This is a genomic window from Labedella endophytica (assembly GCF_003990045.1).
Lineage (GTDB): Bacteria > Actinomycetota > Actinomycetes > Actinomycetales > Microbacteriaceae > Labedella > Labedella endophytica.
Genome location: NZ_RZGZ01000003.1, coordinates 56,601 through 113,437, shown reverse-complemented (window position 1 = coordinate 113,437; position 56,837 = coordinate 56,601). Strand labels below are relative to the sequence as shown.

General features: G+C 68.6%; 53 protein-coding genes (2 of these 53 cut by a window edge). 16 read left to right on the top strand and 37 right to left on the bottom strand.

What is annotated here, in order from left to right; genetic code table 11:
- Window positions 1-245, top strand: partial view of an Hsp20/alpha crystallin family protein gene (locus ELQ94_RS11555; RefSeq protein ID WP_127050491.1) — the 3' portion only. The gene continues 202 nt to the left of window position 1, outside the view; the window shows 245 of its 447 coding nt (coding positions 203-447); the start codon falls outside the window, past its left edge; its stop codon occupies window positions 243-245.
- A 79-nt stretch (window positions 246-324) separates the two neighbouring features.
- Here the strand turns inward: ELQ94_RS11555 and ELQ94_RS11550 are convergent, their stop codons facing one another.
- Window positions 325-1,545: an NADP-dependent isocitrate dehydrogenase gene (locus ELQ94_RS11550; protein WP_127050489.1), complete on the bottom strand. Its 1,221-nt coding sequence runs from the start codon at window positions 1,543-1,545 to the stop codon at window positions 325-327.
- Between the two features lie 151 nt (window positions 1,546-1,696).
- Between ELQ94_RS11550 and ELQ94_RS11545 the strand changes: the two genes are divergently transcribed.
- The 3 genes from ELQ94_RS11545 to ELQ94_RS11535 all read left to right on the top strand — a co-directional run bounded on the left by ELQ94_RS11545 (window position 1,697) and on the right by ELQ94_RS11535 (window position 3,045).
- The gene (locus ELQ94_RS11545; protein WP_127050487.1) at window positions 1,697-2,149 is read left to right on the top strand and encodes a GNAT family N-acetyltransferase; all 453 of its coding nucleotides are present in this window, start codon (window positions 1,697-1,699) and stop codon (window positions 2,147-2,149) included.
- Window positions 2,146-2,481, top strand: coding sequence for an MGMT family protein (locus ELQ94_RS11540; RefSeq protein ID WP_341807735.1), 336 nt, complete (start codon window positions 2,146-2,148; stop codon window positions 2,479-2,481). The genes ELQ94_RS11545 and ELQ94_RS11540 overlap by 4 nt, the downstream gene beginning before the upstream one ends.
- A 105-nt stretch (window positions 2,482-2,586) precedes the next feature.
- Window positions 2,587-3,045: a hypothetical protein gene (locus ELQ94_RS11535; RefSeq protein WP_127050483.1), complete on the top strand. Its 459-nt coding sequence runs from the start codon at window positions 2,587-2,589 to the stop codon at window positions 3,043-3,045.
- 93 nt (window positions 3,046-3,138) lie between these two features.
- Here ELQ94_RS11535 and ELQ94_RS11530 read toward each other — a convergent pair whose 3' ends face one another.
- The 8 genes from ELQ94_RS11530 to sucC all read right to left on the bottom strand — a co-directional run bounded on the left by ELQ94_RS11530 (window position 3,139) and on the right by sucC (window position 14,193).
- Window positions 3,139-4,956: an ABC transporter ATP-binding protein gene (locus ELQ94_RS11530; protein WP_127050481.1), complete on the bottom strand. Its 1,818-nt coding sequence runs from the start codon at window positions 4,954-4,956 to the stop codon at window positions 3,139-3,141.
- Window positions 4,953-6,806, bottom strand: a complete 1,854-nt coding sequence (locus ELQ94_RS11525; RefSeq protein ID WP_127050479.1) for an ABC transporter ATP-binding protein — start codon at window positions 6,804-6,806, stop codon at window positions 4,953-4,955. The genes ELQ94_RS11530 and ELQ94_RS11525 overlap by 4 nt, the downstream gene beginning before the upstream one ends.
- 374 nt (window positions 6,807-7,180) lie before the next feature.
- On the bottom strand, window positions 7,181-8,389 hold the full coding sequence (gene ddaH / locus ELQ94_RS17695) for a dimethylargininase (RefSeq protein WP_127050478.1): 1,209 nt from the start codon (window positions 8,387-8,389) through the stop codon (window positions 7,181-7,183).
- Window positions 8,390-8,482: 93 nt separating this feature from the next.
- The gene (purH, locus tag ELQ94_RS11515) at window positions 8,483-10,084 is read right to left on the bottom strand and encodes a bifunctional phosphoribosylaminoimidazolecarboxamide formyltransferase/IMP cyclohydrolase (RefSeq protein WP_127050476.1); all 1,602 of its coding nucleotides are present in this window, start codon (window positions 10,082-10,084) and stop codon (window positions 8,483-8,485) included.
- Between the two features lie 16 nt (window positions 10,085-10,100).
- Window positions 10,101-10,682: a phosphoribosylglycinamide formyltransferase gene (gene purN, locus ELQ94_RS11510; RefSeq protein ID WP_127050474.1), complete on the bottom strand. Its 582-nt coding sequence runs from the start codon at window positions 10,680-10,682 to the stop codon at window positions 10,101-10,103.
- A 41-nt stretch (window positions 10,683-10,723) separates the two neighbouring features.
- On the bottom strand, window positions 10,724-11,950 hold the full coding sequence (locus ELQ94_RS11505; protein WP_127050472.1) for a cell division protein PerM: 1,227 nt from the start codon (window positions 11,948-11,950) through the stop codon (window positions 10,724-10,726).
- A gap of 158 nt (window positions 11,951-12,108) precedes the next feature.
- A complete protein-coding gene (gene sucD, locus ELQ94_RS11500; protein WP_127050470.1) occupies window positions 12,109-12,996 on the bottom strand; it encodes a succinate--CoA ligase subunit alpha in 888 nt (295 codons plus the stop codon).
- Between the two features lie 33 nt (window positions 12,997-13,029).
- Window positions 13,030-14,193, bottom strand: coding sequence for an ADP-forming succinate--CoA ligase subunit beta (gene sucC, locus ELQ94_RS11495; protein ID WP_127050468.1), 1,164 nt, complete (start codon window positions 14,191-14,193; stop codon window positions 13,030-13,032).
- 181 nt (window positions 14,194-14,374) lie between these two features.
- Between sucC and ELQ94_RS11490 the strand changes: the two genes are divergently transcribed.
- On the top strand, window positions 14,375-15,172 hold the full coding sequence (locus ELQ94_RS11490) for an oxygenase MpaB family protein (RefSeq protein ID WP_243696988.1): 798 nt from the start codon (window positions 14,375-14,377) through the stop codon (window positions 15,170-15,172).
- A gap of 90 nt (window positions 15,173-15,262) precedes the next feature.
- On the opposite strand, the gene ELQ94_RS11485 is transcribed toward ELQ94_RS11490, so the two are convergent.
- Both ELQ94_RS11485 and ELQ94_RS11480 read right to left on the bottom strand, forming a co-directional pair.
- Window positions 15,263-17,719: an ATP-dependent helicase gene (locus tag ELQ94_RS11485; RefSeq protein WP_127050466.1), complete on the bottom strand. Its 2,457-nt coding sequence runs from the start codon at window positions 17,717-17,719 to the stop codon at window positions 15,263-15,265.
- A gap of 12 nt (window positions 17,720-17,731) precedes the next feature.
- Window positions 17,732-18,805, bottom strand: a complete 1,074-nt coding sequence (locus ELQ94_RS11480; protein ID WP_127050464.1) for a glycerophosphodiester phosphodiesterase family protein — start codon at window positions 18,803-18,805, stop codon at window positions 17,732-17,734.
- A gap of 180 nt (window positions 18,806-18,985) precedes the next feature.
- Between ELQ94_RS11480 and ELQ94_RS11475 the strand changes: the two genes are divergently transcribed.
- The gene (locus tag ELQ94_RS11475) at window positions 18,986-19,789 is read left to right on the top strand and encodes a Bax inhibitor-1/YccA family protein (RefSeq protein ID WP_127050462.1); all 804 of its coding nucleotides are present in this window, start codon (window positions 18,986-18,988) and stop codon (window positions 19,787-19,789) included.
- 85 nt (window positions 19,790-19,874) lie between these two features.
- Here ELQ94_RS11475 and guaA read toward each other — a convergent pair whose 3' ends face one another.
- The 5 genes from guaA to ELQ94_RS11450 are packed head-to-tail and all read right to left on the bottom strand — an operon-like array spanning window position 19,875 to window position 24,670.
- Window positions 19,875-21,461: a glutamine-hydrolyzing GMP synthase gene (gene guaA / locus ELQ94_RS11470; RefSeq protein WP_127050460.1), complete on the bottom strand. Its 1,587-nt coding sequence runs from the start codon at window positions 21,459-21,461 to the stop codon at window positions 19,875-19,877.
- Window positions 21,458-21,901 (bottom strand): DUF3817 domain-containing protein, encoded by a 444-nt coding sequence (locus tag ELQ94_RS11465; protein WP_127050459.1) that lies wholly within the window; start codon window positions 21,899-21,901, stop codon window positions 21,458-21,460. The genes guaA and ELQ94_RS11465 overlap by 4 nt, the downstream gene beginning before the upstream one ends.
- A gap of 35 nt (window positions 21,902-21,936) precedes the next feature.
- Window positions 21,937-22,797, bottom strand: coding sequence for an SURF1 family cytochrome oxidase biogenesis protein (locus ELQ94_RS11460; RefSeq protein WP_127050457.1), 861 nt, complete (start codon window positions 22,795-22,797; stop codon window positions 21,937-21,939).
- Window positions 22,790-24,139: a cation:proton antiporter gene (locus ELQ94_RS11455; RefSeq protein ID WP_127050455.1), complete on the bottom strand. Its 1,350-nt coding sequence runs from the start codon at window positions 24,137-24,139 to the stop codon at window positions 22,790-22,792. Before ELQ94_RS11455 ends, ELQ94_RS11460 begins: the two co-directional genes overlap by 8 nt.
- A 3-nt stretch (window positions 24,140-24,142) precedes the next feature.
- Window positions 24,143-24,670, bottom strand: a complete 528-nt coding sequence (locus ELQ94_RS11450; protein ID WP_127050453.1) for a cation:proton antiporter regulatory subunit — start codon at window positions 24,668-24,670, stop codon at window positions 24,143-24,145.
- A gap of 638 nt (window positions 24,671-25,308) precedes the next feature.
- On the opposite strand from ELQ94_RS11450, the gene ELQ94_RS11445 reads away from it, so the two are divergent.
- Complete coding sequence (locus tag ELQ94_RS11445) at window positions 25,309-25,890, top strand: PDDEXK family nuclease (protein WP_127050451.1); 582 nt, start codon at window positions 25,309-25,311, stop codon at window positions 25,888-25,890.
- Window positions 25,891-25,923: 33 nt separating this feature from the next.
- Here ELQ94_RS11445 and ELQ94_RS11440 read toward each other — a convergent pair whose 3' ends face one another.
- The 3 genes from ELQ94_RS11440 to guaB all read right to left on the bottom strand — a co-directional run bounded on the left by ELQ94_RS11440 (window position 25,924) and on the right by guaB (window position 30,524).
- A complete protein-coding gene (locus tag ELQ94_RS11440; protein ID WP_243696987.1) occupies window positions 25,924-27,675 on the bottom strand; it encodes a glycerol-3-phosphate dehydrogenase/oxidase in 1,752 nt (583 codons plus the stop codon).
- A gap of 30 nt (window positions 27,676-27,705) precedes the next feature.
- Window positions 27,706-28,824: a GuaB3 family IMP dehydrogenase-related protein gene (locus ELQ94_RS11435; protein WP_127050834.1), complete on the bottom strand. Its 1,119-nt coding sequence runs from the start codon at window positions 28,822-28,824 to the stop codon at window positions 27,706-27,708.
- 200 nt (window positions 28,825-29,024) lie between these two features.
- On the bottom strand, window positions 29,025-30,524 hold the full coding sequence (gene guaB / locus ELQ94_RS11430; protein ID WP_127050449.1) for an IMP dehydrogenase: 1,500 nt from the start codon (window positions 30,522-30,524) through the stop codon (window positions 29,025-29,027).
- A 253-nt stretch (window positions 30,525-30,777) separates the two neighbouring features.
- Between guaB and ELQ94_RS11425 the strand changes: the two genes are divergently transcribed.
- The 4 genes from ELQ94_RS11425 to ELQ94_RS11410 are packed head-to-tail and all read left to right on the top strand — an operon-like array spanning window position 30,778 to window position 34,816.
- Window positions 30,778-32,097 (top strand): branched-chain amino acid ABC transporter permease, encoded by a 1,320-nt coding sequence (locus tag ELQ94_RS11425; protein WP_243696986.1) that lies wholly within the window; start codon window positions 30,778-30,780, stop codon window positions 32,095-32,097.
- 10 nt (window positions 32,098-32,107) lie between these two features.
- The gene (locus ELQ94_RS11420) at window positions 32,108-33,088 is read left to right on the top strand and encodes a branched-chain amino acid ABC transporter permease (protein WP_127050445.1); all 981 of its coding nucleotides are present in this window, start codon (window positions 32,108-32,110) and stop codon (window positions 33,086-33,088) included.
- Between the two features lie 34 nt (window positions 33,089-33,122).
- On the top strand, window positions 33,123-34,040 hold the full coding sequence (locus ELQ94_RS11415; protein WP_127050833.1) for an ABC transporter ATP-binding protein: 918 nt from the start codon (window positions 33,123-33,125) through the stop codon (window positions 34,038-34,040).
- Window positions 34,037-34,816 carry an ABC transporter ATP-binding protein gene (locus ELQ94_RS11410; RefSeq protein ID WP_127050443.1) on the top strand — a complete coding sequence of 260 codons (780 nt, stop codon included), beginning with the start codon at window positions 34,037-34,039 and terminating at the stop codon, window positions 34,814-34,816. Before ELQ94_RS11415 ends, ELQ94_RS11410 begins: the two co-directional genes overlap by 4 nt.
- A 387-nt stretch (window positions 34,817-35,203) precedes the next feature.
- Here ELQ94_RS11410 and ELQ94_RS11405 read toward each other — a convergent pair whose 3' ends face one another.
- From ELQ94_RS11405 to groES, 3 genes are all read right to left on the bottom strand, one after another.
- The gene (locus ELQ94_RS11405) at window positions 35,204-36,556 is read right to left on the bottom strand and encodes an ABC transporter substrate-binding protein (RefSeq protein ID WP_127050441.1); all 1,353 of its coding nucleotides are present in this window, start codon (window positions 36,554-36,556) and stop codon (window positions 35,204-35,206) included.
- 176 nt (window positions 36,557-36,732) lie between these two features.
- Window positions 36,733-37,695 carry an EamA family transporter RarD gene (gene rarD, locus ELQ94_RS11400; protein WP_243696985.1) on the bottom strand — a complete coding sequence of 321 codons (963 nt, stop codon included), beginning with the start codon at window positions 37,693-37,695 and terminating at the stop codon, window positions 36,733-36,735.
- 151 nt (window positions 37,696-37,846) lie between these two features.
- The gene (groES, locus tag ELQ94_RS11395; RefSeq protein ID WP_127050439.1) at window positions 37,847-38,143 is read right to left on the bottom strand and encodes a co-chaperone GroES; all 297 of its coding nucleotides are present in this window, start codon (window positions 38,141-38,143) and stop codon (window positions 37,847-37,849) included.
- 134 nt (window positions 38,144-38,277) lie between these two features.
- Here groES and ELQ94_RS11390 point away from each other — a divergent pair, with 134 nt between their 5' ends.
- Entirely contained in the window at window positions 38,278-39,471 is a 1,194-nt protein-coding gene (locus ELQ94_RS11390) for a THUMP-like domain-containing protein (protein WP_127050437.1), read from the top strand.
- Between the two features lie 27 nt (window positions 39,472-39,498).
- On the opposite strand, the gene ELQ94_RS11385 is transcribed toward ELQ94_RS11390, so the two are convergent.
- The 9 genes from ELQ94_RS11385 to glmS form a co-directional block, all read right to left on the bottom strand.
- Window positions 39,499-39,948 (bottom strand): DUF4190 domain-containing protein, encoded by a 450-nt coding sequence (locus ELQ94_RS11385; protein WP_127050435.1) that lies wholly within the window; start codon window positions 39,946-39,948, stop codon window positions 39,499-39,501.
- Between the two features lie 70 nt (window positions 39,949-40,018).
- Window positions 40,019-40,450: a hypothetical protein gene (locus tag ELQ94_RS11380; protein ID WP_127050433.1), complete on the bottom strand. Its 432-nt coding sequence runs from the start codon at window positions 40,448-40,450 to the stop codon at window positions 40,019-40,021.
- A gap of 58 nt (window positions 40,451-40,508) precedes the next feature.
- Window positions 40,509-41,567 carry a tRNA (adenosine(37)-N6)-threonylcarbamoyltransferase complex transferase subunit TsaD gene (tsaD, locus tag ELQ94_RS11375; RefSeq protein ID WP_208007667.1) on the bottom strand — a complete coding sequence of 353 codons (1,059 nt, stop codon included), beginning with the start codon at window positions 41,565-41,567 and terminating at the stop codon, window positions 40,509-40,511.
- On the bottom strand, window positions 41,564-42,061 hold the full coding sequence (gene rimI / locus ELQ94_RS11370) for a ribosomal protein S18-alanine N-acetyltransferase (protein ID WP_127050432.1): 498 nt from the start codon (window positions 42,059-42,061) through the stop codon (window positions 41,564-41,566). Before rimI ends, tsaD begins: the two co-directional genes overlap by 4 nt.
- Window positions 42,058-42,675 (bottom strand): tRNA (adenosine(37)-N6)-threonylcarbamoyltransferase complex dimerization subunit type 1 TsaB, encoded by a 618-nt coding sequence (tsaB, locus tag ELQ94_RS11365; protein ID WP_127050430.1) that lies wholly within the window; start codon window positions 42,673-42,675, stop codon window positions 42,058-42,060. Before tsaB ends, rimI begins: the two co-directional genes overlap by 4 nt.
- A gap of 27 nt (window positions 42,676-42,702) precedes the next feature.
- The gene (tsaE, locus tag ELQ94_RS11360; RefSeq protein ID WP_127050428.1) at window positions 42,703-43,191 is read right to left on the bottom strand and encodes a tRNA (adenosine(37)-N6)-threonylcarbamoyltransferase complex ATPase subunit type 1 TsaE; all 489 of its coding nucleotides are present in this window, start codon (window positions 43,189-43,191) and stop codon (window positions 42,703-42,705) included.
- Window positions 43,191-44,309 (bottom strand): alanine racemase, encoded by a 1,119-nt coding sequence (gene alr / locus ELQ94_RS11355; RefSeq protein WP_127050426.1) that lies wholly within the window; start codon window positions 44,307-44,309, stop codon window positions 43,191-43,193. The genes tsaE and alr overlap by 1 nt, the downstream gene beginning before the upstream one ends.
- Window positions 44,306-44,668, bottom strand: coding sequence for a holo-ACP synthase (locus tag ELQ94_RS11350; protein ID WP_127050424.1), 363 nt, complete (start codon window positions 44,666-44,668; stop codon window positions 44,306-44,308). The genes alr and ELQ94_RS11350 overlap by 4 nt, the downstream gene beginning before the upstream one ends.
- Window positions 44,669-44,693: 25 nt before the next feature.
- Window positions 44,694-46,544: a glutamine--fructose-6-phosphate transaminase (isomerizing) gene (glmS, locus tag ELQ94_RS11345; protein WP_127050422.1), complete on the bottom strand. Its 1,851-nt coding sequence runs from the start codon at window positions 46,542-46,544 to the stop codon at window positions 44,694-44,696.
- 37 nt (window positions 46,545-46,581) lie between these two features.
- On the opposite strand from glmS, the gene coaA reads away from it, so the two are divergent.
- On the top strand, window positions 46,582-47,529 hold the full coding sequence (gene coaA, locus ELQ94_RS11340; RefSeq protein WP_127050420.1) for a type I pantothenate kinase: 948 nt from the start codon (window positions 46,582-46,584) through the stop codon (window positions 47,527-47,529).
- A gap of 12 nt (window positions 47,530-47,541) precedes the next feature.
- On the opposite strand, the gene ELQ94_RS11335 is transcribed toward coaA, so the two are convergent.
- The 4 genes from ELQ94_RS11335 to rplM form a co-directional block, all read right to left on the bottom strand.
- A complete protein-coding gene (locus ELQ94_RS11335; RefSeq protein WP_127050418.1) occupies window positions 47,542-49,113 on the bottom strand; it encodes a serine hydrolase in 1,572 nt (523 codons plus the stop codon).
- Window positions 49,114-49,226: 113 nt separating this feature from the next.
- Window positions 49,227-50,591: a phosphoglucosamine mutase gene (gene glmM, locus ELQ94_RS11330; protein ID WP_127050415.1), complete on the bottom strand. Its 1,365-nt coding sequence runs from the start codon at window positions 50,589-50,591 to the stop codon at window positions 49,227-49,229.
- A gap of 22 nt (window positions 50,592-50,613) precedes the next feature.
- On the bottom strand, window positions 50,614-51,096 hold the full coding sequence (rpsI, locus tag ELQ94_RS11325; protein WP_127050413.1) for a 30S ribosomal protein S9: 483 nt from the start codon (window positions 51,094-51,096) through the stop codon (window positions 50,614-50,616).
- A gap of 32 nt (window positions 51,097-51,128) precedes the next feature.
- Entirely contained in the window at window positions 51,129-51,575 is a 447-nt protein-coding gene (rplM, locus tag ELQ94_RS11320; protein ID WP_127050411.1) for a 50S ribosomal protein L13, read from the bottom strand.
- 329 nt (window positions 51,576-51,904) lie between these two features.
- Here rplM and ELQ94_RS11315 point away from each other — a divergent pair, with 329 nt between their 5' ends.
- A complete protein-coding gene (locus ELQ94_RS11315; protein ID WP_127050409.1) occupies window positions 51,905-52,270 on the top strand; it encodes a hypothetical protein in 366 nt (121 codons plus the stop codon).
- A gap of 117 nt (window positions 52,271-52,387) precedes the next feature.
- On the opposite strand, the gene ELQ94_RS11310 is transcribed toward ELQ94_RS11315, so the two are convergent.
- Entirely contained in the window at window positions 52,388-53,287 is a 900-nt protein-coding gene (locus ELQ94_RS11310; RefSeq protein WP_127050408.1) for a tRNA pseudouridine synthase A, read from the bottom strand.
- A gap of 11 nt (window positions 53,288-53,298) precedes the next feature.
- Window positions 53,299-54,339 carry a GNAT family N-acetyltransferase gene (locus tag ELQ94_RS11305; RefSeq protein ID WP_127050406.1) on the bottom strand — a complete coding sequence of 347 codons (1,041 nt, stop codon included), beginning with the start codon at window positions 54,337-54,339 and terminating at the stop codon, window positions 53,299-53,301.
- 215 nt (window positions 54,340-54,554) lie between these two features.
- On the opposite strand from ELQ94_RS11305, the gene ELQ94_RS11300 reads away from it, so the two are divergent.
- Together ELQ94_RS11300 and mdoH are read left to right on the top strand one after the other, a co-directional pair.
- Window positions 54,555-55,040 (top strand): hypothetical protein, encoded by a 486-nt coding sequence (locus ELQ94_RS11300; protein ID WP_127050404.1) that lies wholly within the window; start codon window positions 54,555-54,557, stop codon window positions 55,038-55,040.
- Window positions 55,037-56,837, top strand: the 5' portion of a protein-coding gene (gene mdoH / locus ELQ94_RS11295; RefSeq protein WP_127050403.1) for a glucans biosynthesis glucosyltransferase MdoH. Its footprint extends 245 nt past the window's final position; 1,801 of the gene's 2,046 nt are visible here — the first part of the coding sequence; it begins with the start codon at window positions 55,037-55,039; the stop codon falls past the right edge of the window. Before ELQ94_RS11300 ends, mdoH begins: the two co-directional genes overlap by 4 nt.

Below are 56,837 nucleotides of genomic sequence, written 5' to 3'. Positions count from 1 at the left end.
GCACGCTCACGACTGGCGAGGGCGTCTCATGGCTCGCCAAGGAGCGCGAGTCCGGCTCCTTCCTCCGCCAGCTCAACCTCGGGCAGGGCATCGACACCGAGAACATCACGGCGCACTACGACAACGGCGTACTGTCGGTGACGATCCCCGTGAGCGAGAAGGCCAAGCCGCGGAAGATCGCGGTCGCGTCCGCCTCCGACGGGCACGACGCGGCATCGACCCTCCGGGTGAACGAAGCCTCCTGATCCCCGAGCGTCCCGGCATCAACGACGAAGCCCCTCCCCGGATCCCGGGGAGGGGCTTCGTCGTTCATGCCGGAGGGCGTCAGGCGGTCGCCATGCGCTCCTGCAGGTTCTGATCGAGGGTCGCGAGGAACTCCTCGGTCGTCTGGTACGGCTGGTCCGGGCCCACGAGGAGCGCGAGGTCCTTCGTCATCTTGCCGGACTCGACCGTCTTGATGACGACGTCCTCGAGCGCCGACGCGAAGTCGATGAGCTCCTGGTTGCCGTCGAGCTTGCCGCGGTGCTGCAGGCCCCGCGTCCACGCGAAGATCGAGGCGATCGGGTTCGTCGAGGTGGGCTTGCCCTGTTGGTGCTGACGGTAGTGGCGCGTCACCGTGCCGTGAGCGGCCTCCGCCTCGACGACCTGGCCGTCGGGCGTCGCGAGAACGCTCGTCATGAGCCCGAGCGAACCGAAGCCCTGCGCGACGGTGTCCGACTGGACGTCGCCGTCGTAGTTCTTGCAGGCCCAGACGTAGCCGCCCTCCCACTTCATGGCCGAAGCGACCATGTCGTCGATGAGGCGGTGCTCGTAGGTGAGGCCGGCGGCGTCGAAACGCTCCTTGAACTCGGCCTGGAAGATCTCCTCGAAGATGTCCTTGAACCGGCCGTCGTAAGCCTTCAGGATCGTGTTCTTCGTGGAGAGGTAGACCGGGTAGTTGCGGGTGAGGCCGTAGTTGAGGCTCGCGCGCGCGAAGTCGCGGATCGAGGCGTCGAGGTTGTACTGAACCTGGGCGATGCCGTCGCCGGGCGACTGGAAGACCTCGAACTTCTGCGGCTCCGAACCGTCGTTCGGGGTGAACTCGACCGTGAGTGTCCCCTCCCCGGCGAAGCGGAAGTCGGTGGCGCGGTACTGGTCGCCGAAGGCATGGCGGCCGATGATGATCGGCTTGTTCCAGCCGGGCACGAGGCGCGGGATGTTCGAGATGATGATCGGCTCGCGGAAGATGACGCCACCGAGGATGTTGCGGATGGTGCCGTTCGGCGAACGCCACATCTTCTTGAGGCCGAACTCCTCGACGCGCGCCTCGTCGGGCGTGATCGTCGCGCACTTCACACCGACGCCGTGCTTCTTGATGGCCTCGGCCGCGTCGATCGTGATCTGGTCGTCGGTCTCGTCGCGCTTCTCGATCCCGAGGTCGTAGTACTCGAGGTTCACGTCGAGGTACGGGTGGATGAGAGTGTCCTTGATGGCCTGCCAGATGATGCGGGTCATCTCGTCGCCGTCGAGTTCGACGACGGTGCCTTCAACCTTGATTTTCGACAAAGCAACTCCTGAGGGATTACGGGCGGATCTCGCGCGACCAGCCTACCGCGCGGCCGAGATATCTCGATGTCGAGAGACCCGGGCCGCGACCGGGACCCCACAACGGGTCACGATCTTTCACGGCGACGGCCCCGCGCGCTAGCCTGGGGTCATGGCTGAGCTGAGACTCGAGGAACTGTCGGCGACCACGATCGTGGCGGTCAATGCGCTCTCGCTCAAACCCGGCCAGGAGCAGTTCGTCGCTCCGGTCTCCTACGCCGTCGCCGCGGCCGTCGTGGATCCCACGACCAGCTGGCAGCGTGTCATCCTCGACGGCGACGAGGTCGTGGGCTTCATCCAGGGCAACTTCGACCAGAACGCACCACAGGACGAGTTCCGCAGCATCCTCTGGCGCATCAACGTGGACGCCGACGATCAGGGCCGCGGGATCGGCACGTACGCCGTCGACGCGCTGCGCTCCGAGGCGACGGCACGCGGGTTCAACCACCTCGACGTCATCTACGAACCGGGCGAGAGCGGCCCGGAGGCGTTCTTCCTGCGGGTGGGCTTCGTCCCGGTCGGCGAGACGTCGTACGGCGAGACGATCGCGGAACTCGCGCTCTGAGCAGGATCCTCCGTCCCGAGCCCGAGGGCGACGGTCCGCCGACGGGTGACGACTTCGTCGAGGAGGTCCTCGCCGTCGTCGCCGCGATCCCGGCCGGACACGTCATGAGCTACGGCTCCGTCGCGGCGGCGCTCGGCTCGCGATCGGCGCGCGGGGTGGGGCGCGTCATGGCGCACGCCGGCTCCGGTTCTCCCTGGTGGCGCGTCGTCCGTTCCGGTGGTCTGCCACCGCGCGGCCTGGAGCACGACGCTCTCCCCCACTACCACGCGGAGGACACGCCTCTCGTCGTGACGCCGTCGGGCTACCGCGTTGCGCGATCCGCCTGGATCTGACGACGATCCCTCGAGGCCCGACCGACCGGAATCGGCCGGAAGGATGACTCGCCTTCAACCGGCCGGAGGATGACCTCGGCGGGCTGCCGGGCGAGGCTTGAGAGCATGGCACCACGACACCTCCGGAGCATCGCGGCCACAGCGCTCGTGCTCGCCGCCGCCCCGCTCCTCTGCTCCTGCTCGAGCCTCCAGCTCGCCTTCGGTTCCACGGTGGGCGGCGCCTATGCGGCGATCGACGGCTTCCGAAGCGATGATGTGCTGCCCGCGCCCACGTGGGTCCCCGACGACGCCACCGCCATCCGCTACACCACCGATCTCGCCGACGACGCGTCCATCCTGATGTACCATTCGGCGTCGCATTTCACCCCGGGTACCTGCGAACTCATGTCCCCGACGGCCGCGAGCTCGACGGACGGAGCCCCGCTCGACGACTCCTGGTGGCCGGAGAGCATCCCGTCGGCGCTCTTCGTCTGCGACTCCGAGTGGACGGCGTTCGCCGACGGCGACACGATCTACGCGTTCACGGCGGGCACGGCGGCGCCCGACGCCTCCCCCGCGACCTGACGCCGGCCGTCATCCGCTCGCCCCCACACGCGCCGGATGACGGCCCCGGTGCGCGTCGTCGCGCCCGGGGCATCGCCCGTGGACGTCGTCGGCTCAGACGAGAGAGTCCCGCCAGGCCGCATGCATGCGTGCGAACCGGCCCGTGCCCGCGATGAGCTGGGCCGGCGTGCCGTCCTCCACGATCTGGCCATGCTCCATGACGAGCACCCGGTCCGCGATCGCCACGGTCGACAGACGGTGGGCGATGATGACCGCCGTCCGATCCGAGAGCAGCGTCTGCAGCGCTTCCTGCACGAGTCGCTCGCTCGGGATGTCGAGCGAGGCCGTGGCCTCGTCGAGGATGAGCACCGAGGGGTCGGCGAGGAACGCCCTGGCGAAGGAGATGAGCTGACGCTGTCCGGCGGACACACGACCGCCGCGCTTGTTCACGTCCGTCTCGTAGCCGTTCGGCAGGGCCTCGATGAACTCGTGCGCACCCACGGCCTGTGCCGCGCGACGGATCTCGTCCGCGGACGCCCCCGGCTTCCCGAGGGCGATGTTGTCCGCGACGGTGCCCGAGAACAGGTACGCCTCCTGCGTCACCATGACGATCGCCCGGCGCAGGTCCTTCGGGTGGAGCAGGCGGAGATCGACACCGTCGAGCAGCACCCGCCCCTCCGTCGGGTCGTAGAAGCGCGAGATGAGCTTCGCGAGCGTCGATTTGCCGGCCCCGGTCGTCCCGACGAGGGCGATCGTCTGGCCGGCCGGGATGTCGAGCGTGAACTGCGGGAGCACCACACTGTCGGCGTTGTAGGCGAACCGCACCTCCTCGAAGGAGACGTGCCCCCTCGCCGTCCAGAGATCGATCGGGCTCGTCGGATCCGGGACGCTCGGGCGCTCCTCGAGGACGCCGGAGATCTTCTCGAGCGCCGCGGCGGCCGACTGGTAGGAGTTGTAGAACATCGCCATCTCCTCCATCGGATCGAAGAATCGGCGGGTGTAGAGCACCGCGGCCAGGAGCGCGCCGATCTCGATGGCGCCGTCGACCACGCGGAAGCCGCCCACGAGGAGGACCGCCGCGACCGTCAGGTTACCGATCAGCACGAGCCCCGGGTCGAAGATCCCGAAGAGCTTGATGGCGCGAGCGTTCGCGTCCCGATAGTCCTCGACCACCGCGCCGAAGGCCTCCTCGTTGCGCTTCTCCTTCCGGAACGCCTTCACGGCGCGGATGCCGGTCATCGTCTCCACGAACTGGACGATGACACGCGCGCTCTGCACGCGCGTCTCACGGAACACCGCCTGCGAGCGCTTCTGGAACCACCGCGTGAGGATGAGGAGCGGTACGAGCGAGACGAGCAGCACGAGACCGCTCGTCCAGTCGAGCAGGAACAGCGCGAGCCCCGTGAAGCCCATGTAGAGCGCCCCGGAGACGAGCTGGTTGATCCCGGAGTCGAGCAGCTCCCTGATGGAGTCGAGGTCGCTCGTCTGACGCGAGATGATGCGCCCGGAGGTATAGCTCTCGTGGAACTCGAGGCTGAGCTTCTGGGTCTGCCGGAAGACCCGCTTGCGCAGATCGATGAGGATCGCCTGGCTGATGCGGGCGCTCAGAACCGTGTACCAGGCGATGAGGACGGCGCCCACGAGCCCGGTGACGAGATAGACCCCGACGATCAGGAACGTCGGCATCCAGTCGCCCCGGTCGATCACAGCGGGGAGAGCCGAGTCGATTCCGTAGGCGATGAGGGCCGGACCGGCTACCTGGGACGCGGTCGACACGATGACCACGAGCATCGTCCAGGCCACTCGGACCTTGAGGGGGCCGAGGAGCGATCCGAGCAACCGGAGCGACCGGCGCCGGATCTGTCGTGACTCCTCCTTTGTGAAGTCGTCGCGCTCCTCTCCGCTCACGCCGAGAACCGATGATGCGCTCACGAGGACACCTCCTGTCGTCCGTCGCCCTCGGCCGGGGCCGAAACGGCGGGATCGTCGTCGTCGAGGCTCGAGATGACGAACCTGTAGTGCTCGCTCGACGCGAGTAGCGAACTGTGGGTGCCGACGGCCGTGATGCGTCCCTTCTCGAGGAGCGCGACGCGGTCGGCCAACATGACGGTCGAGGGCCGGTGGGCGACGATGAGCGCGGTCGTACTGGCGAGGACGCGCCGGAGGGCGGCTTCCACGAGCGCCTCGGTGTCCACATCGAGAGCGGACAACGGGTCGTCGAGCACGAGCACCGCCGGGTTGGCGGCGACGGCGCGTGCGAGCGCGAGACGCTGACGCTGTCCGCCGGAGAGGCTCAGCCCCTCCTCCCCGACCGTCGTCTCCACTCCCTGCGGGAGCTCCCGGGCGAAGCCGGCCTGTGCGATGTCGAGGGCCTCTTCGAGGACCGCGTCGGCCTCCGGCGAGTGCAGGTCGAGGTCGTCGCGACCGAGCAGCACGTTCTCGCGGATGGACGCCGAGAAGAGCGTCGCGTCCTCGAAGGCCATGGCCATGTGGCGACGCAGTTCGAGGCGGGACAGGTCGCGGATGTCGACGCCGTCGATGAGGATGCGTCCACCCGTCACCTCGTAGAGACGCGTGGTGAGCGCGGTGAGCGTCGACTTCCCCGACCCGGTGATGCCGATGAGCGCCATCGTCTCGCCGGGTTCGAGCTCGAGATCCACCCCGTCGAGGAGATCGGGCTGCCCGACCGGGGTGTCCTGGAAGCGGAAGTGCACGTCGTCGAAGACGAGACGACCGCGCACGTCCTCCACGTGCGACGGCCGCTCGGGATCCGTGATCGTGTTGATCTCGTTCATGACCTCGAAGAAGCGGTCGCTCGCCGTGCGGGTGTCGAAGGTCATCGCGAGGAGGAAACCGATCGATTCGATGGGGAACCGGAGGATCGCAGCCGTTGCGAAGAACGCGAAGAGCTGAGCGACCGAGAGCTCGCCCGTCGAGGCGAGCCACACCCCGCCGAGCAGGCAGAGCGCGAAGGCGATGTCGGGCAGCAGGAGCAACCAGTACCAGATGCCGGCGATCGCCTTGGCCTTCTCGATCTCGGTCCCCCGCAGGCTCTCCGCCTGGTGGGCGAAGTTGTCGAGGGCGTACGACCCGCGACCGAACGCCTTGAGCACGCGGATGCCGTGCACCGACTCCTCGACGGTCGTCGCGAGATCGCCCGCCTGGTCCTGGCTCCGCCGCGCGATGAGCGAGTACTTCTTCTCGAAGACGAATCCGTAGATCCAGATCGGGACGGCGCAGGCGATGAAGATCGCACCGAGCAGCGGGCTCCAGGTGAACAGCACGACCGCACCGACCACGATCGTGACCGTGTTCACGACGAACAGCACGAGACCGAAGGCGAGCCACCGGCGGATGAGGTTGAGGTCGGTCATCGCGCGCGACAGGAGCTGACCCGACTGCCACCGATCGTGGAAGGCGACGGGCAGGTCCTGGAGCTTCTCGTAGAAGGAGTTGCGCAGTCGCGCCTCGACATGCGTGCCGGGAGTGAGGACGAACCAGCGCCGGAGCGCGATCATGATGGCCTCGACGATGCCGAGCCCGGCGACGACGAGCACGGCCGGCCAGATGCCCGCACCGTCCCCGTTCTCGAGGGCGCTGTCGACGAGGTTCTCGAGCACGAGTGGGATCGAGAGCGCGACGAGCGCGGCGACGAGCGCCGCACCCATCCCGAGGGCGATGCTCGGGACGGCGGGTTTCGCCCAGGGGTAGATGCGCCAGAGAGCCGCGGCGGTGCCGAGCTTCCGGGGGCCGGCGGCGGACGGTGGGGTGCGTTCAGGCATGGATGGATGTTCCTCGCGCGTGCGGAGACGGCCGACGGGTCGCGTCGGTCGTCGGGAGAAAGGAGTGAGTGTGCGTCCGCCACCGGGTCGAGGCACGCGCCGGATGGCGGGCGTGGATCGGCGGCGGCGAGGTCCGGGAGAGGTTCGGCGGGTGCGGCTACGCCGAGGGGCGGTCGCGGACGAGGACAGCGGGACGGGCGAACGGGCCGGCGGTGGCGATCAGTCCCCGATTCGGCGCGATGACTGTGTTCATGTGACCCTCCCCAACTCGACGATTCGTGAGCCGCGGCTCCGCCCAGGGCGTTGCGCACAGCCTTACAGGATATTCACAGCCGGTCGTGGAGCGCAAGAGGCGGAACGGAAGAACGTTCCGATCAGCCGAGGCGGACCGAGAGGCAGGTGACGCACCCCTCGAGCTTCTCGAACTCGGAGATGTCCACGGCGACCACGTCGTAGCCGAGCTCGCGGAGCAGCTCGGCCGTCTCCGGAGCCGCCTCGGACATGAGGAGCGTCTCGTCGTCGAGAGCGACGACGGCGACGCCCTCCCTCTCGGGGACCGGCAGGAAACGGGCGAACAGGCGCGGCTCGTCGACGAGGTCGTCGTGTCCGATGACCGTTCCGTCGGGCAGCGCCGTGACCGTCGACTTGAGGTGCAGAGCCCGGGTGACGGGCACCGCGACGACGTCGAATCCGCGGGTGACGAGGAGCGCCCGCAGCTGGGCGATCCCGTCGGCGTTCGTCCGGCTCGACCGACCCACGTACACGGTCGTGCCGACGACGAGCACGTCGCCGCCGTCGAGCGTCCCGGGACTCATGATGCGCTCGACCGGGTACCCGCGGGCTGCGAGTACCTCCTCGACGCCGTCGGTCTCGCCCCGTCGCTCGTCGCTTCCCGAACGCGCGATGATCGCGAGACCATCGATGACGACGACGGCATCCTCGACGAACACCGAGTCCGCGAGTCGCTCGGCGTAGGGCACCTCCTGCGTGGTCCATCCGTGGTCGGTGAAGGCGGCGACGTAGGCGTCCCACTGACGGTCCGCGAGGTCCGTGTCGACGGGCGACCGGTCGATGTGGGTCGTCTGGCCGTCCGCGAGATTCTTGGCCGGAAGGCGCACGAGGGCGACGCGATCCGTCGATCCGGCCGAGCGGTCGTCGGCGACGAGCGAACGGTAGACGAGGCGGCCGACCGTCGGGACGACGGCCGCTGTCACGATGAGGAACCCGAAGTTGACGGTGAGCAGCGTCGATGCGATCGAGGGGAGGAACGTGTCGTCGATGGGTACGCCCTGCGAAACCACCTGGAAGGAGGTGCCGGCGAGCGGCGCGACGAGTCCGGCCAGGACTCCGGCGACGAGCGCGCCCCACCATCGTCCGAGCAGACCGAAGACGCCGAACGCGAAGACGATCACGAAGGAGATCAGCGTCGCGCTCAGGAAGTACTGGTGCGCCGCCCCGATGATGGCGGCGTTCGAGGAGTCGGAGATCCAGAACGCGACGATCATCGCGAGGTGGACGAGGCCGGCGGAGGCGAGGGCGCTGAGGACGGAGGCGAGGAGGCGGTGGCCCCAGGAGACGGACATGCCGTCGAGCCTATCCGAGCCGGCTATGGATCCCCCGCCACCCGGTCCCTCCCCCGACCACGGCGGCAGCCCCGGTCGGAGGAGGCCGGCCGATCAGTGGAAGAAGTGCCGTTCGCCCGTGACGTACATGGTGACGCCGGCGGCACGCGCGGCCGCGAAGACCTCCTCGTCGCGCACGGAACCGCCCGGCTGGACGACCGCGCCCACGCCGGCGTCGATGAGCACCTGGAGGCCGTCAGCGAAGGGGAAGAAGGCGTCCGACGCCGCGACGGAACCGCTCGCGCGGTCCCCTGCTCTCGACACCGCGAGGTGGCACGAGTCCACACGGTTGACCTGCCCCATCCCGACGCCGACCGAGGCTCGGCCCGAGGCGAGCAGGATGGCGTTCGACTTGACAGACCGGCAGGCCTTCCAGGCGAAGGCCAGGTCGGCGAGGGTGTCCTCGTCGGCGGGCTCACCCGAGACGAGCTCCCATCCGGCCGTGAACGCGTCGACGTCACCGGACGCGAAGCGGTCGGCCTGCTGCACGAGAACGCCACCGGAGATCTGCTTCGACTCGAGCGGCTCGAGCTCGAACGCCTCGGGTAGCCGGAGGATGCGCAGGTTCTTCTTCGTCCGGAGGACGTCGAGGGCCGCGTCCTCGAAATCGGGGGCGACGATCACCTCGGTGAAGATCTCCTTGACCGTCTCGGCCATGCCGAGGGTAACGGTGCGGTTCGCGGCGATGACGCCGCCGAACGCCGAGACCGGGTCGCACTCGTGCGCCCGGAGGTGCGCCGACGCGATCGCATCGGGGGCCTTGGGCGCCGCGGTGGCGATGCCGCACGGGTTCGCGTGCTTGATGATGGCGACGGCCGGCTCCGAGAAGTCGAAGGCGGCTCGGACGGCCGCGTCGGCGTCGACGAAGTTGTTGTAGCTCATCTCCTTGCCGTGCAGCTGCGTGGCCTGCGCGATCCCCTGGCCGCCGGCGCGGAGGTAGATGGCGGCCTCCTGGTGGGAGTTCTCGCCGTAGCGGAGCACGCTCCCGAGTTCCGCCTGGATCGTGAGCGACGCGCCGAATCCTTCGGCCGCATCGGTGAACCAGCCGGCGACGGCCGTGTCGTACGCGGCCGTGTGGGCGAACGCTCGTGCCGCGAGTTCACGGCGCTCGGCGAGCGTCGTGCCGGAGCGTTCCGCGATGGCCTCGATCACGTCGGTGTAGGCGTCGGGGGACACGACGATCGCGACGTTCGGGTGGTTCTTCGCCGCCGCCCGCACCATCGCCGGGCCGCCGATGTCGATCTGCTCGACGATGTCGTCGCGCGCGGCTCCGCTCGCGACCGTCTCGGAGAACGGGTAGAGGTTCACGACGACGAGCTCGAAGGGTTCGATCGCGAGCTCGGCGAGCTGCTCCTCGTGGGACTCGAGCCGCAGGTCGGCGAGGAGGCCGGCGTGCACGTTCGGGTGGAGGGTCTTCACACGGCCGTCGAGCGATTCGGGGAAGCCCGTGACGGTCGCGACGTCGGTCACGGCGTGGCCGGCCTCCCGGATCGTCGCTGCGGTCGAACCGGTCGAGACGATCTCCACACCGGCCGCGGCGAGGGCCGCAGCGAGATCGAGGAGACCGGTCTTGTCGCTCACGGAGATGAGGGCGCGCTTGACCTCGACGAAATCGCGATCGCGGTAGAGGCTCGAATCGTGGCGGGGGCCGGCCATTGGGGTGCTCCTTGGGTTACAGGGTCTCGAGATCGAGCCCGTTGGCGATGTCGAGGACGGTCTGCACGAGCAGGCGTCGTTCGACGGGTTTGATGCGTTCGTGCAGGGAGTGCTCGGTGTCGCCCATGAGGACGGGAACGCGTTCGCGCACGATGATCGGACCGTCGTCGACGCCGTCGGCGACGACGATGATGGACGCCCCGCTCTGCTCGGCGCCGGCCCGGATGGCGTCGCGCACGGCATGGGCTCCGGGGAACTCCGGCAGGTAAGCCGGGTGGGTGTTGATGAGTCGTGGCGAGAGCTCGGCGACCACGCGATGGGGAAGCAGTCGCATCAGGCCGGAGAGCACGACGAGGTCGGGGTTCCAGACACGGATCTGGGCGAGCAGCTCGTCGCCCCATTCCTCGCGGCTCGCGAACGACCCGTACGGCACGGTGAAGGTCGGGATTCCGAACTCCTCGGCGTGGGCGAGCCCGTCGGCCTCGCGGTCGGCACCGACGGCGAGGATCCGAGCGGGATACGCCGCATCGGCCTGCGCCTCGAGGAGCGCGCGGAGGTTTGACCCACCTCCGGAGATGAGCACGACGAGCGACAACACGCCGCAATCCTACCGGGCGAGGCGTCGCTCCCCCGACCGGGTCAGCCCGCGTCGGGACCGTATCGGCCGGAGGCCATTCCGACGAGGGCCGAGACACCCGTCGTCGCGAGCGTCGCGAGGAACACGGCGAGCGCATCCGGCCCGACCTCCTGCAACCGCGCGGGGCCGATCGCTCCCCCGGCCACGAGCGCGAGGAGACCCATCAGGACACCGGCGACGACGGCGATCCCGACGGCCGTCAGACCGAGTGCCGCCACGAGCCCCGCGCCTCCCGCCGCGCGGACCACGGCGGGCCGTACGGCTGCGGCGCCGAGGAACCCGATGAGTACGGGCACGATGAGCCCGAGGAAACCGAACGGAAGGTCGCCCGTGGGGATCGCTCCGAGCACGGGGATACCGGGCACCGGTCCGAGCAGCGTGGCCGCCGGCGACACGCTCGTGCCGACGCCGATGGCGAAGCCCGGTCCCAGCAACCAGGCGGCGCACCAGACGACGAGGTTGGGGAGGTAGGCGAGTTGCGCGATCGTCACGGCGATCCCGCCCGTGACGCCGACCCCCGAGCTCTCGTAGAGGCCGATGACCGTTCCGAACGACAGCAGCAGCATCGCCGCGACGACGACGGCTGCGACGCCGGTGATCCCGGACGCGACGATCGCGCCGCCGCGGAGCGAGGAGGCGATGATCCCGAGCGAGCGATCGCCGACGCGATCGCCCATGTCCGCCAGCCGGTTCCCGAGTCGCCCCCCGACGACAGCGCCCCGACGGATGCGGGCCCCGATGAGCCCGACGGCGAGGCCGATCAGGTAGACGACGGCCGGCGCGACGATCCCGCCGACGAGCGATGGGCTCACCGTTCCGTTCGACGCGGACAGCGTGACCGCGGCCGAGAGGACGAGCACGGTCGCGACCGATGAGACGACTCCCGTCACCCACAGGCCCGATTCCGCCGCGCGTCCGCCCGTCCGCGCACCGAGCAGCACCGTGATCAGTCCGATGCCGAGAGGTGCGAGAGAGACGGTGAAGGGGGCCCCGGCCTCCAGCAACCCGGTGCGCGCGATGGTGACGGGATCGAGGGTGACCGTCAGGTCCGTTCCGTGCCCGAGGAGCCAGATGTCCACGGCCGCGCGCCAGAAGACGAGCCAGTCCACCGAGAACCCGAACTGGACGGCCCAGAGGAGAGTGAGGGGGACGAGTGCGATGGCGATGCCGATCGCGACGACGATGAACGCCTCGAGGGCGGCGAGAAGCGCGACGGTCGTTCGATTCATTGCTCCGCGAGCTTACCCGTGCACCGGGAGTGCGACCTGTCGCCGCCCCGGTGACGGGTGAACCTCTGATCCAGCCTCCGGTCCACGGTCGACGGACCCCGGAGACGCACGACGCCCCCGCCCGGAGACCCGGACGGGGGCGTCGTGTTCTCGTCCGCCTAGAGGGCGGCGATGACCTCGCGCATGAGCGCAGCCGTCTCGGACGGCGTCTTGCCGACCTTGACGCCGGCGGCCTCGAGGGCCTCCTTCTTCGCCTGCGCAGTGCCGGCGGAGCCCGACACGATCGCGCCGGCGTGACCCATCGTCTTGCCCTCGGGGGCGGTGAAGCCCGCGACGTAGCCGACGACCGGCTTCGTGACGTTCGCCTTGATGAAGTCGGCCGCGCGCTCCTCGGCGTCGCCGCCGATCTCACCGATCATCACGATGGCCTTCGTGTCGGGGTCGGCCTCGAATGCGGCGAGCGCGTCGATGTGGGTGGTCCCGATGATGGGATCGCCACCGATGCCGATCGCCGTCGAGAAGCCGATCTCGCGGAGTTCGTACATCATCTGGTAGGTCAGCGTCCCGGACTTCGACACGAGGCCGATGGGTCCGGAACCCGCGATCGTCGCCGGCGTGATGCCGACGAGCGACTCGCCGGGCGTGATGATGCCGGGGCAGTTCGGCCCGATGATGCGGGTCGTGTTCCCCTTGCTCTGGGCGTAGGCCCACAGCTCGGCCGAGTCGCCCACGGGGATGCCCTCGGTGATGATGACGAGCAGGGGGATGCCCGCATCGATGGCCTCGATCGCGGCGTCCTTGGCGAAGGCCGGCGGGACGAACGCGATCGACACGTCGGCTCCCGTCTGCTCGATCGCCTCGACGACCGAGCCGAAGACGGGGAGTTCGACGTCGCCGTGGGTCACGGTAGTGCCCGCCTTGCGGGCGTTCACACCGCCCACGACCTGCGTTCCCGCCTTCAGCATGAGAGCCGTGTGCTTGGTGCCTTCGCCGCCGGTGATGCCCTGGACGATGACCTTGGAGTCCTTGTTGAGGAAGATCGACATGTTCTTCTGATTCCTTCTGTGGTGGTCGTCCGGTTACGCGTTCGCCAGTTCGGCGGCCTTGTCGGCGCCCTCGTCCATGGTGGCGGCGAGGGTGACGAGGGGGTGGTTCGCCTCCTGGAGGATGCGGCGACCCTCCTCGACGTTGTTGCCGTCGAGGCGTACGACGAGGGGCTTGGTCGCTCCGTCCCCGATGATCTCGAGGGCCTTGACGATGCCGTTCGCGACCGCGTCGCACGCGGTGATGCCGCCGAACACGTTCACGAACACACTCTTGACCTGCTCGTCTCCGAGGATGACGTCGAGTCCCGCCGCCATGACCTCGGCCGAGGCTCCGCCGCCGATGTCGAGGAAGTTGGCGGGCTTGACCCCGCCGTGCGCCTCGCCGGCGTACGCGACGACGTCGAGCGTCGACATGACGAGACCGGCGCCGTTGCCGATGATGCCGACCTGACCGTCGAGCTTGACGTAATTGAGGTCGTTCTCCTTGGCCTTGAGCTCGAGGGGGTCCTCGGCGGCCGTGTCCTTGAGCTCCTCGTGGCCCGGGTGGCGGAAGTCCGCGTTCTCGTCGAGCGAGACCTTCCCGTCGAGGGCGACGATGTCCCCCTCCTCGGTGAGGACGAGCGGGTTCACCTCGACGAGGGTCGCGTCCTCGCCGGTGTAGACGGCGTAGAGCTTGACGAAGACGTCGGCGACCTTCTCCACGAGCTCGTCGGGGAAGTTCGCGGCGATGGCGATCTCGCGTGCCTTGGCGGCGTCGATGCCCGTGATCGGGTCGACCTCGACGCGGGCGAGCGCCTCGGGCTTCTCGACGGCGAGCTGCTCGATCTCCATGCCGCCCTCGACGCTCGTGAGCGACAGGTAGGAGCGGTTGGCCCGGTCGAGGAGCACGGAGAAGTAGAACTCCTGCGCGATCCGTGCGCCCGCGGCCACCATGACCGTGCGCACGACGTGCCCCTTGATGTCGAGTCCGAGGATCGCCTTTGCGGCTTCTTCGGCCTCGTCGGGGTTCTTGGCGACCTTGACGCCGCCGGCCTTGCCGCGGCCTCCCACCTTCACCTGCGCCTTGACGACGACGACGCCGCCGAGCTTCTCGGCCGCTGCGCGCACCTCCTCCGGCGTGGTCGCGACGATGCCGGCGAGCACCGGCACCTCGTACTTCTCGAAAAGATCTCGTGCCTGGTACTCGTAGAGGTCCACGTGATGTTCCTATCCGCGTCGATGCTTTGTGGTCGTGACCGTTCGGCTCCCCCGCGCGACGTCTGGAAAAAGCGGGGAAAAAGCCGCGTCCCACTCTACTCCGCGCCGGGGCGGGCCCCCGTCCACGCGACCGGGGGTTGCCGAACGTGCACCCGGTGAGGATGACCGTATCGTTGAGCCCGTGAGGACGCGCGGGGGGATCAGGGGTGTCGCGGCCGAGTCCGTGCTCGTCGGCGCCGGAGGGCGCGCGATCCTCCTGCAACTGGCGCATCCCGCCGTCGCGCGCGGGGTCGCCCGACACAGCGATTTCGTCCACGCCCCTCTCCGCCGGCTCACAAGCACCCTCGACTACATCTACCTCGTCGTCTTCGGCACAGCGGATGAGAGGGCGTCCGCCCGGCAGCACGTCGAGAGGGCGCACGCCCCCGTCCGCGGACCGGCCGAGGACGGCGCTCCCTCCTACGCGGCAGACGATCCCACGTTGCAGCTCTGGGTCGCCGCGACCCTGTACGACTCGGCGATGGCCATGCACGAGCGCGTGCTCCCACCGCTGCCCGACGACGAGGCCGAGCGTGTCTATCGCGAGTACGCCGTCCTCGGGGAGGCGCTCGGCATGCCCCCCGCGCTCTGGCCGGCGACGCGGGCCGACTTCGGGGTGTGGTGGGCCGACCGTCTCGCCGAGCTCCCGATCGGGGACGATGCACGACGCGTCGCCCGGGATCTCCTGCATCCCCAGGGACCCGGTGCCCCGGTTTGGCTGCGGACCGTCATGCCCATCGCCCGTCTCCTCACGACCGGTCTGCTCGACGAGCGGCAGCGCGCGGGCTTCGGGCTCCCGTGGAGCCCTCGACGCCAGGCCGTGTTCGAGGTGGTGATGAGGGTCACGCGGATCCTCTGGCCGCTCCTGCCGCCGGGACTACGACATGCGCCCGCGATCCGATCGTTGCGGCGGCACCGGTCCCGGAGCCGTCGCGGCTGACGTGCCGAGCGACCGGGATGCCCCTCGACCGGTGCGCCTCGACCCAGAGGCCCAGTGGCCCAGTGGCCCAGAGGCCCAGTGACCCAGAGGCTAGAGCTTCTCGATCGGCGCGATCTTGATGAGCAGCTTCTTCTGACCGGCCCCGTCGAAGGCGACGTGCGCGACGCGCTTCGACCCCTCCCCCGTGACGGCCTGCACACGTCCCTCGCCGAAGTCGGTGTGGCGGATGCGATCGCCCGAGGCGAGCTCGAGATCGCCGTTGTCCCGCACCGAGCCGGTGACCGCGTTGGGCCAGACCTTCTTCTCGGCCTTCGGGAGCGCGAAGCCTCCGTCGCGGTCGTTGTTCGGCCCCTTCCAGCCGCGCGGGCCCCCGAGAGAGCCCTGCCCGTAGCCGCCGCGCTGACGGGCATCACCGGGCGACTGGCGCCACTCGATGAGCTCGGCGGGGATCTCCTGCAGATACCGGCTCGGCATCGCGACGGCCGTCTCGCCGTACTGCGCGCGCGACATCGCGAGCGACAGATGCAGCCTCTTGCGCGCTCGCGTGATGCCCACGTAGAACAGGCGCCGCTCCTCGGCCGGCCCGCCCGGCTCATTGGCCGACATGCGGTGAGGGAGCAGATCCTCCTCGACGCCCGTGAGGAAGACCGCGTCGAACTCGAGTCCCTTCGCGGTGTGGAGGGTCATGAGGGACACGGTTCCGGACGAGTCGTCGAGCTCGTCGGCGGCGGCCACGAGCGACACCTCCGTGAGGAAGTCGATGAGGGTGCCGTCGGGGTTGTTGCGCTCGTACTCCTTCGTGACGGCGACGAGTTCCTCGATGTTCTCCGCGCGCGCCTCGTCCTGCGGGTCGCGACTCATCCGCAGCGCATCGACGAGACCGCTCTTGGTCACGAGCAGGGCGAGCACGTCGCTCACCTTGCCCTCGGCGGCGAGAGAGGCCGCCTCGTCGAGGAGCCCGCTCAGCACACGGATCGCACTCGCGACCTTCGGTCCGAAGCCGAGCGTTCCCGCTTCCCGCAGCGCCTCACGCAGCGACGTCTCCGCGTTGTCGGCGAAGCTCTGCAACTGCGTCTCGGTGGCCGGGCCGATGCCGCGCTTCGGCGTGTTCAGGATGCGACGGACCGCGAGGGCGTCGGCCGGATTCACGACGGCCGTGAGGTAGGCCATCGCGTCCTTGATCTCGGCGCGCTCGTAGAACTTGGTGCCACCCATCACGCGGTACGGCAGGGCCGACCGGATGAAGATCTCTTCGAGCGCACGCGTCTGCGCGTTGGTGCGGTAGAACACCGCCATCTCGCTGTACGGCATCCCCTCACGGTGGAGCTTCTCGATCTCGTCGGCGACGAACTGGGCCTCGTCGTGACCCGAGTAGCCGGTGAAACCGACGATCTTCTCCCCGTCGCCGACGGAGGTCCAGAGCTTCTTGTCCTTCCGATCGAAGTTGTTCGAGATCACCGCGTTGGCTGCCGAGAGGATGTTCTGGGTCGACCGGTAGTTCTGCTCGAGGAGGATCACGGTGGCACCGGTGAAGTCGCGTTCGAACTCGACGATGTTGCGGATGTCGGCTCCGCGGAAGGCGTAGATCGACTGGTCGGAATCGCCGACCACCGTGAGGGACGCCGCCTCGATCGAACCGTCGCCACTCGTCACCGGGGTGTCGAATCCGGCCCGGGCGACCACGTCGGCCGGAACGGGGCGCGTGAGCTCCTGGATGAGGGCGTACTGGGCGTGGTTCGTGTCCTGGTACTCGTCGACGAGCACGTGACGGAATCGCCGCTGGTAGTGCGCCGCGATGTGCGGGAAGGCGCGGAAGAGGAAGACCGTCTGGCTGATGAGGTCGTCGAAGTCGAAGGCGTTCGCCGAGGACAGCGCACGTGTGTAGCGGCGGAAGATCTCGAGGAACGCGAGCTCGTTGGGGTCGCTCACGTTGACGTTGCGGGCGAACGAGTCGACGTCGGCGAGCTCGTTCTTGAGCTTCGAGATGCGGCTCCCGGCGTTCGCTGGCGTGAAGCCGAGCACATCGGCGTCGAGCTCCTTGATGATCCGCTTGAGCAGGACCCTCGAGTCGGAGGAGTCGTAGATCGTGAATCCGGGCTTGAAACCGAAGTTCTCGGCCTCCCGGCGGAGGATACGGACGCACGCGGAGTGGAACGTGGAGATCCACATCCCCTCGGCGGCTCGGCCGACGAGGTGTCCCACGCGCTCGCGCATCTCGGCTGCGGCCTTGTTGGTGAAGGTGATCGCGAGGATCTGGCTGGGCCAGGCCTCGCGCGAACGCAACAGGCCGGCGATACGTCGCGTGAGCACGCTCGTCTTGCCCGAACCGGCGCCCGCCACGATGAGCAGGGCGGGACCGCGGTACTCGACGGCTGCTCGCTGCTGCGGGTTGAGGCCGTCGAGCAGGGGATCGGGGCCTGCCCCGCCCTCGTGCCCTCCCGGCACGGCGGCGGTCGGCCAGTCGACGATAAGCGGCGTCACGGACGATCCACCCGCGTGCGCGGTGGAAGAGGCGGGTTTTTCGGAGGAGGAAGAGGTGCTCGACATGTCCCCCTCAGTCTACCGGCGGCCTCCGACACCGTCCCCGTCCGGACCCCGGCGGACGCCCGCGCGGTCGTCGAGGGCGTCCCGCGCGGCGACCCCGAGATCGGGGTGGTCGAGGAAGACCCCATCGATCCCCGTTCCGAGGATGACGGCGAACTCCGACGCCCAGTCGCCGAACGCGTCCGCCGGACCGCGCCGGAATCCGGCGGAGAGGAATCGGTTCTCGGGCCGCAGGGTCCAGGCGTAGGCGGTCAGCCCGCGCGCGTGGAGGCGGGAGACGAGGTCGGTCGCTCCGGTCGCGACCCCGTCCTCGTCGAGGCTCAGTACGAGGGTCTTGTCGGCGCTGACCCCGTCGACGAGGACCGCGAGCGCGTCGAGACCGCCGTCGGAGAGCTCCTCGGCATAGGTGATCGCGGACGCACCGTCCCGCGCCACCACGTCGGCCGCTGCACCGGACCGCTCCACGAGGTAGACGAACTCGGCCTCGAGGCCCCGGGCGGACACCCCCGCGAGCACCGTCTTCTCGAAGCTCTCGACGATGAGGGGACGCCCGCTCCCCCACCCCGCATCGTCCAGCTCCGTCGCGACGAGTTCGTCGAGGGGAAGCCCGAGGGCGTCGAAGTGGGTCGCGTGCTTGATCTCCACCGTCATCCCGAGCGGCCTGCCCTGCTGCTCGGACGCCGCATCGACGAGGACCGCGAGGTCCGCCAACCGGAGGATGCCCTGTTTCCCGTCGAACGACGCGGACGACGGGCGGATCATCGGGAGGCGTTCGCGGACACGCAGGGTCGAGAGCTCCTCCCATGTGAAGTCCTCGGTGAACCAGCCCGTGTGCTCGTCCCCGTCGATCGTCTTCGTCGCACGGAGGTGCGCGAACTCGGCACGCGACGCGACGTCCGTCGTCCCGGAGATCTCGTTCTCGTGCCGGACGACGAGGATGCCGTCCTTCGACGCGACCACGTCCGGCTCCACGGAGTCGGCACCGAGGGCGAAGGCGAGCTCGTAGCCCGAACGGGAGTGTTCCGGACGGTAACCGGGCGCTCCCCGGTGCCCGATCACGAGCGGACGGGGTCGTGCTTCGCTGGCCATGGCTCCACCCTAACCAGCCGATCGAAACGGTGACGCTCCTCCGCTCCACACCCCGAACAGGCCCGGAATCACGCGGGAATCGAAAGCGTCCTCACAGCGTTGTGGGATAACGTGGAGGCATCGCTCCCGCACAGGGAGCACCGCATCCCAGCCGCACCGACTGAGAGTAGGACTACAGCAATGGCAATGGACAACCCCGCGTTCCGAAATTCGGCGTTCCAGCAGGGAGGTCAGGTTGCGACCGCGAGCACCCAGCAGGGTCTGAGTGCTGAAGAGCTCGTTCAGATGTACAACCGGCCGGCCGCCGCACCGACGCAGACCGACCGCATGACCGTCGAGGACACGATCGCCAAGACGGGAATCTCGTTCGGCGTTCTCCTCGTCGCCGCCGTCGTGGGCTGGCAGTTCCCGGCGCTCGCGATCCCCGCGGCCATCGTCGGATTCGTGCTCGCCCTCGTCAACATCTTCAAGAAGGAGCCGTCGCCCGGCCTGATCCTCGCCTACGCGGGAGCACAGGGCCTCTTCGTCGGCGGCATCTCGGGCATCTTCGAGGCGCAGTGGGCCGGAATCGTCACCCAGGCCGTCATCGCCACCCTCGTCGTCGTGGGCGTGACGCTCGCTCTCTTCGCGAGCGGCAAGATCCGCGCGTCGAAGCGCGCGACGAAGATCTTCCTCGTCGCCATGATCGGCTACGCGGTCTTCTCGCTCGTCAACGTCGGCATGATGTTCTTCGGTGCCACCGACAGCGCGTTCGGTCTCCGCAGCGACATCGAGATCATGGGCATCCCGCTCGGCATCATTCTCGGGATCTTCGTCGTCCTCATGGCGGCGTACTCGCTCGTCCTCGACTTCGACATGATCCAGCAGGGCGTGCGCAACCGCGCCCCGCGCAAGTACGGCTGGACCGGCGCCTTCGGCATCATGGTCACCGTCGTGTGGCTCTACCTGGAGCTGCTGCGCATGTTCGCGATCGCTCGCGACTGATCGATCCATCTGCAACGACGAAGGGCCGGGAGCATCGCTCCCGGCCCTTTCTCGTGCCCCGACCGTCAGGCCGGGATGGAGAGGATCACTCCCACTCGATGGTTCCCGGCGGCTTCGACGTGACGTCGAGCACCACGCGGTTGACGCCGTCGACCTCGTTCGTGATGCGGTTCGAGATGCGCGCGAGCACGTCGTACGGCAGTCGCGTCCAGTCGGCCGTCATCGCGTCCTCGGACGAGACGGGACGCAGCACGATCGGGTGCCCGTAGGTCCGCCCGTCGCCCTGCACACCCACGGAGCGCACATCCGCGAGGAGCACGACAGGGCACTGCCAGATCTCCGTGTCGAGGCCCGCCGCGGTGAGCTCGGCGCGAACGATGGCGTCGGCCTCGCGCAGGAGGTCGAGCCGCTCCTGCGTGACCTCGCCGACGATGCGGATGCCGAGCCCCGGCCCGGGGAACGGCTGGCGACCCACGATGACCTCGGGCAGACCGAGTTCGCGACCGATCTGGCGGACCTCGTCCTTGAAGAGGGTGCGGAGGGGTTCGACGAGCTCGAACTGCAGGTCTTCCGGCAGCCCGCCCACGTTGTGGTGGCTCTTGATGTTCGCCGTGCCCGTACCACCGCCCGATTCGACGACATCGGGGTAGAGCGTGCCCTGGACGAGGAACCGGATGGGATCGCCGTCCTGCTCGTACGACTCCGCGACGAGGTCGGCCTGGGCCTGCTCGAACGTGCGGATGAATTCGCGACCGATGATCTTGCGCTTCTGCTCCGGGTCGCTGACGCCGGAGAGCGCATCGAGGAAGCGCTCTCGGGCGTCGATCGTGACGAGTCGGACTCCCGTCGAGGCGACGTAGTCCTCCTCGACCTGGCGGCGTTCGCCCTGGCGCATGAGGCCGTGGTCCACGAACACGCACACGAGCTGGTCGCCCACGGCCTCGTGGACGAGCGCCGCGGCCACGGCGGAGTCGACCCCGCCGGAGAGAGCGCACAGCACCTTGCCCGAACCCACCTGGGAGCGGATGCGCTCCACCTGGTCGGCGATGACGTTCCCTGCGTTCCAGTCGGCGGGGATGCCCGCACCGCGGTGCAGGAAGTTCTCGATGACACGCTGCCCGTAGGCGGAGTGCTTGACCTCGGGGTGCCACTGCACGCCGTACAGCCGGCGCTCGTCGTTCGCGAAGGCGGCGACGGGCGTCGACGCCGTGGAGGCGAGCACCTGGAAGCCCTCGGGCGCCGTGGCGACCGAGTCCCCGTGACTCATCCACACGGTCTGGTCGGCCGGCTGGTCGTGGAGGAGCGTCCCGCCGTCCGTCGACACGTTGGCGTCCGTCGATCCGTACTCCCGGGCACCGGTGCGCGCGACGGTCCCACCGAGCGTCGTCGCCATCACCTGGAATCCGTAGCAGATTCCGAGGGTCGGGACGCCGAGGTCGAAGACACCGGGGTCGAGGGAGGGCGCACCCTCCTCGTAGACGCTCGAGGGTCCGCCGGAGAGGACGATCCCGACGGGGTTCTTCGCAGCGATCTCTTCGGCCGAGATCGAATGCGGCACGATCTCCGAGTAGACGCCGGCCTCACGGACGCGACGGGCGATCAGCTGCGCGTACTGCGCACCGAAATCGACGACGAGGACGGGACGCGGGCCGTCGGGCAGCAGTTCGGTCATGCGGTGGGGGCCTCCACTTTCTGGGTCGACGCCGAGGTCCGACGGTCGAGGTACGCGGTGACCTCGCGGCCGATGCGGGCCTCGAGGAAGAACGAGAGCAGGGGCACGATGCCGCCCGTCGCGATGAGCAGGAACTTCCAGAACGGCCAGCGCATGAGGGACCAGAGCCGGAAGTCGCTGAAGAGATACACGACGTAGAACCAGCCGTGGGCGATGAGGATACCCGTCGAGAGATTGATCGCGACTGCCGTGTCGGTGGGGACGAGGGCGAGGAATCCATACGGACCGGCGAGTTCGAGCTCGTAGCCGAGGCCGTACTTGATGATCATCTCGACACACAGGAGCAGGAGCATGACGCCGGTGATGACCGACGCGATCTTGTAGAAGCGCAACGCGCCGCGGATGCGCGGCAGGTCGCTCTCGCGGGGTTCGAGGGGCATGATCCCAGTTTAGACGGACGTGCCGGTGCCGATCGTCATGCGCCGACGGGTGCGCCTTCCTCCGCCGCCGCCCCCTCGGCGAGCGCCTTCTCCTCCGCTTCGCGCTCCCACGCGTCCCGACCGAGCCGGTACCAGAAGTACACGGCGAACCCGGCGAAAACGACCCACTCGGCCGCGTAGAAGATGTTGAGCCAGTTGAGAGTGGTCTGCGCTTCCGGGCGGGGCGAGTAGATCTGCTCGAGGCCCGCCGGGGCTGCGCCTGCCACGAGGTTGACGCTGTAGATCTCGGGAGAGGCCGTCGACTGCCAGATGTTGATGAGTGCGGCTTCCGAGAGCGTCGTCATCTCGAACGGGTCGTCCTCGGGCTCGGGGACGACGGGCGCCTCCGAATCGACGACGCGTCCCGTGAGCTCGACGACTCCGTCCGGGGCCTCTCCGTCGTTCCACGCCGCCGCGATGCGCTTCGCCTCGTCCTCGTCGGCCGTCCACCCGAGTGCGACGGCGAGCGATGGCCCGGCGCCATCCGCTCCCGTCGCGAGATGACCGGCCACCCACCACCCCATCGGCCCGTCGTTGACGCGATCGGCGATCGTGAGGAAGTCCCCATCCACCCACTGCCCCTCGACCGAGACGAGTCGGCCGACATCGTCGGTGCGGATGATGTCCGTCGGCTCGAGGACGTCCTCGAGAGCCGTCGGCGTCTCCTCCTCTCCCACGCTCGTCCCGGGGTCACTGGACTCGACCGCCCGTGAGAGCTGCCACTGCCCGAGGGCCGCGAAGGAACCCGCGATCACCAGGGCGAGCGCGAGCAGTGCGATCCATCGCGGTCGCACGAGGGTGCGCCAGAGCGGCCGGTCGGGCGTGATGCGGTCCTCGGTACGCACGTCGTCACTCATCGCGAGGCCTCCTGACCGCTCCGTCGACGCGGTCGTCCGCGTCTCCGGCCATGGCGGCGTCGACGAGCGCGCTCTCCTCGGCCGTCATCCCTCCGCGGCGCGCGGCGGTGTTCCGACCGGAGTCGGCGAGCGCCCGCCGCTTCCGCCTCTTCGACGGCAGGACAGCACCGCCGATCCGTTCCGATTGGGCGGCAATCATCGGTCCTCCGATGGACAGGATCAGGACGTAGAGACCCGCGAACGGCTGAATGCGTTCGTCGAGCCCGGCCGAGAGGGAGAGGGTCGCGAGGATGAGGGCGAATTCCCCGCGGTTCTGGAGGATCACCGTGGTGTTGATGCCCTCCTGCGCGCCGAGCCCGTTGAGTCGCGAGACCACCTGACCGGCGACGATGTTGAGGATGACGGTCATGAGCACGGCTCCGAGGACGGGGATGAGGACGCCCCCGAACTTCGACGCGTCGAGCGCGAGCCCGAAGTTGAGGAAGAAGAATGCGCCGAACACGTCGCGGAGCGGCACGGCGATCGTCTCGATGCGGTTGCGGAAGCGCGTCGCACCGAGCACGAGGCCGATGAGGAAGGCACCGATCGCATCCGTGACCCCGAGGAGCTCGCCGATCCCGCCGAAGAGCACAGCGAGTCCGAAGAAGAGGATCGTGAAGAGTTCGTCGTCCTTGGTGCGCAGGAGTTTCGACACGACGCGGCCACCGAAACGGGCGATGCCGAACATCACCACGATGAACGTGAACGACAGGGCCAGCTGTCCGACGACGGGCCACAATTCGGTCTGCCCCGACAGCACGACGCCGACGATCGCGAGGTAGATCGCGATGAACACGTCCTCGACCACGGTGATGCCGAGGATCATGGGCGTCTCACGGTTCGTCAGCCGGCCGAGCTCGATGAGCAGCTTCGTCACGATCGCGCTCGAGGACGTCGCTGTGATCCCGGCGATGATGAGCGCCTCCGGCGTCCCCCACCCCACGAGGATGCCGAAGCCGAGTCCGGCGGCCATGTTGACGAGGATGTATGTTCCGCCCGAGACGAGCAGCTTGCCGGCGTTTCCGAAGAATTCGTCCTGGTCGAACTCGAGCCCGAGGTTGAACAGGAGCAGGACGAGACCGATCACGGCGATCAGTCCGATGTAGTCGCCCTCGAGCGTGAGGGGGAACCAGTCCGTGTACGGCGAGGCCAGCAGCCCCACGATCATGTACACGGGGATCGCCGGCAGTCCGATGAGCTTTCCGAGGCGACCGAGACCGTAGGCGATGAGGAAGAGGAGCCCGACGACGACCATGTCGGCGCCGAAGTGCGATCCTTCGACGGCGGCGGTGGCAAGCGGCATGCGTCAGTTCCCGGGCGCGGAGTCGGCTGGTGCCTTCGTCGTCGCGCCGGTGCGGAAGAACGAGAACGCCTTCGCCACCTTCTCCGGGCTCCCCGCGACCACGAGGATGTCGCCGGGGAAGACGCGGAAGTCGGCAGCGGGTGCCGGGTTGGTCGATTCCCCGCGCACGACGGCGACGACCGTGAGGCCGATGATGCCGTGCTCAGCCGGGTCGCCGAGCGACTGACCGGCGATGTGATCCTCGTAGTCCACGGTGAACCAGTCGATCGAGAGGCCGGGGAGCTGGTCGAGGGCCGTGAGCGATTCGGTGATGCGCGTGCCGCCGAGCAGCTCGGCGAGGGTGTGCGCTTCGTCCTCCGACAGACGCAGGGAGACCTTCGTGGCGTCCGAGCCGTCCTCGTCGTCCGAGAAGGTGATGAGGTCGCTGTGGCCGGAACGGTGCGCGATGACGCCGACCTTGCCGCCGTCGTCCGTGATGAACGAGTGCAGGACACCGACACCCGGGAGCTTGACCCGCCGCACGTCGACCATCACGTCACCCTTTCCTTTGCCTACCCCTCCAGCCTACCCGCCGGCACCCCCTCCATCCCCCGCCAGCGGGCCGCCACCCCGCCCCGCCCGAAAGGGCTACTCCCGAGCGAGGGCGCCACGTGCATCTGCCGCCCTCGACCGCGACGTGCAGCCGTCGCTCGTTTCCGGTTGTCGGTCACCGTCGTCCACAGGCTCCAGCGCACCGCCCGTCTCCCCAGCGGACCGTGGTCCCTGCCCGCGAACACCAGATGGAGGAGGACTGTCGGTTCATGCCTTCACTCTTCGATGCGCCTGACTACCCCTTCGACTTCGCTGCGGCACGACGCACAGGTGGACGCATCCCGCCTTCGCCGGCCAGCGAAAACCTCCACCGAGTCCGCCGCGGGGTGTACATACCGGCCGAGAGCTGGAGCTTGCTGAATCCGGATGACCGATACCGCGCATTCATCCACGCGACTCTTGCCTGCTCTCCGACGTCACCCGTTCTGAGCCATTTCTCCGCGGCAGCTCTCCACCGCCTTCCGGTGGTCGGTTCCTGGCCCGGCACCGTGCATACCGTCATCAATGAGACCTCTGGCGGGCGATCGTCCGGCTTGTACAGTCGCCACCGAACCTCTCGTCCTCCCAGAGTCACCGTCGTGGGTGGTGTGAACTGCACTGCGCTCGAGCGAACCATCGTCGATATCGCGCGGGTGGGGGCGCGGGCCTCGGCCTTGGCGATGGCAGATCACGCCCTGTCTCGGCAGTGGACGAGCGCCCGGGCGCTCCTCGACGAGGATTCCGACCTCGGCTCCGGACGAGGCTCCCAGCAGAGCAAGGCGCTCCTCGCATTGGCGTCACCGCTGTCGGCGAACGGCGGCGAGTCGTTCGTGCGACTTCTCCTCCACGATGCCGGGTTCGTGCCACCCCGATTGCAGCACCGCTTCGACGACGCCGATGGATTGATCGGATACGTCGACTTCGCATGGCCCGACCTCGGCGTCGTCCTGGAGTTCGACGGTCGGAGAAAGTATTCCGCCGCAGAATTCACGGCGGAACGAAACCCCGAAGACATCGTGTGGATGGAGAAGCGTCGCGAGGATCGTCTCCGCGCGCTGGGTCTTCACGTCGTCCGAATCACCTGGGAGGATCTCGGTGGCACGAATCCCCCCGTCGTCAGCGTCGTTGCCGCGGCTGGCGTCACTCGACGGCCACAGATAGGCATCGACGGCGCTAGATAGAACTAGCGCCCTCGCTCGGGAGTAGCCCTGTGGTTATTCGGTGACGGAGGCGACGTCCGGGGCTTCGAGACGCACGCGGTCGGCGGAGGCGTCGTCCGGCTGCTCCTGCGATGCACGCTCGGCGGCCACACGCTTGAGGTAGTTCTGTACCTCGCGTTCGGTCCGCTCCTCGTCCCAGCCCAGGACGTCGGCCATGAGGGCCGCCGCGATCGGAGCGGCCGAGACGCCTCGGTCCCACGCTTCGATCGAGATACGGGTTCGACGGGCGAGCACGTCCTCGAGGTGGAGCGCCCCTTCGTGCGACGCCGCGTATACGACCTCGGCCTGCAGGTAGTCGTCGGCCCCCGGGAGCGGCTCGGCGAGCTCGGGGCGGTGGCGGATGAGATCGAGGAGCTCATCGGTCAGGACGCCATAGCGGTTCAGCAGGTGCTCGATCCGGACTTTGTGCACGCCGAACGCGCGGGCGATCTTCCCGCGCTTGTTCCACGCCGCCTGGTACCCCTCGGCCCCGAGCAGCGCGATGTCCTGCGTCGTCGACGGCGGGATGCGACCGTCGAGTGCATCAGCGGCCGCGTCGATCGCGTCCTTGGCCATGATGCGGTAGGTCGTCCACTTGCCGCCGGCGACCACGACGAGCCCGGGGACCGAGTGGGTCACGATGTGCTCCCGCGACAGCTTCGACGTCTGGTCGCTCTCGCCGGCCAGGAGGGGGCGGAGTCCGGCGTAGACGCCCTCGACGTCCTCCCGCGTGAGTGGTACCGCGAGCACCTGGTTGACGTGCTCGAGGATGTAGTCGATGTCCGCGGCGGTCGCGGCCGGGTGCGCCTTGTCCAGGTTCCAGTCGGTGTCCGTCGTTCCGATGATCCAGTGGCGACCCCACGGGATCACGAAGAGCACGCTCTTCTCGGTGCGGAGGATCATGCCCATCGTGGACTGGAAGCGGTCGCGGGGGACGAGGAGGTGGACACCCTTCGACGCGCGCACCTTGAACTGACCCCGTTCACCGACCAAGGCCTGCGTGTCGTCGGTCCAGACGCCCGTCGCGTTGACGACCTGCTTGGCGCGGATCTCGAACGTCTCCCCGGTCTGCAGGTCGTGAGCCGTGACGCCGACGACACGCTGCCCCACCTTGAGGAAGCCTTCGACGCGGACGCGGCTCGCGACATGCGCACCGTAGAACGAAGCCGTGCGGGCGACGGACGACACGTAGCGGGCGTCGTCGACCTGGGCGTCGTAGTAGGTGAGACCGCCGGTGAACGCGTTCGCCGCGAGCGACGGGATCGAGCGCTGGATCTGCCGCTTGCTGAGATGACGGTGATGCGGGACACCGGGGGGACGTCCACCCGAGTAGCTGAAGATGTCGTACAGGAACATGCCGGCGCCGATGTAGAAGCGCTCCCAGACCGGCTTCGTGAGCGGGTAGAGGAAGCGCACGGGCTTCACGAGGTGGGGTGCGATCCTCTGCAGGAGCAGGCCCCGCTCGATGAGGGCCTCGCGGACGAGCCCGAAGTCGAGCTGCTCGAGGTAGCGGATACCTCCGTGCACGAGCTTCGAGGAACGGCTGGACGTGCCGCTCGCCCAGTCCCGCGCCTCGAGGAGGCCTGTCGACAGGCCGCGGGTGACGGCGTCGAGGGCGGCGCCCGTGCCGACGATCCCACCCCCGACGACGAGCACGTCGAGTTCCTTGGTCTTGAGCGCCTCGATCGCGGCGAGTCGCTCCTCCGGACCGATCTTGTTGGACCGGGACACAGAATTCTGGGCCATCATCGCCTCCAAGGACGTCATCGTCGAGGCTCGATCGCCCCGATTTCGACGCTACTGCACGGGGTAGGGGGCGACAACCACTTCCACCCGCTGGAACTCTTTGAGATCGCTGTACCCGGTGGTCGCCATGGACCGCTTCAGGGCACCCACGAGGTTCGCCGTGCCGTCGACCGAGGTCGCCGGCCCGTAGAGGACCTCCTCGAGCGAACCGACCTGACCGACCTCGACCCGGCGGCCGCGCGGCAGCTGCGAGTGATGGGCCTCCGCACCCCAGTGGAAGCCGCCGCCGGGTGCATCGGAGGCACGCGCGAGGGTCGTGCCGAGCATCACGGCATCGGCTCCGCAGGCGATCGCCTTGACGATGTCGCCGGAGGATCCGAGGCCGCCGTCCGCGATCACGTGAACGTAGCGTCCGCCCGATTCGTCGAGGTAGTCGCGACGGGCACCGGCCACGTCGGCGACGGCCGTGGCCATGGGGGCATGGATCCCGAGCGTGGCCCTGGTGGTCGAAGCCGCTCCCCCGCCGAAGCCGACGAGCACGCCGGCTGCGCCCGTGCGCATGAGGTGCAGTGCGGCGGTGTAGGTGGCCGCACCGCCCACGATCACCGGGACGTCGAGTTCGTAGATGAACTCCTTGAGGTTGAGCGGCGTCTGGTTCTTCGAGACGTGCTCGGCGGACACGGTGGTGCCGCGGATGACGAAGAGGTCCACTCCCGCCTCGACGACCGTGTTGTAGAGCTCCTGGGTGCGCTGCGGAGACAGCGCCCCGGCGACCGTCACGCCCGCCTCGCGGATCTCGGCGAGGCGCTGCGTCACGAGCTCGGGGCGGATCGGCGCCGAGTAGAGCTCCTGCATCCGCGCGGTGGCGTGCGCGGCGGGAAGCGACCGGATCTCGGCGAGGATCGGCTCGGGATCGTCGTAGCGGGTCCAGACGCCCTCGAGGTCGAGGACGCCGAGCCCTCCCAGCTGACCGATCATGATCGCGGTCCTCGGCGACACCACCGAATCCATGGGCGCCGCGAGGATCGGCGTGTCGAACTGGAACGCGTCGATGCTCCAGGACACCGACACGTCCTCGGGGTCGCGCGTGCGGCGGGACGGCACGATCGCGACGTCGTCGAACGAATATGCCCGGCGGGCGCGCTTGGCGCGGCCGATCTCAACTTCCATGCTCACGGGTCCAGCCTACCGGCGCGGACCGACGGACGCCGATCGGGGCCCGACCGAGTGTGCGGTCGGGCCCCGATCGGCGTCGTGCAGGCGTGCTGGCTCAGCGACGGTAGTTCGGCGCCTGATTCCCTCACTAGCAACGGTAGTTCGGCGCCTCCACGACGATCTGGACGTCACCAGCACTGCATGCGATTCCCTCACTAGCGACGGTAGTTCGGCGCCTCCACGACGATCTGGACGTCATGAGGATGAGATTCCTTGAGACCGGCCGGGGTGATGCGGACGAACTTCCCGCGCTGCTTGAGCTCCTCGATCGTGCGAGCGCCGACGTAGAACATCGACTGGCGCAGTCCGCCGACGAGCTGGTACGCCACAGCGGACAACGGTCCGCGGTACGGCACCTGCCCCTCGATGCCCTCGGGGATGAGCTTGTCGTCGCTCGGGACGTCGGCCTGGAAGTAGCGGTCCTTCGAGTACGAGGTGCGCTCCCCCCGCGTCTGCATGGCGCCGAGAGATCCCATGCCGCGGTAGTTCTTGAACTGCTTGCCGTTCAGGAAGACGAGGTCACCGGGGCTCTCGTCGCAGCCGGCGAGGAGGGAACCGAGCATGACGGTCTCCGCTCCGGCCACCATCGCCTTGGCGATGTCGCCAGAGTACTGGAGCCCTCCGTCGGCGATCACGGGCACGTCGTACTCGCGAGCGGCGAGGTACGCCTCGTAGACCGCGGTGACCTGCGGGACTCCCACACCCGCGACGACGCGCGTGGTGCAGATCGAACCGGGGCCGACACCCACCTTGATGGCGTCCGCACCCGCCTCGGCGATCGCGCGTGCACCGTCGCGGGTCGCGACGTTGCCACCGATGACGTCGACTCCGGCGAATGCCGGGTCCGACTTCAGGCGACGGACCAGATCGATGACACCGGCGGAGTCGCCGTTGGCGGTGTCCACGACGAGCACGTCGACGCCGGCCTCGAGCAGTGCCTGGGCACGCTGCCAGGCGTCCCCGAAGAATCCGATGGCCGCTCCTACGCGCAGTCGACCGCTGTCGTCCTTCGTCGCGAGCGGGTACTTCTCGCTCTTGTCGAAGTCCTTGACCGTGATGAGGCCCTTGAGCTTGCCGGCCGGGTCGATGAGCGGCAGCTTCTCGATGCGGTGCTGGGCGAGCAGCGCGATCGCATCGTCGGGGCTGATCCCCACCGGCCCAGTGATGAGACCGTCGCTCGTCATCACCTCGGAGACCTTGGTCGTGGCCTTCTCGAATCCGGCGACGAACCGCATGTCGCGGTTGGTGACGATGCCGACGAGAGTGCCGTCGGGGTTCACGACGGGGAGACCGGAGACGCGGAACTGACCGCAGAGCGCGTCGACCTCGGCGACCGACGCGTCGGGGGTCGTGGTCACGGGGTTCGTGATCATACCCGACTCGCTGCGCTTCACGCGGTCGACCATCTCGGCCTGATCCGCGATCGACAGGTTGCGGTGGATGATGCCGATACCGCCTTCGCGAGCCATGGCGATCGCCATGCGGGCCTCGGTGACGGTGTCCATCGCACTCGACAGGATGGGCGTTGCGACGCGGATCCTCTTCGTGAGACGGGACGAGGTGTCGGCCTCGCTCGGGATGACGTCGGTATGCGCCGGCAAGAGCATGACGTCGTCGTAGGTGAGTCCGATAAAGCCGAAGGGGTCGTTGTCCATTGGCGCCTCTCAGTGTGCGATGTTCCCGCGGGCGAGCGGGCACACTCGTCGGGCCCGGCTGGTTCTCATCATCTTAAAGCTCAATGTACGGGGAGCTATTCCCACAGGGCATAATTACGCAACGCCACTCGTCAGGGGCGCGAAACATGACCGTCATGTTGAGGCCGTAACCTCAGCACCGCCACACGGCACCGTTACATGGCATTGGACGAGGCACCGGCGACACCGCCGTCGCCTCCTGGGAGGTAATTCCTTGCACGCAGGTAAGACATCGGGACTCGTTCCGCGACCCGTCGCACTCGTCCTCGCGACGCTGTTCGCCGCCCTCGCCCTCCTGGGTGTCGGGTCGGCTGCGGCGTCGGCATCCACAGACCCGAGCGAGGAGCCCTCGGGTCCCGTCCTCTCGATCGGGGGGATCATGCGCGACGGGGACGACCCCGTCGAAGGCGTCGAGGTCACCGTCGAGGGCGGCGGCTTCTCCGAGGTGGCCACCTCGGACGACACGGGACGCTGGAGCGTCGTCGTCCCCGAGGAGGGTGACTACTCGGTCACCATCGACCCGGACACACTGCCCGACGGTCTCGATCTTCGCGATCCCGACCGGACCACCGCCGACGTCACGGCGGCCGAGTGGCAGACGAACACCATTTCGCGCCTCTTCCCCCTCGGTGAGGACACCCGGCAGACCTCCGGTTTCCTCGACCTGTTCATGCAGCGCCTCGTCTCAGGCCTCAACTTCGGCCTTCTCGTCGCTCTCGCGGCGATCGGCATCACGCTGATCTTCGGGACGACCGGGCTCAACAACTTCGCTCACGGCGAGCTCGTGACGTTCGGCGGCATCCTCGCCTGGGTCTTCGCCGTCCTCCTCGGGCTCAACATCTTCATCGCCATCCCCATCGTCGTCATCCTCGGAGCGGCGTTCGGATACGTGCAGGACACGGTGCTCTGGAGACCGTTGCGACGGAAGGGCGTCAAGCTCGTCCAGGCCATGATCGTCAGCATCGGCCTGGCGCTCCTCCTGCGGTACTTCTACCTCTTCATGGTCGGCGGAGGCACGAAGACGATGAATGTGGGCCTGTCCGAGGCCATCGTGCTCGGACCGGTACGCATCACCACGGGGTCGGTCCTGAGCATGGCGCTGTCGGTCGTCGTCCTCGTGGGGGTCGCCCTCTTCCTCACGCGGACACGCATCGGCAAGGCGACCCGCGCGGTGTCGGACAACGCGGCTCTCGCCGCCGCATCCGGTATCGACGTCGACCGCATCATCCGGATCGTCTGGGTCATCGCCGGAGCCCTCGCCGCCCTCGCCGGCGTCATGCTCGCCCTCTACCGCCAGGTCTCGTGGGACATGGGCTTCCAGGTCCTGCTGCTGATGTTCGCGGCGGTCACGCTCGGCGGGCTCGGTTCGGCGTACGGAGCGCTCGTCGGCTCGATCGTCGTCGGCCTCTTCGTCGAGCTGTCGACCCTCTTCATCCCCGCGGACCTGAAGTACGCCGCGGCTCTCATCGTCCTGATCTTCGTGCTGCTGCTGCGCCCTCAGGGAATTCTCGGCCGCCGCGAGCGGATCGGTTAGGAAGGAAATCATGGACTGGGGAAACATTCTCGGCAACGCCGTCGGCGAGCTCATCAGCCCGACCACCGCTGCCTACGCCCTCGCGGCCATCGGTCTCGGCGTGCACTTCGGCTACACCGGACTGCTCAACTTCGGCCAGGCGGCCTTCATGCTCATCGGTGCCTACGGCTTCGCGATCCCGACGATCTCGTTCGGGGCCCCGCTGCCGGTTGCGGTCCTGTGCGCTCTCATCGCATCCGTCCTCTTCGCGCTCTTCCTCGGCATCCCGACGCTGAGACTGCGCGCGGATTATCTCGCGATCGTCACGATCGCCGCGGCCGAGGTGGTGCGCTACATCGTGACGACCACCGGCCTCACCGATGTGACCGGCGCCGCGAACGGTCTGTCCGGCTTCAAGGGCACCTTCGCGGCGAGCAACCCGATCCCCGATGGCACGTACGGGTTCGGACCGTTCACCTACAACGCCTACGACTGGTGGGTGCGGATCGTCGGCTGGGGCCTCGTGATCCTCGCGAGCGTGCTCGTCTTCCTTCTCATGCGCAGCCCGTGGGGCCGCATCGTCAAGGGCATCCGCGAGGACGAGGACGCTGTGCGCAGCCTCGGGAAGAACGTCTTCTCCTACAAGATGCAGGCCCTCGTGATGGGTGGCGTCATGGGGTCGATCGCGGGAATCGTCTTCATCCTGCCCCGCGCGGTCCAGCCGGCGAACTATACGACCGGTCTGACGTTCTTCATCTGGACGATCATGCTCCTGGGCGGTGCCGCGACGATCTTCGGGCCGATCGTGGGATCGATGATCTTCTGGGTCGTCCTCTCGCTGACCCAGGGCGTGCTCTACGGCGCCATCGAGTCGGGGTTCCTCGGCTTCCTCTCCACCACTCAGGCCGGACAGATCCGGTTCATGCTCGTGGGCATCGCTCTCATGCTGCTCGTGATATTCCGTCCACAGGGCATCTTCGGCAATAAGAAGGAGCTGAGCTTCAGTGTCTGATCCCATCGACGGGGGCACCACGACCCCCGAGGCCATTCCCACGACCCACCCCTTCGTGAAGGGCGAGGTGGGTCCCGGCTGCGCGAAGGTCGATCCCATCGTCGTCGCCGACGGAGTCTCACGCGCCTTCGGCGGCCTCAAGGCCGTCGACGTCGCGCACCTCGAGATCCCCCGGGGCAAGATCACGGCCCTCATCGGACCGAACGGCGCGGGCAAGACCACGATGTTCAACCTGCTCACGGGCTTCGACAAGCCCAACACGGGCACGTGGGACTTCAACGGTCGTTCCCTCGCGGGCGTGCCGGCCTTCAAGGTGGCGCGCGCCGGGATGGTCCGCACCTTCCAGCTCACGAAGTCGCTCGGCCGCCTCACCGTCCTGCAGAACATGCTCCTCGGCGCTACCAAGCAGCCGGGAGAGAACATCTTCACCGCTCTCGTCCGCCCGTTGTGGAAGTCCCGTGAGGCGGAGATCACGGTCAAGGCCGACGAGCTCCTCGAGCGCTTCAAGCTCGACGCCAAGCGGGAGGACTACGCAGCCTCGCTCTCCGGTGGCCAGCGCAAGCTCCTCGAGATGGCCCGTGCACTCATGAGCGACCCCGAACTCATCATGCTCGACGAGCCGATGGCCGGTGTGAACCCCGCCCTCACGCAGTCATTGCTCGGTCACATCCGGAATCTCAAGTCGGACGGCACCTCCGTGCTGTTCGTCGAGCACGACATGCACATGGTCATGCACATCTCCGACTGGGTGATCGTCATGGCCGAGGGCACGATCGTGGCCGAGGGGCCGCCCGACACGGTCATGAAGGACCCCGCCGTGATCGACGCCTACCTGGGCGCGCACCACGACACCGACCTGAGCGACCTCACGGGCGACGACCACGTCGTCGAGGACGCTCAGGCCGCGGCGGAAGCCGTGCACCAACAGCAGTCGAAGGAGAAGAAGGCATGAGCGACTCCAGCAGCAGCACGGCGTCCACCGCGACGGCCGTGCGCACGGATGCGGTCCTCCGCACCGAGGATCTCGTGGGTGGTTATCTTCCCGGCGTGAATATTCTCAACGGGTGCACGATCGACGCCTACCCCGGTGAACTCATCGGCATCATCGGCCCGAACGGCGCCGGTAAGTCGACGCTCCTCAAGGCGATCTTCGGCCAGGTGAACATCCGTGGCGGCAAGGTGGTCCTGAAGGGCGAGGACATCACCGGGCTCAAGGCGAACAAGCTCGTCGCCAAGGGCGTCGGCATGGTGCCGCAGAACAACAACGTCTTCCCGACGCTCACGATCGAGGAGAACCTCGAGATGGGACTCTTCCTCAAGCCGTCTCTGTTCGCGGAACGATTCGAGTTCGTCGCCACTCTGTTCCCGGAGCTCGGCTCGAGGCGCAAGCAGCGCGCGGGTTCGCTCTCCGGTGGTGAGCGCCAGATGGTCGCGATGGGTCGGGCACTCATGATCGACCCGTCGGTCCTCCTCCTCGACGAGCCGTCGGCCGGCCTCTCCCCCGTCCGGCAGGACGAGACGTTCCTGCGGGTGCACCAGATCAACCGTGCCGGCGTGTCCGTCATCATGGTCGAGCAGAATGCGCGGCGGTGCCTCCAGATCTGCGACCGCGCCTACGTGCTCGATCAGGGGCGCGACGCCTACACCGGAACGGGCAAGGAGCTCTCGAAGGACCCCAAGGTCATCGAGCTCTACCTCGGGACGCTGGCGGCCGATCAGGGCCACTGAGCGACCTGTAGAGCGCACAGAAGGGGGCCACCCGGACATCGTCCGGGTGGCCCCTTCTGTGCGCATGAGGAGGCGCCTGGCCGCTCGCACGCACGCACGCTCGCACGCACGCACGCACGCACGCACGGCATCCTGCCCCCGACGCCCCCGCGCTCGTTCGGACGCCAAACGTCACCCCGCGGGCCCGCAGGCGACGATTCGCGACCACTCGAGCTTCAGCACCACCTGCGCCAACACCCGGGTGGACGCGAACCGTCGCCTCGCGAACCCGCACGCGACGACCTGGGACTACTCGACGTGCAGCATCCCGTCTCACCACGCTGGCGGGAACGACCAACGGGGCGCCGGATCCGAAGATCCGACGCCCCGTCACGGGGTGGTGCATGTTTAGCCGAGCGAACCGAACTCGCTCGTCAGCGGGGCGTAGGTGTTGCCCGCGCCGAACTGGTAGACGCCGATGTAGGCCTCGGTCGGGTCACCGTTCTCGTCGAAGGTGATCGGTCCGGAGATGCCGTCGTAGTCGATGTCGGTACCGGCCGCGAGCAGCTCGGCGCACGCGTCGAACGACTCGCACTTCTCGCCACCTTCGGACACGGCCTGCATCTGGCTCTGGATACCGGGGCCCGATGCGTCGTCGGCGGCGATCGCCGCGAGAGCCATGAGGATCACGGCGTCGTACGACTCGGCCGAGTAGCTGTAGTCGGTCAGGTCGGGGTTGATCCCGAGGAGGCGCGAACGGAAGTCGTCCGTCGCGAGAACACCCGGGAGGGTGCCCTTCGCGCAGTTCAGCGTTCCCTCGTCGAAGTCGGCCGAGTAGTCGGCGAGGTTGCCGTCCACGAAGTAGACGTTCTCACCCGGGTAGCCCTGGGTTCCGACGAGCTCGGGGATGATGACCTTGGTCTGGTCGAACGCGATGAGCGCGATGGCGTCGGGGTCCTCGGCCATGATCGCGTCGATCTGCGAGCTGAACTGGCTGTCACCCTCGTTGAAGGCTTCCTCGGCGACGATCGTTCCGCCGGAGGCCTCGACGGCCGCCTTCACGTTCTCGGACAGGCCGGTGCCGTAGGCGTCGTTGAGGTAGAGGAGACCGATGTTGGTCGCGCCGTCACCCACCATGAGGTTTCCGAGGACGCGGCCCTGGAGCACGTCGGACGGAGCGGTACGGAAGAAGTAGCCGCCGTCCTCGTACTCCGAGAAGTCGGGCGACGTGTTTGCCGGGGAGACCTGCACGACCTGCGCGCCCGTCACCTGGTCGATGAAGGTGAAGGAGACACCGGAGGACGCGGCACCGACGATGCCGGAGACGCCCTGGCTGAGCAGGTCTGTGGCCGACTGGGTCGCGATGTCGGTCGTGGTGTCACCCGAGTCGCGGTGGATGACCGCGGCGTTGCCGCCGAGGACGCCGGACTCGGACGCGTTGATGTCGGCGATGGCGAGGTCGACGCCGGCGATCTCGGGCGGGCCGAGGAACGCGAGCGTTCCCGTGGTCGGCAGGATCGATCCGATGGTCAGCGACGTGTCGCGTTCCTGGGCGGCCGCGATCTCCGCGGGCTCGACCTCGGTGGTCTCGACGGCCTCGGGCCCGCAGGCGGTGGCGCCCGCATCGGTCGTCTCGTCATCGGATCCGCCGTCGCCGGCCGACGAACAACCGGCCAGCAGCAGGGTGCCGATACCGACCGTTGCGATACCGACGCTGACGCGCCGACGGAGTGAACGCGAGGGGCTCGCGAATACGCTCATGGTGCTCCTTCAATTACCTCTGATAGGGAGATCGCGTCGGCAGGGTCTATCGACGCGTGCAGCCAAAGCTAACGGCGGGTAGAACCAGACACAATACGGTCGCGTTACAGCCGTGTAACGCGACCCAATCGTTACATTCCGCGGAACGGACCCGGCGGGACGACGGAATCCGTCGATCAGACCGCCGCGGCGCGTGCTCGACGGGTGCCACGACTCGCGACGACGAGGTCCACCATGAGGACGACGAGGGCGACCCACACGAGGCCGAATCCGATCCACCTCTCGAGCGGCATGGCCTCACGGAGGAGCACCACCCCGACGATGAACTGCAGGAGCGGCGCGACGAACTGGACGAGGCCCATCGTCACGAGGGGCAGCCGGCGCGAGGCCGACGCGAAGAAGAGGAGGGGCACCGCTGTGACCACACCGGACAGGATCGGGAGGCCGACGTGCCAGGGACCGGGAGCCCCGATCATGAGCTCCGACGTCAGGGAGACGACGACCAGGGCGACGGCGGCGACGGGCAGGAGGAAGAGGCTCTCGACGGTCAGACCGGAGAGCGCGTCGACGGTGCCCCCGACGCGCTTCTTGATGTAGCCGTAGAGACCGAACGAGGTCGCGAGGACGAGAGCGATCCATGGCACGGTGCCGTATCCCACCGCGAGGACGACGACGGCGACGCCTGCGATGCCGACCGCCACCCACTGCGGGGCCCGTAGCCTCTCCCGCAGGACGACGACGCCGATGAGCACCGTGAAGATCGGGTTGATGAAGTACCCGAGGGCTGCGTCGACCACATGGCCGCTGAGCGTCCCGAAGACGTAGGTCTGCCAGTTGATGAAGATGAACACCGAGGCGGCCGCCATGATCGCCACGGTGCGTCCCCGCCGGAGGATGGCGACGACACGGTGCCACGAGCGGGTGGCGGTGAGCAGGACGGCGCAGAAGACGAGCGAGAACACGATCCGCCACGCGACGAGTTCGACCGGTCCCATGGGGACGAGCGCGAGGAAGAACACGGGGAGCAGACCCCAGAGACCGTACGCCGAGGCCGCGTAGGCGAGTCCGCCGCGCGGCGAGAAGGTCTCGGCGGGATCGGGGGTCGACGCGGCCCCCACCGACTCCATCCGATTGACCACGGATCGATCCTAGTGAGGGGAGGCCCGGCGTCCGTGGGCGCGAGCGGCCAGAGGTCGTCGACTTTCCGCCATGCCGATCGCCGCCGCGCATGACGAAGGGCCCACCCGACCGGAGTCGGGTGGGCCCTTCGTCAGCCCTGACAGGGAATCGTCAGCGGACGACGACCGCCAGTACGTCACGAGCGGAGAGGACGAGGAAGTCCTCGCCACCGAACTTGACCTCGGTGCCGCCGTACTTCGAGTACAGGACACGGTCGCCGACGGAGATGTCGAGAGGAACGCGGTTGCCGTTGTCGTCGATGCGGCCGGGGCCGACGGCGATGACCTCGCCCTCCTGGGGCTTCTCCTTGGCGGTGTCCGGGATGACCAGGCCGGAAGCAGTCACCTGCTCCGCCTCGACCTGCTGGATGACGATGCGATCCTCGAGCGGCTTGATGGAGACCGACACGGTTGACCTCTTTCTTAGTGCGAAGAATGGGTTAGCACCCTCACCATGAGAGTGCTAACGCCAGTCTACGGATGCTCTGGCACTCGTGCAACGTGAGTGCCAACGATCCGCCCCGCCGCTGGTAGCGTGGCCGGATGGACAGGGCAGAACTCGTCGAACTCCTCACCCCCTCGGGTCTGGCCCTTCTCGACTCCGTCGCGGCCGGCACACCGGCGGAGCTCGTCTCCACCGTCACGAAGCTGCGCGCCGAAGGTCACCCGGCCGCGCTCGTCTCCGCGGTCCTCGGCCAGGCCAGGCTCCGCGCGCGAGCGAGCCGCAAGTTCGGGGTCTTCGCCGACCGCATGCTCTTCACCCAGGCGGGACTCGAACAGGCGACGCGCCTGCGGGTGGCCGCGCTCCACGCAGGCCGATTCTCGTCGGCGGGCCTCTCCCGTGTCGTCGATCTCGGAAGCGGCATCGGTGGCGACGCCCTCGCTCTCGCAAGTCTCGACATCGCCGTCACGGCAGTCGAGATCGACGAGGTCACCGCCGCCATCGCGAGCTACAACCTGGCGCCGTTCCCGACGTCCACGGTCATTCACGCCGACGCCCGCGACATCGACGTCGAGCCCTTCGACGCCGTCTTCGCCGACCCCGCCCGCCGATCGGCCGGTCACTCCGAGACCGAGCGCCTGACGGACCCCGACGATTACACCCCTCCCCTCGACCTCCTGTGGGAGGTCGCCGAGCGCAAGCCCGTCGGTGTCAAGCTCGGCCCCGGCTTCGACCGGTCCCGCATCCCTGCGGGGGTCGAGGCCCAGTGGATCAGCGTCGACGGAGACGTCGTCGAACTCGGCCTGTGGACGGGGGTGCTCGCTCGCCCGGGAGTGACACGCGCGGCACTCGTGATCGTCGGCGACGCCGCGGCGGAGATGACGTCGGACGGCGACAGCGAGGACGAGGCCGTCCGCCCACTCGGCTCCTACGTCTACGAGCCGAACGGCGCCGTGATCCGAGCCCGGCTGATCGGCGACCTGGCGAGGCGTCTCGGAGCCGGTCTCCTGAGCGAGCGGATCGCCTACCTCACGTCCGACGAATTCGTCCCCAGTCCGTTCGCACAGGCGTTCCGGGTCGTCGCGGACCTGCCCCTCGACGAGAAGACCATCAAGAAGGAGCTGCGGTCTCGTGGGATCGGCGTCCTCGAGGTGAAGAAGCGCGGTGCGGACATCGATCCGGCCGTCTTCCGTCGCAAGATGTCGCTCTCGGGAACGCGATCGGCCACGATCATCCTCACCCGTGTCGCCGGGCGCCATCGCGCCCTCCTGGTCGACCGGGAGCCGTCGGACTGACGACGGACTGCCCGGCCGAGCGCGGGGTCAGGGGCTCGTGGGGATCGTGGCCCAGAACGGCACGAAGGCCGCGACCATGATCAGCGGGAGAACGATCGAGATCAGGAGCACGACGATGACGATCGCGCTGTACACGTAGGAGATGATGAGGCCGGCTTTCGCGAGCCCCTCACCCTGCTCCCCCGAGGTCTTGAGCTGCCCGAGTGCGATGTGTCCCGTCACGATGCCGACGATCGGGAACACGAAGGCGGCGATGATGGTGATGATCGCGAGCGTGTTGGTGGGCCTCGCCGGTGGATACGGCGACCCGTACGACGGATACGGCTGCGGTCCACCCGCCTGCGGGTAACCCTGCGGGGCTCCCTGCGGGGCGGACGTCGGGTAGGCGTTCGGCTGCTGGGAGGAGTCGGGCTGTGGGTAGGCGCTCGGCTGCTGCGGATACGGGCCCTGCGGCGCGCCGCCATCGGAGTTGGTCATCCCCACATGGTGGCAGGCGACGGCCGGGTCCACAATGACGCGGCCCAGACCCCGCGGCGCGAGCCGCACGTCATCCGAACAGGACGACGAGGCTGTACGCGAGCCAGGCCCCCGACGCGATCGCGCTGACGAGGACGAGGGCGATGGACCACGTCGCCATCAGTCGGGACCGTCCCGGTCTCCGGCGCACGCGCATCGCGAGCACGAGGGCGACGATCGAGAGAGGCAGACCCCACCCGACGGCGAGTCCGATCAGAGCGCCGACGATGGCGAGCGCCAGCGCGACACCCGCCTCCCGGCCCGGTGCCTCCGCATGCGGCGTGAAGCGCAGAGCATCGGCGCTCGGCCAGGACTGCTGCGAATCGTGCCGTCCCGGCTTGGTCGGCGGAACGTGGTGCTCCCGGAACCCGGGGACGGACGGAGGGGCGAAGGGCTCCTGCGCACGCGTCGGTTGACGCGAGGTGCCCGCAGCGTCCGGGGCCGGTCCATCGTGCGCCGTCACGTCGCCCTCCCTCGTCGAGGGTCCCAGCGTATCGGACGCGTCATCGACGGGACCGCGGTCACGGCACCTGGATCGCCGTGACCGGGAGGGTGGAATCGGCCGCGGCATCGAGCGCTGACCCGGGATGCCCCGCGCGCAAGCGCTCGGCGGCCAGGACGGCGATCATCGCACCGTTGTCCGTGCAGAGATCGAGCGGGGGGATGCGGAGCGCGATACCGGCCGCAGCCGCGCGTTCGGCGGCGACCGTGCGGAGCCGGGCGTTCGCGACGACCCCGCCGCCGAGGAGCAAACGGGGAACACCGGTGTCGTGGCAGGCCGCGATCGCCTTCGAGACGAGCACGTCGACGACGGCCTCGCGGAACGATGCCGCCACGTCGGCGACGGGAACGGGCACCCCATCCGCTTCCCGCTTCTCCACCCACCGGGCGACCGCCGTCTTGAGTCCCGAGAACGAGAAGTCGTAGCGGTGGCGCTCGAGGTCCTTCGGGAGGGTGAGCCCCCGGGGGAACCGGATGGCCGCCGGGTCCCCACCGAGCGCGGCGCGGTCGATCTCCGGCCCTCCGGGATACGGCAGCCCGAGGACGCGAGCGACCTTGTCGAATGCTTCCCCGGCCGCGTCGTCGATCGTCTCGCCGAGGAGGGCCACGTCGTCGACGAGGTCCCTCACGAGGAGGAGCGACGTGTGACCTCCCGAGACGAGGAGCGCGACGGTCGGGTATTCGATGTCGTCGGCGTCCGGCGTGAGCAGGTCTGCTCCGACATGGCCGACCAGGTGGTTCACCGCGTAGAGCGGCTTGCCGAGGGCCACGGCGAGGGCCTTCGCCGCTCCCACCCCGACCATGAGCGCGCCCGCGAGTCCCGGACCGATCGTGACGGCGACGGCGTCGAGATCGTCGAGCTCGACACCGGCCTCCGCGACCGCCGCCTCGATCGTCGGCACGAGCGCCTCGAGGTGCGCGCGCGCAGCGACCTCGGGGACGACGCCGCCGTAGCGTGCGTGCTCGTCCATCGAGGACGCGATGCGATTGGACAGGAGCCGTCGCCCGCGGACGATCCCGATGCCGGTCTCGTCGCAGCTCGTCTCGATCCCGAGGACGAGGGGTGCGTCGGCGATCACGACGACGCTCCGATCGGACCGGGGCCTGCCGAAGCCCCACCGTGGAACTCCAGACGCATGACGACGGCGTCGACGTCGTCCGGCTGGTAGTAGTGCGGCCTCACGCCGACCTCCTCGAATCCCAGGTCGACGTAGAGGGCCTGCGCCGCGGGATTGTCGGCCCGGACCTCGAGGAACACCCGTTCCGCGCCGACCTCCCATGCGGCGCCGATCAGCTCGGCCATGATCGCGCGACCGAGACCTGCGCGACGGAAGGACGGGACGACGGCGATCGTCTGGATGTCCGCGTCCGGCGAGGCGCTCGGCGCCTGGACTCCCCCGTAGCCCACGATCCCCTCGACGTCGTCGACCACGACGACGTACGACGTGTGCGGGCTTCCGAGCTCGGCCCTCATCTGCGCGGGCGACCACGCGTCGTTCACGAAGATCGACTCCTCGAGCCCGAGGATGCCCGCGAGGTCCTCGGACGACGCCGGACGGATGGCGACACTCACTGGGTCACCCGCTTACGGGCGGACAGGGTGACGTCGGGCGCGCGGAGGTAGACCGGCTCGTCCGGGTCGGTCGCGCGCTCTCCGTGCAGACTCAGCGCAGCGAGACGCGCGAGGGCGGCAGCGGGAACTCCCACGGCATCGATGCGGTCGGCGCCGACGACCACGAACGTGGCCCGCTCGGCGAGGTGGGGACCGTCCACCCGCTCGGGCGCACCGGACGGGGTCAGCCCGCTGTACCGGGTCCAGGCGACCTCGCGGCGACGCGCGTCCGTGACGACGACGAGATCACCCGACGCTCCGGACAGGAGACGCTCAGCGGCGACCGCATCGTGGCTCAGCACGGGCACGAGCTCCGCACCCCGAGCGACCGCGAAGGTCCGAGCCGCCGCGATGCCGATCCGCAGGCCGGTGAACGGCCCGGGACCCATTCCGCTCGCGACCGCCGTGATGTCGGCAGCGGTGACCCCGGCCTCATCGAGGACGCGGCGGATCAGCACGCCCACGACCTCGGCGTGCGAGAGATGGTCGGCCTCGTCCGCGGCGGCCAGCAGACGGCCGTCCCGGTCGGCGAGCGCCACGGAGGTCCCGATGGACGAATCGATGGCGAGAATCACGCGTGCCAGCCTACCCGCGAGGGCGGCCTATCCAACGGCGTCGGTGACGCGCATGGTCCGGACCACGACCACGCGCGGTTCCACGCTCGCATCGTCGGACACCGACTCGTCGGGACCGTCGTCCCCGCCCCGCGGACGCTCGATCTCGACGTCGATCCACTCGTCGGCGACGGTCGCGACCGCGTCCCGCCCCCACTCCACGACGACGACCGAACCGTCGAGATCGAGGTCGAGGTCGTCGAACTCCCGCGGGTCCCCGAGCCGGTAGGCGTCCACATGGACGAGGGGCGCACCGCCGACGAGACTCGGGTGCGTTCGGGCGATGACGAACGTCGGAGACTGCACGGGGCCACGGATGCCGAGGCCCTCGCCGATGCCGCGGGTCAGTGTCGTCTTCCCTGCTCCGAGCGGGCCGGTGAGGACGAGGAGGTCGCCCGCGGCGAGTGTCGATCCGATCCGTACGCCGAGCGCGTGCATGTCGTCGGGAGTCGCGACGTCGAATCGCGCGTCGTCCATCACTCCGCTCCCGTGTAACGGCGCGGGACGCGCGGGCCGATGCGCGTGACGATGTCGTAGTCGATCGTTCCCGCGTGCTCGCCCCACTCCGCAGCCGAGGGTGCTCCCGTCGCGGGATCGCCGAAGATCACGACCTCGTCGCCCACGTCGACGGGAGCGTCCCCGACGTCCACGACGAACTGGTCCATGGCGATTCGACCGGCGACGCGGTGACGCCGTCCACCGATCGACACCTCGCCGAGCCCGGAGGCCTGCCGAGGGACTCCGTCGGCATACCCGATCGGGACGAGCGCGAGGGTCGAGTTCTCGCTCGTGCGATAGCGGTACCCGTACGACACGCCGGTCCCGACCTCCGGCCTCTTCACACTCGCCACCTGCGAGACGAGACGCATGGCCGGCACGAGGCCGAGCTCCGCGCCCGTGATCCCCGGTACCGGGGAGAAGCCGTACATACCGATCCCGAGCCGGATCGTGTCGAAACGGGACTCCGGCACGGCGATCGCGGCCGCCGTCGCCGCCGCATGGATCATGCGCGGGCCGAGACCGGACTCGGAGACGAGGTCGAGCCCCTCGTCGAAGACGCGCACGGCGATCCGATCGTCCTCATCGGAGGTGTTCGAGAGATGCGTGAAGACCCCGTCGAGAGTCACGCGACCGGCGTCGACGAGGGTCCGGACACGCGCGACCACATCCGACCAGTCCGACCGGGGCACCCCGTTCCGGCTGAGTCCGGTGTCGAGCTTGACGTGCACGCGCGCCGGCCTCCCATCGCGCGACGCGGCCTCCGCGACGCGCTCGAGCTCGCGGCCGCTCGACACCCCGAGGGCGATGCCCGCGGCGAGGGCCGCGTCGAAGTCCTGGTCGGGCGCGTGGAGCCACGCGAGGATCGGCGCCTCGATGCCGCCGGCTCGCAGCGCGAGAGCCTCGTCGACGTCGGCCGTCCCAAGCATGTCGGCGCCCCCGCGGAGCGCGGCACGCGCGACGGGGACCGCCCCGTGACCGTAGCCGTCGGCCTTCACCACCGCGATGACACGACGGCCCTCGGTGATCTCCCGAATCCGCCGGACGTTGGCACTGATGGCGTCGAGGTCGACGACGGCTTCCCGAAGGCCCGTCATGCGGCGCTCCGGGACTCGGCGATGACGTACGCGATCGCCACACCGGCATCGTGACTCATGGAGAGGTGCAGGACGTCGATCCCTCGCGCCTCGACGGCCGCTGCCGTCGAGCCGGAGAGGGCGAACGACGGCGCTCCACCGTCGGCCGCCACCACGGCGATGTCGACCCAGACGAGCCCGTCGGCTGTGCCGAGTGCCTTCATGAGCGCCTCTTTGGCTGCGAACCGTCCGGCCAGCGAGCGCAAGGGAAGCGCGCGTTCGCTCTCAGCGAACAGGCGATCACGCAGTCCCGGAGTGCGCGCGACGGCGCGCTCGAAGCGCGCGAGATCGACGACATCCACCCCGATGCCGACGATCATCGCGATTCCCGGACCACGGCGCGACCTACTCGACCGTGACGGACTTGGCGAGGTTCCGAGGCTGATCGACGTCGAGCCCCTTCGCGCTCGCCAGGGACATCGCGAACACCTGGAGCGGGACGACGCTCAGGAGCGGTTCGAACAGCGGTCCGGCGAGAGGGATGCGGATGACCTCGTCGGCCGAGGGAAGGACTGCGACGTCGCCCTCCTCGACGATGGCGATGATGCGGGCGCCGCGCGCCCGGATCTCCTCGATGTTCGAGACCACCTTCGAGTGGATCGTCTGCGACCCGCGCGGGCTCGGAACGACGACGAAGACGGGCTGCCCCGGTTCGATGAGCGCGATCGGACCGTGCTTCAGCTCTCCCGCCGCGAAACCCTCGGCGTGGATGTACGCGAGCTCCTTGAGCTTCAGCGCACCCTCGAGCGCGATGGGGAAACCGACGTGGCGCCCGAGGAAGAGCACCGCACGTGTGTCCGCCATCCAGCGCGCGAGCTGCTCGATCGTCTCGTTGTTGGTGAGGACCGTGGCGATCTTGTCGGGGATGGCCTGGAGTTCCGCGGCCTGCTGCGCGATCTCCTCTGTCGACAGCGCACCGCGGACGCGAGCGATGTGGAGCGCGAGCAAGTACAGAGCAGTGATCTGGGCGACGAACGCTTTCGTGGAGGCCACGGCGACCTCCGGTCCCGCGTGCGTGTAGACGACGGCGTCGGACTCGCGAGGGATGGTAGCACCCTGCGTATTGCAGATCGACACGGTCTTCGCACCGGACTCCCGTGCGAACTTGACCGCCATGAGCGTGTCCATCGTCTCGCCCGACTGGCTGATGGACACGACGAGCGTGCGCGGCGTGATGACGGGCTCGCGATAACGGAACTCGTGGCTCAGCTCCACGTCGACGGCGACACGCGCCCATTTCTCGATCGCGTACTTGCCGACCTGTCCGGCGTAGGACGCGGTGCCGCAGGCGATCACGACGATGCGGTCGATGTCGAGGAAGAGATCGTCGAGCCCGTCGAGCTCGGGGATCGAGACCGAACCGGCCGGATCGATCCGACCGAGGATCGTCTTCGCGACGGCCTCGGGCTCCTCGCTGATCTCCTTCGCCATGAAGCTCGACCATCCGCCCTTCTCGGCGGCCGAGGCATCCCAGCTCACCTCGAACGGCTCGGCCTCGACGGGGTTGCCGTCGAAGTCGGTGATCTCGACGCCCGAGGTCGTGATCGCGACCATCTGGTCCTGGCCGATCGCGAGGGCCCGGCGCGTGTACTCGACGAAGGCGGCGACGTCCGAACCGAGGAAGTTCTCCCCGTCGCCCAATCCGATCACGAGCGGGGAGTTCCGGCGGGCCCCGACGACGACGCCCGGCTCGTCCTGGTGCACGGCCAAGAGGGTGAACGCGCCCTCGAAGCGCCCGACGACCCGGAGGAAAGCCGAACGGAGGTCACCGGTCTCGCGGTAGACACGGCCGAGCAGGACGGCCGCGACCTCGGTGTCCGTCTCGCTGTGGAACGTCTCGCCCGCCTCGACGAGCTCGGCGCGGATCGACGCGAAGTTCTCGATGATGCCGTTGTGGATGAGGGCGAGCCGACCGTCGTCGCCGAGGTGCGGGTGCGCATTCGCATCCGTGGGCCCGCCGTGGGTGGCCCACCGCGTGTGTCCGATGCCCGTGTGGCTCTCCGGCAGATTGCCCGACGCGAGGTCGCCGCTCAGGACGGCCAGCTTGCCGGCACGTTTGCGGGTGTGGAGGTCGCCCGCTTCGTCGATGATGGCGACTCCCGCGGAGTCGTATCCCCGATATTCCAGACGCCCGAGCCCACCCATGAGTACATCGATGCTGTCGAGCGGACCGACGTAACCCACGATTCCACACATGCGTTCCAGACTACCCGGAACAATAGACTGCCGTTCTATGCCCGACTCCCACGCTGGTCCCAGCACGCAGACCACACCCTTCGACGAGATCGACCGCGCCGACTGGTCGCGCCTCGCCCCCGGCGCCGTCTCCCCCCTCACCGACGCCGAGGTCGTCCAACTCCGCGGGATCGGTGACCGTCTCGACCTCCGGGAGGTCGCCGAGGTCTATCTCCCCCTCAGCCGGCTGCTGAGCCTCTACGCCCGATCGGCGAAGCGCCTCCACGACGAGCGCACGGCGTTCCTCGGGGAGAGCAATGCGCGTACGCCGTTCGTCATCGGGGTCGCGGGGTCCGTCGCCGTCGGAAAGTCGACCGTGTCGCGGCTCCTCCGGGAACTCATGTCGCGCTGGCCCGACACCCCCCACGTAGAACTCGTGACGACGGACGGTTTCCTCTACCCCAACGCGGAGCTCGAGCGTCGAGGCATCATGGACCGCAAGGGTTTCCCGGAGTCCTACGACCGCCGGGCCCTCCTCCGCTTCGTGACCGAGGTGAAGAGCGGAGCCGCCGAGGTGCGCGCACCGTTCTACTCACACCTCGTCTACGACATCGTGCCGTCGGCGAGCGTCGTCGTGCGTCGACCCGACGTCCTCATCGTGGAGGGGCTCAACGTCCTCCAGGCGCCGTCGACCGGCCAGATGAGCGTCTCGGATCTCTTCGACTTCTCGCTTTACGTCGACGCTCGCACCTCGGACATCGCCGCGTGGTACGAGGAGCGGTTCATGGCACTCAAGCACGGCGCCTTCACGAATCCGAACTCGTACTTCACGGTCTTCTCGGAACTCGACGACGACGAGGCGAGGGAGCGTGCACGCTTCTTCTGGTCGACCGTCAACGAGCCGAACCTTCTCACGAACATCCGGCCGACGAGGGCGCGCGCGAAGCTCGTCCTCGTCAAGGACTCCGATCACACGGTCCGGAAGGTCCTGCTGCGGAAGATCTGACGGCGGCGGGGCCTAGGCGGCCCATCTGCTGGCGAGGACCGTCGCGGACATCCAACCGTTCCGCCCGTTGACCTTCACGTAGTACCACATGCGTTGACTGCTGATGACCTCCACCCTCGCTCCGGCGGGGATGGTCGCGATCGTGCTCCCCCCGGGTCCGGAGCGGAGCGCGGTCGACGCCTTCGCCGTCATCTGCTGGGCCGGATAGACCCTGGTCTTCGTCGATGACGGATAACCCTGCAGGTGCAGGAACACCGTCTTCGAGATGGCCTTGATCGCCTCCTTGGTCGCATTTCCGTTGCCCATCACCGTCAGCACGTAGGTGCTCGTCGGGCCGTAGACGATCCCCACGTCGAGTTGGACCATCCCGGACGAGAGCCAGAGCTCCCCTGGCTTCGATGCCGACCTCACACCGTCCGGCAGTCCGGACGCCAGCCGGCTCCGCCACACCTGGCGCTCCATGAGCGTGAGCAGGTGCGTCGTGCCCGAAACGGAGAGCAGCTGCTTGTTCTGGAGACGACTGAGCAGGAGGGCGAGATCGTTCGCCGTACTCGTCTTGTTCCAGCCCGAGGAGTTCGCCGCGCTGGAGAACTGGGTACCGGTGTACCCCTCGGACGCCAACTTCGAGTTGAGCTTCGTGCGGCCGACGACCGCCATGAGTTCACGCGCGCAGTAGTTGTCCGAGACCTCGATGAGGACACGGAGACAGTCCTTCACCGTCGTTCCCGATGACGTCTTGCGCGAGAACGAGAGGATGCCGTTGTCGATGTTGTCGAGGACCGCGTAGGCGATGAAGAGCTTGCTCGTGCTGGCCGGCTCGCGCTTGCTCGCTCCGTAGACCGAGGTCGACCGCTTCGCGCCATTCAGTTCACGGATGGCGACGGTGTACTTCCAGCCGTGGTCGTCGAGCCGCGTCTTGATCTTCGAGAGAAGGAGCGCCTCGTCGGTGACACCCTTCCAGACGGGAGCCGTCTGATCGCTCGACACCCACTTCGCGACGTAGCCGACGCGGGTTCCCTTGACGTTGGCGCTGAGTTTCTTCCCCACGAGATCTGCAGTCACCTTGAGGCCTCGGCCGGTCGCACCCGCGATGCCTCTGCCATCGGCGAACCACTGGAAGACCACGGTCGTCGGGGACGGGGTCCAGTAGCCGGCCGACACCTGGATCGTCGATCCGTCACGGGGGTTGCCGACGATGACGGGCTTGGGTGCCTGGAATTCGATGGGCTGAGCGCCGGGCTGGACCTCCTGCGGCGCGATGTCCGATGGCTGCTCCGTCCCGTCGTCGGGTTTCGGAGTCTCAGCCTCATCGGGAGTGGGAGTGGGCGTCGGTGTGGGTGTTTCGGTCGGCGGCGCCGTCGTCTCGACCGGATCGGGGGTCGTCGTCTCGACCGGATCGGGGCTCGTCGTGTCCGTCGGTTGCGGATCGTCCGTCGGCGCCGCGTCGGGCGCGACCTCCACGGGCCGCACGACGGAGAGGTCCGACGCCGCGGCGGAGGACGGAGCACCCAGCGGGATGATCCCCCCGGCGATGACGACGGCGGCGAACGCGGCGAGCACGATCCTCGATGGGCGATGATCCATGGCGCGACTCCCTCGGCTGACGCCGATGCGGTGCACCCGGCTTCCAGTAATATACCCGTCGGTCGGACGGAGTCCGGAGGACCCCGTCCGACCGACCCGCCCGACCGATCGGGTCAGACGGCCAGGCGCTCCCGGACGATCGCTGCGAGGGCGTGCGCGTGCGCATCGGCGGTCGTCTGATCGGCAGCCTCGACCATCACGCGGACGAGGGGTTCGGTGCCGCTCGGGCGCAAGAGTACCCGTCCGGTGTCGCCGAGTTCGGCCTCGACGGCGCGCACGGCCTCGGCCAGGACCGTGTCTGATTCGAGGGCGGAGCGGTCGACGCCGCGTACGTTCACGAGGATCTGCGGGTAGACCGTCATGACCGACGCCAGGTCGGCGAGGGAACGGCCCGTGCGCGCCATCTCCGCCAGGATGTGGAGGCCCGTGAGGATTCCATCCCCGGTCGTGGCGTAACGGCTCATCACGACGTGCCCCGACTGCTCGCCTCCGAGGGAGTACTTCCCCTCGCTCATGGCGCCGAGCACGTAGCGGTCACCGACACGCGTCTCGACCATGCCGATGCCGTTCTCGGCCATCGCGATCTTGAGTCCGAGATTGCTCATGACCGTTGCCACGAGGGTGTCGAAGGCGAGGACGCCGCGGCGCTTCATCGACACGGCGAGGATCGCCATGATCTGGTCGCCGTCGACGACGTTGCCGTCGGCGTCGACCGCGAGGCACCGATCGGCGTCGCCGTCGTGCGCGATCCCCACGTCGGCGCCGAGCTCGCGGACCGTGCGAGAGAGACCGTCGAGGTGGGTCGACCCCACGCCCTCGTTGATGTTCATGCCGTCCGGCTCGTTGCCGATGACGGTCACCTGGGCTCCGGCGTCGCGGAACGTCTCCGGAGAGACACCGGACGCCGCTCCGTTCGCGCAATCGAGGACCACATGGATCCCGTCGAGGCGCTGCCGCTCGAGGCTCGCGAGCAGATGGACGACGTAGCGGTCCTCGGCATCGGCGAAGCGCCGGATGCGGCCGACGTCGCCTCCCGTCGGCATCAGGATGTCGCGTTCGAGGTACGACTCGATGCGCTCTTCGACGACGTCGGGAAGCTTCGACCCGCCTCGCGCGAAGATCTTGATCCCGTTGTCGGGAGCCGGATTGTGGGACGCCGAGATCATCACGCCGAAGTCGGCGCCGATGTCCTGGATGAGGAACGCCGCAGCGGGCGTCGGCAGAACCCCGGCGTCGAGGACGTCGATGCCGGAACTCGCGAGACCGGCCGCCACGGCAGCCGACAGGAACTCACCGGAGACGCGCGGGTCGCGCGCGAGAACCGCGACGGGCCGCCTTCCGGCGGCCCGTCGGGCTTCTGCGCTGCGTCCTTTGCCGAGGACGACGGCCGTGGCCTGCGCGAGCCGGAGCGCCAGATCGGCGGTCAGGTCCTTGTTCGCAAGCCCACGGACGCCGTCCGTCCCGAACAGACGTGCCACGAGTAGTGGTTCTCGCCCGCGACTAGCGCTTCGAGAACTGCGAGGCCTTACGGGCCTTCTTGAGACCCGCCTTCTTGCGCTCGATGACGCGAGCGTCACGCGTCAGGAAGCCGGCGGCCTTGAGGGTCGGGCGGTTGTTCTCACGGTCGATCTCGTTGAGTGCACGAGCGATGGCGAGGCGGAGCGCACCGGCCTGACCCGAGGGGCCGCCACCCGAGATACGCGCGATGACGTCGTAGCTGCCCATGAGGTCGAGGACCTTGAAGGGGTCGTTGATGAGCTGCTGGTGCAGCTTGTTGGGGAAGTACTCGGCGAGCTCGCGGCCGTTGACGGTCGCGGTGCCGGCGCCGGGGATGATGCGCACGCGAGCGATGGCCTGCTTGCGGCGGCCGACGGCCGCACCGGGGACGTTGAGGACGGGACGGGGAGTCACGCTCTCCGTCGCGGGCGTCTCGGTCGAGAAGTTGTCGGAGGTCTGGTCGAGGGAATCGCTGATCTGAGCCACGGTGTGGAATCCTTTTTCGTTTTCGCCGGCGCTTACTGCGCGACCTGGCCGAGGGTGTACGTCTTGGGCTGCTGGGCAGCGTGGGGGTGCTCGTTACCGGTGTACACCTTGAGCTTGCGGAGCTGGGCACGGCCGATCGAGTTCTTCGGGAGCATGCCGCGGATCGCCTTCTCGACGGCGCGGACGGGGTTCTTCTCGAGGAGCTCGGCGTACGTGACGGAGCTGAGGCCGCCCGGGTAGCCCGAGTGGCGGTAGGCCTTCTTCTGCAGGGCCTTCGAGCCCGTCAGGGCGACCTTGTCCGCGTTGATGATGATGACGAAGTCACCGGTGTCGACGTGGGGGGCGAAGATCGGCTTGTGCTTTCCGCGCAGGAGGACGGCGGCGTGGCTCGCCAGACGGCCGAGGACGATGTCCTCCGCGTCGATGACGACCCAGTCGCGCTGGATCTCCGCGGGCTTGGGGGTGAATGTGCGCGTCACAGGAGTGCTGCTTTCTATCGGAGTTGGTCGATCGTGAATCCCGCTCCGTTGGGCGTTCTCGAGGAGAACGACGCAGGTGGAGGGCTCAACTTCGGGTACGCGCCTCAATCGGACGCACACCAAGGGTCTACGTTACTCGACACGCCTTCTCGGGGCAAGACGACAACCGGGCGGGATCCGCACGACGCATCGGCCGAATCGCTCCCTGATAGGAATCTGAGTGCCTGAAGTCCTGGTGAGAAGCCTCTTTTTTCGAGCTCATTGACCTCGCCGTCGCTCGGTGTCTAGCGTTGAAACACGGATCGAGACGATCAACAAGAGTCCACCCAATGGAGGAGAAGATCATGTTGAAGATGAAGAGCCGGATTGCAGCAACACTCGCCACCGCCGGGCTTGCCGGCGCACTCGTGGTCGGCGGCGCGACAGCCGCGAACGCGGAATCGTGGGACGGTGTGTATACGATGTCCGCCGCCGAGGTTCAGGAGAAGGTCGACATCATGAACGGGGCGATCGGCGTCTGCGACCTCGTTCCCAAGGGCTGGGGAACGGTGTGTTCCATCGCCGGCAACCTCTCCATGAACGATCACTTCGTCGATGCCGCTGAGGCCGACTGCGGGCTGACCGTCATGTGGCGGGCCACCGGTAGCGGTCTGTCCTACGACAAGGCGGAATACGCCTACGAGCAGGTCTGCTGACCGAGCTGGCAGACCGCCGTCCCGCTTCGAGGCAGGGCGATCTGAAAACGGGCCGATCCTTCCACGGATCGGCCCGTTTTCGCTGTCAAGGGTGCCGCCCGCGCGATGAAGCCCTGGCTACTCCCCGTCGAGACCCCCGGGGAGGGAACGGCGGGAGCGCGTCAGCGCCGCGCGGTCCGCGAGCTGCTCGTCCGGCGGGTAGGCGACCTCCATGAAAGTGAGTCCCCGCGCGGGCATGACCGCGTACGCGTCGTCGCGCGAGACGCCGTCGCGCAGGCTCACGACGTCGGCCACCGAGATCCGCCCTCCCCCGACCGCCACCGTCGCCCCCACGAGGGCTCTCACCATGCTGTGGCAGAAGGCGTCCGCGCGCACGTCGGCACGGAGGACGCGATCCTCGTCCCGCCTCCAGGAGAAGTCGAGCAGGGTGCGGATGGTCGTCGCTCCCTCACGCGGTTTGCAGTACGACCCGAAATCGTGGAGACCGAGGAGCATCGAGGCGGCCTCGTTCATGGCGTCGATGTCGAGGGACGTCGGGAGCCATGCCGTGTGGGCGCGTTGCAGCGGGTTGCGACCGGCGACGACGTCGGCCACCCGGTACTCGTAGCGGCGCCACAGAGCGCCGAAGCGCGCGTCGAACCCGGGAGGCGCGATGGTCGCCCGCGTGATCGCCACGTCGGAGTACGGTCCGAGGACACCGTTCGCCCGTCGAGCGAGGGCACCGGCGGGGTCGGTGCGCCCACCGCGCTGACGAGCCAACCGGTGCATCGCGTCGGGCGAGAGGTCGAGGTGCACGACCTGCCCCACGGCGTGCACGCCCGCGTCCGTCCGACCGGCGACGACGAGCGCCGGTCGCCCGATCAAGTCGCCGAACGACGTCGAGATGGCCGCCTCGAGCACTCCCTGCACGGTCCGCTGCCCGGGCTGCCGCGACCACCCAGCGAAATCAGTGCCCTGATACGCCACGTCGACACGGAACCGCGTGGTGGTGCCCTCCTGCGGGGCGTCCTCGATCATCTCCCCTCCGCTCAGCGCTCGATGACGAATGCGAGGGACCGCGTCGTCGGAGCGAAACCCATGCCCGAGTAGAGCGTGTTCGCTCCGGTCGGGCTCTCGGTGTCGACGTCGAGGATCGCCTTCTCGAGACCCGCGTCCGCGTACGAACGCAGAAGGGCCGAGATGCACGCGGGCGCGAGTCCGCGACGACGCCGATCGCGGACGACGCCGATGAGAGCGACGTATCCGCTCGAGAAGCCCTGGACCTCCCAGTCCCCCTCGTTGATGGTGGACAGCGCGAAGGCGACGACTCGGCGTCCGCCATCGGCGTCGTCCTCGACGGCGACCCAGGACAGGTCGTCGCGGAACTCCTCGCCCTCGACGAACTGCCGCCAGCGCTCCTCGAGCGTCGGCTGGCTCCCCCAGTGGTCGCGGAAGGCATCGTTGCGCGCGATCCGCGTGGCTTCGGCCAGTTCCGACGAGTACGGGACGACGGTGATCCCATCGGGAGTGGCGAGATCGGGCACGGGCTCGGCGATCACACGTTCCATCGAGGTGAAGTACCGCTCGAGCCGCATACCGAACCTCCGGGCGAGCGCGGCCCCCGACGCGTTCGACTCTTCCTGGTAAGACACCGTCCAACCGGGCAGTGTCTTGTCCGACGACGCGAGCTGCTGAGTCGATCGGGCGATCTGCCAGGCCATGAGCTCGCGACCGATCCCGCGTTCCCGCCAGTCCGGGTGGACCCCGCCGAGGACATAGGACTGGACACGGCTCTCCTGGCCCGGGCCCAGCGGGGTCATGCCCCAGGCGAGCACGGTGCCGTCGACCGCGAGAGCGAGCAGGGAATCGGCGGCGACATCGATGTGTGCGCTCTCGAAGTCCTCCGCGATCTCCGAGCGAGGCGTCGTCCAGGTGGGGTGGTCGACGGCATCCATGGCCCGCTGCGTCGCGTGGATCGCGTCGACGTCCGCCGCGGTCGCCGGCCGCCACTCGTGGACGTCGGGGTGGGACGGGACGGGGAGGCGCACAGGGGTGGGGATCCTCGCGGAGAGCGGTGGCACGGTGGACATGCATCGAGCCTATGACAGCCGCGCGGTCACTCTTCCTCGTCACGACGTCGTCCACAACGGGGGCTGAACGCGCTTATCCACAGCCCTCGATCGGTGAAACGTGAGGGTTACTACGCTTTCGTACGCCGGCCGTATCCGGTGCCGCTCGATGGCGCGCGGAGAACCACACATCATCAGGTACCTGGGGGAACCACATGATCCGATGCTCTTCCGACGTGCGTGCACACGCCACGACGCAGCCGGCCGCAGCCGGCGACTCCGCCGAAGCCGGCCGCCGACAGCTCCTCGAACGATTCGTCGAAGACCTCGGTTATCCGGCCGCCGTCGTCGGCGACGTCATCTCACGGTTCCGGCGGGAACGCGGCGCCATGACCGCATCCGACGCGGGACACCGCCTCGCCGAGTGGATCGGAGAGGTCCGGCGGGCAGCCGAGGGCCGGACCGCGATCGTCCCGGTCGCGGACGCCGTCGAGGCCTTCGTCCTGAGCGGCGCCGCCATGTGGCACGTCGACGCCCTCTTCGCGGAACCGTCCGCCCTGCCCGCCACCCACCGCGCGGCCCTGACCCGACACCGCTCGAGCGTCGTGCCGATCGAGCACCCACTGCCGATGCAGCCGCAGAACCTCGACGGTCCGCGGTGGGGCCGTCGCTCTCGCCCCGAGCCGACCGTCCGGCGCCTCAGTTGGGTGCCCTCCCGATGAGCGGTCGCCACGCCTCCGTCTCCATCGGTCTCGCCGATGCGCGATCCTCTCGACCGGCCCGAGGTCGCGCCGCTCCCGTCGCCATCGCCACGGCCCTCACCACGGCGCTCGGGACCGCCGTCTCGCTCATCGCCGCGCACCCTGGCGGGTTCGAGGTCGCCGAGGTCGTGAGCATCGCGCTCTTCGTGCTCTGCTTCGCCTGGATCGCCTTCGCCTTCTGTACGGCCGTCGCGGGCTTCGTCCGCCTGCTCTCACGGCGGCCGCTCTCCGGGCTCATCGGCCCGCAGGGTGCAGCGGATGCCAGCACGATCACGAGTCGGGTCGCCCTCATCGTCCCCGTGCGGAACGAAGACCCGCACGCCGTCTTCGCCAATGTCCGGGCCATCGGCGAGTCGATCGGCCGTAGTCGCCACCCGGACCTCATCGACTTCTTCATCCTGAGCGACACGGTGGATCCCGACGTGCTCGTCGCCGAGGAACTCGCCTGGACCGAATTGCGCGGACACCTCGCCGGCATCTGCGAGGTCTTCTACCGCCGTCGGACCGACAACGACGGGAAGAAGGCCGGGAACCTCGCAGAATTCTGCCGGCGCTGGGGCGCGGCCTACGAGTACTTCCTCGTGCTCGACGCGGACAGCCTCATGGAGGCGGACACGATCATCACGATGACGCGCATCATGGAGCTGAATCCCGGTGTCGGCATCCTCCAGGCCCCTCCCCTGTCCGTCGGCGGCCTCACCCGATTCGCCCGATTGCAGCAGTTCGCGGGATTCGCGTACGGATCCGTCGTGACCGCCGGCATGTCGGCGTGGCAGGGGGGCTCGTCGAACTACTGGGGGCACAACGCGATCATCCGCACGGCCGCGTTCGCCCGTTACTGCGGACTGCCCGTATTGAGCGGGTCCGGTCCGTTCTCGGGTGAGATCCTCAGTCACGACTTCGTCGAGGCGGCCCTCATGCGGCGGGCCGGCTACGAGGTGTGGATGCTGCCAGCCCTCGGCGGCAGCTTCGAGCGGATCCCGCCGACGCTGTTCGACTACGCCGAGCGGGACCGTCGGTGGTCTGCCGGGAACCTCCAGCACCTGCGTCTGCTCGGCACGAGCGGACTACACCCCATGAGCCGTCTGCACCTCTTCCTCGGAGCGATGTCCTACCTGGTCTCGCCCCTCTGGCTCCTCTTCATCGCCTCCGGTGTGGCCATGGCGATCTCCGACGCCGCGACGCCCGGCATCCGCGGGGTCGACTCGTTCGCAGCCGGCGCCGTGTTCGCCGCCTCGACCCTCCTCGTCTTCACGCCGCGCCTCCTGGGAGTCGCGCTCGTCCTTCGCGACCGGGACGTCCGTCAGGCCCTCGGCGGTACCGTCGCGGTCATCGCGAGCGGACTCGTGGAGATCGTCGTGTCGGCTCTGCTCGCTCCGGTCACGATGGTGATGCAGACGACGGCGCTCGTCTCGATCCTCTCGGGCGCCCACGTGTCGTGGGGCTCTCAGCGACGCGACGGCGACGTCCCCTCGTTGGTCGATCTCCTCCGTGTGCACGGAGCGCACCTCGTCCTCGGCATCACCCTCCTCGTGGCCGGTGTGGTCACCCCCGGGGCACTGCCCTGGCTCGCCCTCATGATCGCGTCGCTGCTGGGCGCACCCGCCCTCACGCTCTGGACCGCCGGCGAGGCCCCGAGCGGTTCGCCGATGGACCGGCTCCTCCGGATCCCTGAGGAAGCGGCCCCGAGCCGTGTCTGCTCCCGCGCGGAGGAGCTCCGCGCCGTCCCAGCACCCGCGATCGCGGACGGGCTCCGTC

Excerpts from the sequence above, each read along its gene's own strand:
- ELQ94_RS11435 (WP_127050834.1), bottom strand. The coding sequence starts at position 28,824 with ATGGAAGTTGAGATCGGCCGCGCCAAGCGCGCCCGCCGGGCATATTCG.
- ELQ94_RS11410 (WP_127050443.1), top strand. The coding sequence starts at position 34,037 with ATGAGCGACTCCAGCAGCAGCACGGCGTCCACCGCGACGGCCGTGCGC.
- ELQ94_RS11315 (WP_127050409.1), top strand. The coding sequence starts at position 51,905 with ATGGAGGAGAAGATCATGTTGAAGATGAAGAGCCGGATTGCAGCAACA.
- tsaE (WP_127050428.1), bottom strand. The coding sequence starts at position 43,191 with ATGGACGACGCGCGATTCGACGTCGCGACTCCCGACGACATGCACGCG.
- ELQ94_RS11455 (WP_127050455.1), bottom strand. The coding sequence starts at position 24,139 with ATGCCGCTTGCCACCGCCGCCGTCGAAGGATCGCACTTCGGCGCCGAC.
- ELQ94_RS11310 (WP_127050408.1), bottom strand. The coding sequence starts at position 53,287 with ATGATCGAGGACGCCCCGCAGGAGGGCACCACCACGCGGTTCCGTGTC.
- ELQ94_RS11440 (WP_243696987.1), bottom strand. The coding sequence starts at position 27,675 with ATGACGTCCTTGGAGGCGATGATGGCCCAGAATTCTGTGTCCCGGTCC.
- ELQ94_RS11475 (WP_127050462.1), top strand. The coding sequence starts at position 18,986 with ATGGCAATGGACAACCCCGCGTTCCGAAATTCGGCGTTCCAGCAGGGA.
- ELQ94_RS11485 (WP_127050466.1), bottom strand. The coding sequence starts at position 17,719 with ATGTCGAGCACCTCTTCCTCCTCCGAAAAACCCGCCTCTTCCACCGCG.
- ELQ94_RS11525 (WP_127050479.1), bottom strand. The coding sequence starts at position 6,806 with ATGCCTGAACGCACCCCACCGTCCGCCGCCGGCCCCCGGAAGCTCGGC.
- ELQ94_RS11450 (WP_127050453.1), bottom strand. The coding sequence starts at position 24,670 with ATGGTCGACGTGCGGCGGGTCAAGCTCCCGGGTGTCGGTGTCCTGCAC.
- glmS (WP_127050422.1), bottom strand. The coding sequence starts at position 46,544 with ATGTGTGGAATCGTGGGTTACGTCGGTCCGCTCGACAGCATCGATGTA.
- ELQ94_RS11350 (WP_127050424.1), bottom strand. The coding sequence starts at position 44,668 with ATGATCGTCGGCATCGGGGTGGATGTCGTCGATCTCGCGCGCTTCGAG.
- coaA (WP_127050420.1), top strand. The coding sequence starts at position 46,582 with ATGCCCGACTCCCACGCTGGTCCCAGCACGCAGACCACACCCTTCGAC.
- ELQ94_RS11420 (WP_127050445.1), top strand. The coding sequence starts at position 32,108 with ATGGACTGGGGAAACATTCTCGGCAACGCCGTCGGCGAGCTCATCAGC.
- ELQ94_RS11305 (WP_127050406.1), bottom strand. The coding sequence starts at position 54,339 with ATGTCCACCGTGCCACCGCTCTCCGCGAGGATCCCCACCCCTGTGCGC.
- ELQ94_RS11460 (WP_127050457.1), bottom strand. The coding sequence starts at position 22,797 with ATGAGTGACGACGTGCGTACCGAGGACCGCATCACGCCCGACCGGCCG.
- ELQ94_RS11480 (WP_127050464.1), bottom strand. The coding sequence starts at position 18,805 with ATGGCCAGCGAAGCACGACCCCGTCCGCTCGTGATCGGGCACCGGGGA.
- guaB (WP_127050449.1), bottom strand. The coding sequence starts at position 30,524 with ATGGACAACGACCCCTTCGGCTTTATCGGACTCACCTACGACGACGTC.
- alr (WP_127050426.1), bottom strand. The coding sequence starts at position 44,309 with ATGACGGGCCTTCGGGAAGCCGTCGTCGACCTCGACGCCATCAGTGCC.
- guaA (WP_127050460.1), bottom strand. The coding sequence starts at position 21,461 with ATGACCGAACTGCTGCCCGACGGCCCGCGTCCCGTCCTCGTCGTCGAT.
- ELQ94_RS11545 (WP_127050487.1), top strand. The coding sequence starts at position 1,697 with ATGGCTGAGCTGAGACTCGAGGAACTGTCGGCGACCACGATCGTGGCG.
- ELQ94_RS11390 (WP_127050437.1), top strand. The coding sequence starts at position 38,278 with ATGGACAGGGCAGAACTCGTCGAACTCCTCACCCCCTCGGGTCTGGCC.
- ddaH (WP_127050478.1), bottom strand. The coding sequence starts at position 8,389 with ATGTCCGTCTCCTGGGGCCACCGCCTCCTCGCCTCCGTCCTCAGCGCC.
- purH (WP_127050476.1), bottom strand. The coding sequence starts at position 10,084 with ATGGCCGGCCCCCGCCACGATTCGAGCCTCTACCGCGATCGCGATTTC.
- ELQ94_RS11535 (WP_127050483.1), top strand. The coding sequence starts at position 2,587 with ATGGCACCACGACACCTCCGGAGCATCGCGGCCACAGCGCTCGTGCTC.
- ELQ94_RS11385 (WP_127050435.1), bottom strand. The coding sequence starts at position 39,948 with ATGACCAACTCCGATGGCGGCGCGCCGCAGGGCCCGTATCCGCAGCAG.
- ELQ94_RS11505 (WP_127050472.1), bottom strand. The coding sequence starts at position 11,950 with ATGAATCGAACGACCGTCGCGCTTCTCGCCGCCCTCGAGGCGTTCATC.
- ELQ94_RS11465 (WP_127050459.1), bottom strand. The coding sequence starts at position 21,901 with ATGCCCCTCGAACCCCGCGAGAGCGACCTGCCGCGCATCCGCGGCGCG.
- sucD (WP_127050470.1), bottom strand. The coding sequence starts at position 12,996 with ATGTCGATCTTCCTCAACAAGGACTCCAAGGTCATCGTCCAGGGCATC.
- ELQ94_RS11335 (WP_127050418.1), bottom strand. The coding sequence starts at position 49,113 with ATGGATCATCGCCCATCGAGGATCGTGCTCGCCGCGTTCGCCGCCGTC.
- ELQ94_RS11405 (WP_127050441.1), bottom strand. The coding sequence starts at position 36,556 with ATGAGCGTATTCGCGAGCCCCTCGCGTTCACTCCGTCGGCGCGTCAGC.